At 71.3% G+C, this 55,661-nt stretch carries 53 protein-coding genes and 1 pseudogene; 21 read left to right on the top strand and 33 right to left on the bottom strand.

Translation table 11 applies throughout. The features are described from left to right. Positions 1-7: 7 nt before the first annotated feature. Entirely contained in the window at positions 8-1,084 is a 1,077-nt protein-coding gene (locus ACWD0J_RS12280) for a family 2 encapsulin nanocompartment cargo protein polyprenyl transferase (protein ID WP_451495706.1), read from the top strand. A gap of 336 nt (positions 1,085-1,420) precedes the next feature. After that, positions 1,421-2,014, top strand: a complete 594-nt coding sequence (locus ACWD0J_RS12275; protein ID WP_451495705.1) for a GNAT family N-acetyltransferase — start codon at positions 1,421-1,423, stop codon at positions 2,012-2,014. Here ACWD0J_RS12275 and ACWD0J_RS12270 read toward each other — a convergent pair. Together ACWD0J_RS12270 and ACWD0J_RS12265 are read right to left on the bottom strand one after the other, a co-directional pair. Next, complete coding sequence (locus ACWD0J_RS12270) at positions 2,011-2,358, bottom strand: hypothetical protein (RefSeq protein ID WP_451495704.1); 348 nt, start codon at positions 2,356-2,358, stop codon at positions 2,011-2,013. The two genes, ACWD0J_RS12275 and ACWD0J_RS12270, sit on opposite strands and share 4 nt — an antisense overlap. 299 nt (positions 2,359-2,657) lie before the next feature. Then, positions 2,658-3,404 carry a VOC family protein gene (locus tag ACWD0J_RS12265; protein ID WP_451495703.1) on the bottom strand — a complete coding sequence of 249 codons (747 nt, stop codon included), beginning with the start codon at positions 3,402-3,404 and terminating at the stop codon, positions 2,658-2,660. A gap of 210 nt (positions 3,405-3,614) precedes the next feature. On the opposite strand from ACWD0J_RS12265, the gene ACWD0J_RS12260 reads away from it, so the two are divergent. Together ACWD0J_RS12260 and ACWD0J_RS12255 are read left to right on the top strand one after the other, a co-directional pair. Beyond that, positions 3,615-4,769: an anion permease gene (locus ACWD0J_RS12260; protein ID WP_451495702.1), complete on the top strand. Its 1,155-nt coding sequence runs from the start codon at positions 3,615-3,617 to the stop codon at positions 4,767-4,769. Between the two features lie 18 nt (positions 4,770-4,787). After that, entirely contained in the window at positions 4,788-5,021 is a 234-nt protein-coding gene (locus ACWD0J_RS12255) for a hypothetical protein (RefSeq protein ID WP_451495701.1), read from the top strand. Between the two features lie 136 nt (positions 5,022-5,157). Here ACWD0J_RS12255 and sodN read toward each other — a convergent pair whose 3' ends face one another. Then, positions 5,158-5,553, bottom strand: coding sequence for a superoxide dismutase, Ni (gene sodN / locus ACWD0J_RS12250; protein WP_020123534.1), 396 nt, complete (start codon positions 5,551-5,553; stop codon positions 5,158-5,160). Positions 5,554-5,697: 144 nt separating this feature from the next. Here sodN and sodX point away from each other — a divergent pair, with 144 nt between their 5' ends. Beyond that, complete coding sequence (sodX, locus tag ACWD0J_RS12245; RefSeq protein ID WP_451495700.1) at positions 5,698-6,132, top strand: nickel-type superoxide dismutase maturation protease; 435 nt, start codon at positions 5,698-5,700, stop codon at positions 6,130-6,132. Here sodX and ACWD0J_RS12240 read toward each other — a convergent pair. Next, the gene (locus tag ACWD0J_RS12240; RefSeq protein ID WP_451495699.1) at positions 6,036-6,665 is read right to left on the bottom strand and encodes a CGNR zinc finger domain-containing protein; all 630 of its coding nucleotides are present in this window, start codon (positions 6,663-6,665) and stop codon (positions 6,036-6,038) included. The two genes, sodX and ACWD0J_RS12240, sit on opposite strands and share 97 nt — an antisense overlap. Before the next feature lie 115 nt (positions 6,666-6,780). On the opposite strand from ACWD0J_RS12240, the gene ACWD0J_RS12235 reads away from it, so the two are divergent. Then, positions 6,781-7,557 carry a class I SAM-dependent methyltransferase gene (locus ACWD0J_RS12235; protein WP_451495698.1) on the top strand — a complete coding sequence of 259 codons (777 nt, stop codon included), beginning with the start codon at positions 6,781-6,783 and terminating at the stop codon, positions 7,555-7,557. Between the two features lie 109 nt (positions 7,558-7,666). Here the strand turns inward: ACWD0J_RS12235 and ACWD0J_RS12230 are convergent, their stop codons facing one another. From ACWD0J_RS12230 to ACWD0J_RS12220, 3 genes are read right to left on the bottom strand one after another with little or no spacing between them, the layout of a single operon-like run. Continuing rightward, positions 7,667-8,428, bottom strand: coding sequence for an amino acid ABC transporter ATP-binding protein (locus ACWD0J_RS12230; protein ID WP_451495697.1), 762 nt, complete (start codon positions 8,426-8,428; stop codon positions 7,667-7,669). Then, positions 8,425-9,372 carry an amino acid ABC transporter permease gene (locus ACWD0J_RS12225; protein WP_451495696.1) on the bottom strand — a complete coding sequence of 316 codons (948 nt, stop codon included), beginning with the start codon at positions 9,370-9,372 and terminating at the stop codon, positions 8,425-8,427. The genes ACWD0J_RS12230 and ACWD0J_RS12225 overlap by 4 nt, the downstream gene beginning before the upstream one ends. 34 nt (positions 9,373-9,406) lie before the next feature. Continuing rightward, a complete protein-coding gene (locus tag ACWD0J_RS12220) occupies positions 9,407-10,369 on the bottom strand; it encodes an ABC transporter substrate-binding protein (protein ID WP_451495695.1) in 963 nt (320 codons plus the stop codon). Positions 10,370-11,064: 695 nt separating this feature from the next. Here ACWD0J_RS12220 and ACWD0J_RS12215 point away from each other — a divergent pair. The 4 genes from ACWD0J_RS12215 to ACWD0J_RS12200 all read left to right on the top strand — a co-directional run bounded on the left by ACWD0J_RS12215 (position 11,065) and on the right by ACWD0J_RS12200 (position 14,445). Next, complete coding sequence (locus tag ACWD0J_RS12215; RefSeq protein WP_451495694.1) at positions 11,065-12,291, top strand: NAD(P)-dependent malic enzyme; 1,227 nt, start codon at positions 11,065-11,067, stop codon at positions 12,289-12,291. Positions 12,292-12,588: 297 nt separating this feature from the next. Further along, positions 12,589-13,554, top strand: coding sequence for a zinc-binding dehydrogenase (locus ACWD0J_RS12210; protein WP_451495693.1), 966 nt, complete (start codon positions 12,589-12,591; stop codon positions 13,552-13,554). A 112-nt stretch (positions 13,555-13,666) separates the two neighbouring features. Continuing rightward, positions 13,667-13,876 carry a helix-turn-helix domain-containing protein gene (locus ACWD0J_RS12205; protein ID WP_451495692.1) on the top strand — a complete coding sequence of 70 codons (210 nt, stop codon included), beginning with the start codon at positions 13,667-13,669 and terminating at the stop codon, positions 13,874-13,876. Continuing rightward, the gene (locus tag ACWD0J_RS12200) at positions 13,876-14,445 is read left to right on the top strand and encodes a Clp protease N-terminal domain-containing protein (RefSeq protein WP_451495691.1); all 570 of its coding nucleotides are present in this window, start codon (positions 13,876-13,878) and stop codon (positions 14,443-14,445) included. The genes ACWD0J_RS12205 and ACWD0J_RS12200 overlap by 1 nt, the downstream gene beginning before the upstream one ends. Before the next feature lie 151 nt (positions 14,446-14,596). Here the strand turns inward: ACWD0J_RS12200 and ACWD0J_RS12195 are convergent, their stop codons facing one another. Further along, positions 14,597-15,682: a helix-turn-helix transcriptional regulator gene (locus ACWD0J_RS12195; protein ID WP_451495690.1), complete on the bottom strand. Its 1,086-nt coding sequence runs from the start codon at positions 15,680-15,682 to the stop codon at positions 14,597-14,599. Position 15,683: 1 nt separating this feature from the next. Then, entirely contained in the window at positions 15,684-16,670 is a 987-nt protein-coding gene (locus ACWD0J_RS12190) for a DUF4097 family beta strand repeat-containing protein (RefSeq protein WP_451495689.1), read from the bottom strand. Positions 16,671-16,817: 147 nt separating this feature from the next. On the opposite strand from ACWD0J_RS12190, the gene ACWD0J_RS12185 reads away from it, so the two are divergent. Next, positions 16,818-17,651, top strand: a complete 834-nt coding sequence (locus ACWD0J_RS12185) for a hypothetical protein (RefSeq protein WP_451495688.1) — start codon at positions 16,818-16,820, stop codon at positions 17,649-17,651. Between the two features lie 143 nt (positions 17,652-17,794). Here ACWD0J_RS12185 and ACWD0J_RS12180 read toward each other — a convergent pair whose 3' ends face one another. The 5 genes from ACWD0J_RS12180 to ACWD0J_RS12160 form a co-directional block, all read right to left on the bottom strand. Then, positions 17,795-17,974 carry a DUF6104 family protein gene (locus tag ACWD0J_RS12180; RefSeq protein WP_451495687.1) on the bottom strand — a complete coding sequence of 60 codons (180 nt, stop codon included), beginning with the start codon at positions 17,972-17,974 and terminating at the stop codon, positions 17,795-17,797. A gap of 145 nt (positions 17,975-18,119) precedes the next feature. Then, on the bottom strand, positions 18,120-21,944 hold the full coding sequence (locus ACWD0J_RS12175; protein WP_451495686.1) for a multifunctional oxoglutarate decarboxylase/oxoglutarate dehydrogenase thiamine pyrophosphate-binding subunit/dihydrolipoyllysine-residue succinyltransferase subunit: 3,825 nt from the start codon (positions 21,942-21,944) through the stop codon (positions 18,120-18,122). Positions 21,945-22,225: 281 nt separating this feature from the next. Then, positions 22,226-23,332 carry a HAMP domain-containing sensor histidine kinase gene (locus tag ACWD0J_RS12170; protein WP_451495685.1) on the bottom strand — a complete coding sequence of 369 codons (1,107 nt, stop codon included), beginning with the start codon at positions 23,330-23,332 and terminating at the stop codon, positions 22,226-22,228. Then, the gene (locus ACWD0J_RS12165; protein WP_286064717.1) at positions 23,329-24,066 is read right to left on the bottom strand and encodes a response regulator transcription factor; all 738 of its coding nucleotides are present in this window, start codon (positions 24,064-24,066) and stop codon (positions 23,329-23,331) included. Before ACWD0J_RS12165 ends, ACWD0J_RS12170 begins: the two co-directional genes overlap by 4 nt. Positions 24,067-24,190: 124 nt before the next feature. Beyond that, on the bottom strand, positions 24,191-24,880 hold the full coding sequence (locus ACWD0J_RS12160) for a spermine/spermidine synthase domain-containing protein (protein WP_451495684.1): 690 nt from the start codon (positions 24,878-24,880) through the stop codon (positions 24,191-24,193). A 287-nt stretch (positions 24,881-25,167) separates the two neighbouring features. Between ACWD0J_RS12160 and lon the strand changes: the two genes are divergently transcribed. Both lon and ACWD0J_RS12150 read left to right on the top strand, forming a co-directional pair. Continuing rightward, positions 25,168-27,582: an endopeptidase La gene (gene lon / locus ACWD0J_RS12155; RefSeq protein WP_451495683.1), complete on the top strand. Its 2,415-nt coding sequence runs from the start codon at positions 25,168-25,170 to the stop codon at positions 27,580-27,582. Between the two features lie 293 nt (positions 27,583-27,875). Next, positions 27,876-28,370: a MarR family winged helix-turn-helix transcriptional regulator gene (locus tag ACWD0J_RS12150; RefSeq protein ID WP_451495682.1), complete on the top strand. Its 495-nt coding sequence runs from the start codon at positions 27,876-27,878 to the stop codon at positions 28,368-28,370. 109 nt (positions 28,371-28,479) lie between these two features. Here ACWD0J_RS12150 and ACWD0J_RS12145 read toward each other — a convergent pair whose 3' ends face one another. Continuing rightward, complete coding sequence (locus ACWD0J_RS12145; RefSeq protein ID WP_451495681.1) at positions 28,480-29,268, bottom strand: protein phosphatase 2C domain-containing protein; 789 nt, start codon at positions 29,266-29,268, stop codon at positions 28,480-28,482. Between the two features lie 386 nt (positions 29,269-29,654). Between ACWD0J_RS12145 and ACWD0J_RS12140 the strand changes: the two genes are divergently transcribed. The 5 genes from ACWD0J_RS12140 to ACWD0J_RS12120 are packed head-to-tail and all read left to right on the top strand — an operon-like array spanning position 29,655 to position 35,502. Beyond that, positions 29,655-32,621, top strand: a complete 2,967-nt coding sequence (locus ACWD0J_RS12140; protein ID WP_451495680.1) for a sensor histidine kinase — start codon at positions 29,655-29,657, stop codon at positions 32,619-32,621. Further along, entirely contained in the window at positions 32,618-33,127 is a 510-nt protein-coding gene (locus ACWD0J_RS12135) for a roadblock/LC7 domain-containing protein (protein WP_451495679.1), read from the top strand. The genes ACWD0J_RS12140 and ACWD0J_RS12135 overlap by 4 nt, the downstream gene beginning before the upstream one ends. After that, positions 33,124-33,591, top strand: coding sequence for a DUF742 domain-containing protein (locus tag ACWD0J_RS12130; RefSeq protein ID WP_451495678.1), 468 nt, complete (start codon positions 33,124-33,126; stop codon positions 33,589-33,591). Before ACWD0J_RS12135 ends, ACWD0J_RS12130 begins: the two co-directional genes overlap by 4 nt. Further along, positions 33,572-34,219, top strand: a complete 648-nt coding sequence (locus ACWD0J_RS12125; protein WP_451495677.1) for a GTP-binding protein — start codon at positions 33,572-33,574, stop codon at positions 34,217-34,219. Before ACWD0J_RS12130 ends, ACWD0J_RS12125 begins: the two co-directional genes overlap by 20 nt. Before the next feature lie 29 nt (positions 34,220-34,248). Further along, complete coding sequence (locus tag ACWD0J_RS12120; RefSeq protein ID WP_451495676.1) at positions 34,249-35,502, top strand: styrene monooxygenase/indole monooxygenase family protein; 1,254 nt, start codon at positions 34,249-34,251, stop codon at positions 35,500-35,502. Between the two features lie 65 nt (positions 35,503-35,567). Here ACWD0J_RS12120 and ACWD0J_RS12115 read toward each other — a convergent pair whose 3' ends face one another. The 10 genes from ACWD0J_RS12115 to ACWD0J_RS12070 all read right to left on the bottom strand — a co-directional run bounded on the left by ACWD0J_RS12115 (position 35,568) and on the right by ACWD0J_RS12070 (position 45,151). After that, entirely contained in the window at positions 35,568-36,635 is a 1,068-nt protein-coding gene (locus ACWD0J_RS12115) for an NlpC/P60 family protein (protein WP_451495675.1), read from the bottom strand. 112 nt (positions 36,636-36,747) lie between these two features. Beyond that, entirely contained in the window at positions 36,748-37,074 is a 327-nt protein-coding gene (locus ACWD0J_RS12110) for a hypothetical protein (protein ID WP_451495674.1), read from the bottom strand. A gap of 171 nt (positions 37,075-37,245) precedes the next feature. After that, a complete protein-coding gene (locus ACWD0J_RS12105) occupies positions 37,246-37,899 on the bottom strand; it encodes a TetR/AcrR family transcriptional regulator (protein WP_451495673.1) in 654 nt (217 codons plus the stop codon). Positions 37,900-37,949: 50 nt separating this feature from the next. Then, positions 37,950-38,888, bottom strand: coding sequence for an AurF N-oxygenase family protein (locus tag ACWD0J_RS12100; RefSeq protein ID WP_451495672.1), 939 nt, complete (start codon positions 38,886-38,888; stop codon positions 37,950-37,952). Between the two features lie 141 nt (positions 38,889-39,029). Then, positions 39,030-40,487: a penicillin-binding transpeptidase domain-containing protein gene (locus ACWD0J_RS12095; protein ID WP_451495671.1), complete on the bottom strand. Its 1,458-nt coding sequence runs from the start codon at positions 40,485-40,487 to the stop codon at positions 39,030-39,032. Next, positions 40,484-41,860 carry an FtsW/RodA/SpoVE family cell cycle protein gene (locus ACWD0J_RS12090; RefSeq protein WP_451495670.1) on the bottom strand — a complete coding sequence of 459 codons (1,377 nt, stop codon included), beginning with the start codon at positions 41,858-41,860 and terminating at the stop codon, positions 40,484-40,486. The genes ACWD0J_RS12095 and ACWD0J_RS12090 overlap by 4 nt, the downstream gene beginning before the upstream one ends. Positions 41,861-41,903: 43 nt before the next feature. Beyond that, positions 41,904-42,269: an SH3 domain-containing protein gene (locus ACWD0J_RS12085; protein WP_451495669.1), complete on the bottom strand. Its 366-nt coding sequence runs from the start codon at positions 42,267-42,269 to the stop codon at positions 41,904-41,906. Between the two features lie 162 nt (positions 42,270-42,431). Next, the gene (locus ACWD0J_RS12080) at positions 42,432-43,670 is read right to left on the bottom strand and encodes an ATP-binding protein (RefSeq protein WP_451495668.1); all 1,239 of its coding nucleotides are present in this window, start codon (positions 43,668-43,670) and stop codon (positions 42,432-42,434) included. Continuing rightward, the gene (locus ACWD0J_RS12075) at positions 43,667-44,461 is read right to left on the bottom strand and encodes a hypothetical protein (protein WP_451495667.1); all 795 of its coding nucleotides are present in this window, start codon (positions 44,459-44,461) and stop codon (positions 43,667-43,669) included. Before ACWD0J_RS12075 ends, ACWD0J_RS12080 begins: the two co-directional genes overlap by 4 nt. 183 nt (positions 44,462-44,644) lie before the next feature. Continuing rightward, positions 44,645-45,151, bottom strand: a complete 507-nt coding sequence (locus ACWD0J_RS12070) for a protein-tyrosine phosphatase family protein (protein WP_451495666.1) — start codon at positions 45,149-45,151, stop codon at positions 44,645-44,647. A 133-nt stretch (positions 45,152-45,284) separates the two neighbouring features. On the opposite strand from ACWD0J_RS12070, the gene ACWD0J_RS12065 reads away from it, so the two are divergent. Further along, the gene (locus ACWD0J_RS12065; protein WP_451495665.1) at positions 45,285-46,088 is read left to right on the top strand and encodes a nuclease-related domain-containing protein; all 804 of its coding nucleotides are present in this window, start codon (positions 45,285-45,287) and stop codon (positions 46,086-46,088) included. Between the two features lie 15 nt (positions 46,089-46,103). Here the strand turns inward: ACWD0J_RS12065 and ACWD0J_RS12060 are convergent, their stop codons facing one another. Together ACWD0J_RS12060 and ligD are read right to left on the bottom strand one after the other, a co-directional pair. Further along, positions 46,104-47,402 (bottom strand): vanadium-dependent haloperoxidase, encoded by a 1,299-nt coding sequence (locus tag ACWD0J_RS12060; protein ID WP_451495664.1) that lies wholly within the window; start codon positions 47,400-47,402, stop codon positions 46,104-46,106. 47 nt (positions 47,403-47,449) lie between these two features. After that, positions 47,450-48,331 (bottom strand): non-homologous end-joining DNA ligase, encoded by an 882-nt coding sequence (ligD, locus tag ACWD0J_RS12055; protein ID WP_451495663.1) that lies wholly within the window; start codon positions 48,329-48,331, stop codon positions 47,450-47,452. 71 nt (positions 48,332-48,402) lie between these two features. Here ligD and ku point away from each other — a divergent pair, with 71 nt between their 5' ends. After that, positions 48,403-49,482, top strand: coding sequence for a non-homologous end joining protein Ku (gene ku / locus ACWD0J_RS12050; protein ID WP_451495662.1), 1,080 nt, complete (start codon positions 48,403-48,405; stop codon positions 49,480-49,482). A gap of 69 nt (positions 49,483-49,551) precedes the next feature. Here the strand turns inward: ku and ACWD0J_RS12045 are convergent, their stop codons facing one another. The 4 genes from ACWD0J_RS12045 to ACWD0J_RS12030 all read right to left on the bottom strand — a co-directional run bounded on the left by ACWD0J_RS12045 (position 49,552) and on the right by ACWD0J_RS12030 (position 52,814). Beyond that, a complete protein-coding gene (locus tag ACWD0J_RS12045; protein ID WP_451495661.1) occupies positions 49,552-50,052 on the bottom strand; it encodes a peptidylprolyl isomerase in 501 nt (166 codons plus the stop codon). Positions 50,053-50,368: 316 nt separating this feature from the next. Beyond that, on the bottom strand, positions 50,369-50,785 hold the full coding sequence (locus ACWD0J_RS12040; RefSeq protein WP_451495660.1) for a DNA-binding protein: 417 nt from the start codon (positions 50,783-50,785) through the stop codon (positions 50,369-50,371). Then, positions 50,782-51,045 carry a CopG family transcriptional regulator gene (locus tag ACWD0J_RS12035; protein ID WP_451495659.1) on the bottom strand — a complete coding sequence of 88 codons (264 nt, stop codon included), beginning with the start codon at positions 51,043-51,045 and terminating at the stop codon, positions 50,782-50,784. Before ACWD0J_RS12035 ends, ACWD0J_RS12040 begins: the two co-directional genes overlap by 4 nt. 128 nt (positions 51,046-51,173) lie before the next feature. After that, a complete protein-coding gene (locus tag ACWD0J_RS12030) occupies positions 51,174-52,814 on the bottom strand; it encodes a hypothetical protein (protein WP_451495658.1) in 1,641 nt (546 codons plus the stop codon). 545 nt (positions 52,815-53,359) lie between these two features. On the opposite strand from ACWD0J_RS12030, the gene ACWD0J_RS12025 reads away from it, so the two are divergent. Then, positions 53,360-53,980, top strand: coding sequence for a hypothetical protein (locus ACWD0J_RS12025; protein WP_451495657.1), 621 nt, complete (start codon positions 53,360-53,362; stop codon positions 53,978-53,980). Positions 53,981-54,039: 59 nt separating this feature from the next. Here the strand turns inward: ACWD0J_RS12025 and ACWD0J_RS12020 are convergent, their stop codons facing one another. Next, entirely contained in the window at positions 54,040-54,690 is a 651-nt protein-coding gene (locus ACWD0J_RS12020) for a hypothetical protein (RefSeq protein ID WP_451495656.1), read from the bottom strand. A 712-nt stretch (positions 54,691-55,402) separates the two neighbouring features. Continuing rightward, positions 55,403-55,661, bottom strand: a pseudogene (locus ACWD0J_RS12015) (IS1380 family transposase); the annotation flags it as partial.

The following is a 55,661-nucleotide window of genomic DNA, read 5'->3' as shown; positions in this document are numbered from 1 at the left end:
GGACCCCATGACCGAGTTCATGGCGGGGACGAAGCAGCACTCCACCGGCACGCATCCGCTCGACGGGCCCGAGGCGGGGGTGATCCTGGAGCGGGCCCGGGCGTCGGCCGACCCCGAGCTGCGCTCCGCGATCGAGTCGCTGCCCGACTCCATGCGCCGTATCGCGCTCTACCACTTCGGCTGGCAGCACGCGGACGGCACACCGGCGGCGGGCAACGCGGGCAAGGCGATACGCCCCGCGCTCGTTCTCACCGCGGCCGAAGCGCTCGGCGGACCTGAGGCGCGGGCGGCGGCGGTGCGGGCCGCCGCGGCGGTGGAACTGGTCCACAACTTCACGTTGCTGCACGACGACGTGATGGACCGGGACACCACCCGGCGCCACCGGCCCACCGTGTGGACGGTGTTCGGCGACGCCGACGCGATCCTCGCCGGGGACACGCTCCAGGCGCTGGCCCTCAGGCTGCTCGCCGAGGATCCGCACCCGGCGTCCGCGCGGGCCGCCGCCCGGCTCGCCGACTGTGTCGTCGAACTCTGTGCCGGCCAGCACGCGGACACGGCCATGGAGGCACTCGGCCCCCGTGACGTCACCCTCGACGAGGTGCTCGCCATGGCCGAGGCCAAGACGGGCGCGCTGCTCGGGTGCGCCTGTGCCCTGGGGGCGCTGTACGCGGGGGCGGGGGAGGAGGACGTCGAGGCGCTGGACGCGTTCGGCCGTGAGGCCGGGCTCGCGTTCCAGCTCATCGACGACGTGATCGGCATATGGGGTGACCCGCGCAGCACCGGCAAGCCGGCCGGCGCGGACCTCGCCGCCCGCAAGAAGTCGCTGCCGGTGGTCGCCGCGCTCGTCTCCGGCACCCCGGAGGCCGCCGAACTGGCCGCACTGTACGAGGCCCCCTACGCGGAGGAGGACCTGGAGCGGACGGCGCTGGCCGTGGAGCGGGCGGGCGGCCGTGACTGGGCGCAGGTCCAGGCCGCCGACCGGATGGGAAGGGCGATGCAGGAACTGGCCCGTGCGGTGTCCGAACCGGAAGCGGCGGGCGGGCTGCTCGCGCTGGCCGAGTTCGTGACCCGGCGCAGCAACTGACGGCAACTGATGGGCACCGACCAGGGCGTGCATCAAGGGCGTGCATCAAGGGCGTCTGCCAAGAGGCGTCCACCGGGCCGTTCACCGGGGGCGTTCACCAGTTCACCAGGGGGAGGACGCCTCGGACCCCGAAGCCACCGCGGCGGTACGGTTCCTGGCCCCGGACAGCCGCGGGGTCCCGGTCCGGCGGGTCCCGCACATCCCCACGGTGTGCGGGGCGCGCCCTTCGGCGGGGCGGCCTCGCTTCCGGTGTGCTCCTTCGGCCCCCTCGCCGCACCCACCCCCTATAGGGTCAACGTCCGTATACGCAAGGGACGTTGAGAAGAGGAGCGGGGCATGGGTGTGGCGATCCGGACGGCGGGCGAGGGGGACCGGGACCTGGTGGTCCGGCTGCTCGACGAGGCCTTCCAGGACGATCCGGTGAGCGGCTGGGTCTTCCCCGGGGACGCGTACCGCCGTTCGACACACCACAGGCTGATGGCCGCGTTCACCGACATCGTGCTCGCCGAGGGCCGGATCGACCTCGCCGAGGACGGCTCGGCCTGCGCGCTGTGGCTGTCGGTGTCCGCCGACGAGCACGCCGACGAGGAGGGCCCCGCCCTGGTGCGCGAGGCCGTGGACCCGGAGAACGAGCGTGTCGAGCTGATCGGCCGGCTCACCGCGGACGTCCACCCCTCGGAGCGGGCCCACGCCTACCTGTGGATGATCGGGGTGTCCCCCGGGCGCCAGGGCGAGGGACTCGGCACCGCGCTCATCACCTCGGTCCTCGACCGTTGCGACCGCGAAGGGCTGCCCGCCTATCTGGAGGCGAGCAGCGCCCGCAGCCGCGCGCTGTACGAGCGCCTCGGCTTCACACGCGTGGACCGTCCGCTCGACCTGCCCGACGGCCCGCGGATGTGGCCGATGTGGCGCGAGCCGCAGGCCCGTTAGGCACGGCGGCTCTCCGCTGCCAGCGCCGTCACGATCCGCTCCACCAGCCCGTCCGGGACGCTCACCCGGGGCGGGACGCCGTCCAGGACGCCCGGCGGGGTCAGGTGTACCAGGAGCAGTCCGAGCATCGCGAGACGGAGCACGGCGACGGTCCCGTCGCCGCCGGGCAGCCCGGCCTCGCGGTGGAACTCCATGCCGTACTCCAGGTCACCGCGCACCGACCCGGTGAAGGACGCGAGCGGTCCGGGGCGGCGGGCGCCCTCCAGGCACATCTCCAGGAGGGCACCATGGCCGGTGCGGTCACGGGGCGCGCGGGCTATGAGGTCGTGCGTGAAGGCGGCCACCGGTGACCGGTCCCATGGCCTGTTCAGGAGGTCATCGAGCGCCTCGGGGTCCGGTGCGAGTGGGGTGTGGTGGTGCGGGCGGCCGCCGTGACCGCCGTGACCGTCGGGGGCACACCGGCGCTGTGGCTGCGGGACCCGGCCCAGCCTCCGCGCCGTCCACCTGGGAGCGGGTGGCGTCCGCCCCGACGCTCTCCCTGCCCAAGGGGTGGCAGGACACGTGCCCGACCGCGACGGCCGACTCCGACGAGAGCGTCTCGGCGGGCGTCGCCTGCCGGGCCCGGGCTTCTCCGCCGAGGCGGTCAGGACCGGCCGGCCGGCCCGCCCGTCTCCGGGTCGCGGGCCGTCAGGCAGTACGTGCCGCCCGCCGGATCGCGCAGCACGCTCCAGTGGCGGCCACGCGAGACCAGCTCCGCCCCGGCGTGTTCGTGAGCGGCCCGGGTCGCCTCGATGTCCGCGCAGGCGAGGTCGAGGTGGGCGGAGGCGGGACGTTCCTCGCCGAGCCGTTGCAGCAGGATGCGGACGGGCAGCCCGGGCGGCGGCTGCACCACGTGGAACTCGGGGAGGGAACCCGGCCGGGACTCCCAGTCGGGCAGCAGGCCGCTCCAGAAGGCGACTTCGGCGTCGAAGGACGACGGCGCGAGATCGAGGCAGACCTGGTCGAGGCGGCTGCCGCGCACCACCGGCGGCCGGACCGACTCGCCGTGCCACGGCACCGCGCAGAACAGCTCACCCGCGGGCGAGCGCAGCACGACGAGCGTGCCGTGGTCGGCCACCGTCTCCGCTCCGAGCCGCCGCGCGGACGCGGCGAACGCGGGCACGTCGGCCACCGCGAAGTCGAGGTGCGCGCCGCCGTCGCCCTCCCCGACCCCCTGGACCTTCACGCAGGCGTCGGCGCCGTCCGCCAGGAGGGTCACGAACTCCCGCCCCTCTCCGCGGAGTTCGGACAGGCGTGTGTCCGTGACCGTGGTCCAGAAGTCACCGGCACGCGCGAACACCCCGGCGGGCCGGTCGACGAAGGCGTAGGTCCACAGGACGGATCGGCTCATGACGGTGATCGTAGAGGGAGGCGGCGGGCCGTCGCCCTGCCGCGGGCCGAGGAGACAGCCGTACGGCGTCTCGCGGAAGCTGTGCCGGACGCGGTCCTCGGGGCCCACCGTGCCGTCATGGCTCCCTCTCCCTCACTCGTGCGCGTGGTTCTGGGACAGGTTTCGCCTTCGGTTCACCGGAGAGCGGCCTCCGCTTGTTTGCATTGCGCAATGGACCACATCACGTTACTGGTGGCCGTCGTCATCGTCACGGCGCTCGCCTTCGACTTCACCAACGGGTTCCACGACACGGCGAACGCGATGGCGACGTCCATCGCCACGGGTGCGCTGCGGCCCAGAACGGCCGTGGTGATCAGCGGGGTCCTGAACGTGGCCGGTGCCTTCCTGTCCACCGAGGTCGCCAGAACGATCTCCGGTGGCATCGTGGACGACACCCTGGTCAGCCCGGGAATGATCTTCGCGGGGCTGGTCGGGGCGATCCTGTGGAACCTGCTGACCTGGCTGGTCGGGCTGCCGTCCAGCTCGTCGCACGCGCTGTTCGGCGGACTGATCGGAGCGGTCTGGGTCGGGGCCGGCGCGCACGGTGTGCACGTCGGCAAGGTGGTCGAGAAGGTGCTGATCCCGGCGGTGGTCTCGCCGCTGGTGGCGGGGGTCGCCGCGCTGGTCGCCACCTACCTCGCCTACAAGCTCACCAGCCGGGCCCGCGAGGCGTCGGTGACCAGGAGTTTCCGGTTCGGGCAGATCGCCTCCGCCTCGCTGGTCTCGCTCGCGCACGGCACGAACGACGCGCAGAAGACCATGGGCGTCATCACCCTGACGCTCATCTCGGCGGGCGCGCTCGGGCACGACGCCGGTCCGCCGGTGTGGGTGGTCGCGTCGGCGGGGCTCGCCATCGGCCTGGGCACGTACCTCGGCGGCTGGCGGATCATCCGCACGATGGGCAAGGGACTCACGGAGATCCGGTCGCCGCAGGGCTTCGCAGCCGAGACGGCGTCCACCGCCGTCATCCTGACCTCCGCCCACCTCGGCTTCGCCCTGTCCACCACCCAGGTCGCCTCCGGCAGCATCCTCGGCGCGGGCCTCGGGCGGCGGCTCGGGGAGGTGCGCTGGGGCATCGCGGGGCGGATGGTGATCGCCTGGCTGGTCACGCTGCCGGCCGCCGCGCTCGTCGGCGGGATCTCCGCCGGCGCGGTCAAGCACGGCGGGGACGCCGGCACGGTCGTCGTCGCCCTGGCCGGGGCGGCCGTCGCGGCGGGCATCGTGGCCCTCTCCCGGCGCAACCCGGTGCACGCGAACAACGTCAACGACGCCCACGAGGTCGCCGTCCGAGCCGCCGGGCCGGCGCACGTCGGCACGGTCGCCTGAGCCACGGGAGTGCACGGCATGAGTCTCGACTGGAGCGCACTGGGTGAGGTCACCGCGGTCAGCATCGGTGTCACGGTCGCCGTGGTCGTCGTCTTCGCCCTCGGCGTCCTCGGCCTCGCCCGGTTCGAGGGAGCGCGTGAGGAGGACGGCACGGTCCACGTCGTGGGCCTCGCCCAGGCCGGCCTGTGCTTCACCGCGTGCGCGGCGGTGGTGGTGTACGGGATCTGGCTGATCGTGCCGCAGTTCCACTGACACCGGCGGGGACGTCGGCCAGGACACGCGCGGCGCGCACCTGCGAAGGGGCCCGGTCGGAGTCGACCGGGCCCCTTCGGGACGCCCGTGGCCTGCGATGGTGCACCGATCGCCGGCCGGGGAGCCTGACGTGTGGTCAGGCCTTCTTGGTCTCCCAGAAGATCTTGTCGATCTGGGCGATGTAGTCCAGCGCCTTCTGGCCGGTGGCCGGGTCGGTGGACGCCTTGGCGGCCGACAGGGCCTTCAGGGCGTCGTTGACCAGCTGGTGCAGCTCCGGGTACTTCTCGAAGTGCGGGGGCTTGAAGTAGTCGCTCCACAGCACGGAGACGTGGTGCTTCGCCAGCTCGGCACGCTGCTCCTTGATGACGGTGGCGCGTGCCTGGAAGTGCGGGTCGTCGTTGGCGGCCATCTTCTCCTGGACGGCCTTGACCGACTCGGCCTCGATGCGGGCCTGGGCCGGGTCGTACACGCCGCAGGGCAGGTCGCAGTGGGCGCTGACCTTGACCTTGGGGGCGAACAGGCGGGAAAGCATGCGCAATCCTTCCTCGTGATCGTCTTCTCAGGTGCGACATTACTCCCCGGGAGAAGCGATATGGCGAGTGCCCCCATGGGCTTAGGACAAAAGTCCGGGGTGAGACTGAGACTGGTGGAGGACGAACCGGGGAGGTGCCGGGTGATGCCGGAGCTGTCGCAGGAGACCGAACACAAGGGGGCCGTACTGCCCTTCGGGCTGGCCGAGGTGACCGGTCCGTCCATGGTGCCCACGCTCCGTCACGGCGACCGGCTCGTGGTGCGGTGGGGCGCCCGGATCAGGCCCGGTGACGTGGTCGTCCTGCGCCATCCGTTCCAGCAGGACCTGCTCGTCGTCAAGCGGGCCGCGCAGCGGCGCGAGGGCGGCTGGTGGGTGCTGGGGGACAACGCGTACGCCGGTGGCGACAGCACCGACTACGGGACCGTGCCCGACGAGCTGGTGCTCGGCAAGGTCCGTTTCCGTTACCGGCCGCTCGGACCGGATCAGCGGTCGCCGTTCGCCGTCGTGCGCTGGGCGGTGTCGGCCGCCAGGCCCGTGCTGTCCGACCGGTCCGCCTCCAGGCGTTTTCGGGCGCGGTAGGCCGCCACGTTGGCGCGGGTCGCGCAGCGGTCGGAGCAGTAGCGCCGGGAGCGGTTGGTGGACGTGTCCAGGAAGGCGTTGCGGCACGGGGACGCCTCGCACAGGCCGAGACGGTCGACGCCGTGCTCCGTCAGGTGGAACGCCAGGCCCATCGCCGCGATCGCCGCGTAGCCCGCGGTCGCGTTGGACGGGTGGTCCGCCAGGTGCATGTGCCACAGGGGGCGGCCGTCGTCGTCCCGGAAGTCGTGCCCGGAGATCTGCGGGCTGACCGGGAACTCCAGCAGGAGCGAGTTCAGCAGGTCCACGGCGAGGGTCTCGTCGCCCCCGTCCGCCGCCTCGAAGACCGCGCGCAGCCGGCCCCGGACCGAACGGAACCGCGTCACGTCCGCGTCGGTGGCGCGACGGGCCGCCGACTGGTTGCCGACGAACAGGTCGCGGACGGCCTCCACCGAGGTCAGTGAGTCCTTGCCCCGGGCCGGTTCCTCGCTGTTGACGAGACGCACGGCGTAGTCCGAGTAATAGGCCAGTTCCACTTGTAGTCCTTACGGAGGCGTTCTATGGTCGTGGTGCGGTCGGGGTAACAGCCGGTCGTGCGTCCAGGGTATTACGGGACCTGTGGGGCGTGACCTCGTGCGACGGAGGGGCTCGATGACGGACACGAACGCGGACACCAGGACGGCCGGGGCCGACTGGCAGGCGTGGCAGGAGAGCTGGGACCGGCAGCAGGAGTGGTACCTGCCGGACCGGGAGGACCGGTTCCGGATCATGCTCGACATGGTCGAGGCACTCGTCGGCACCACCCCCCGCGTCCTGGACCTCGCATGCGGCACGGGAACCATCACGGCCCGGCTGCTCGCCCGGTTCCCGCAGGCCACCAGCACCGGCGTCGACCTCGACCCGGCGCTCCTCGCCATCGCCGAGGGCACCTTCGCGGACGACGAGCGGGTCACCCTCGTCACCGCCGACCTCAAGGACCCCGACTGGCCGGCGAAGCTGCCGTACGACTCGTACGACGCCGTCCTGACCGCCACGGCCCTGCACTGGCTGCACAGCGAACCCCTCACGGCCCTCTACGGTCAGGTCGCGGAGCTCCTCCGCGACGGCGGTGTCTTCATGAACGCGGACCACATGATCGACGAGTCCACGCCGCGGATCAACGCGGCCGAGCGGGCGCAGCGGCACGCGCGCATGGATCAGGCCAAGCGGGACGGGGTCCTCGACTGGGCGCAGTGGTGGCAGCTGGCCGGCCAGGACCCCGTCCTCGCCGAGCCCACGGCCAGGCGCTTCGAGATCTACGGTGAGCACGCGGACGGCACCATGCCGTCCCCGGCGTGGCACGCGCGCGTCCTGCGGGAGCAGGGCTTCGCGGAGGCACGGCCGGTGTGGTGCTCGCCGTCGGACACGGTGCTGCTGGCGCTGAAATAACCCGGAGCACGCGCGAAGGGGCGGTACGGGAGTTCCGTACCGCCCCTTCGTCGCCGGGCGCCCGTCGCCGGGCGCGTGTGGCCTGTGACCTGTGGCCTGTCGCCTGTGGCTACAGCACCTTGGACAGGAACGCCTGGGTGCGCTCGTGCCGGGGGTTCGTCAGGACGTCCCTCGGGTCGCCGGACTCGACCACCACACCGCCGTCCATGAAGACCAGGCTGTCGCCCACCTCGCGGGCGAAGCCCATCTCGTGGGTGACGACGATCATCGTCATGCCGGACTCGGCGAGGTCGCGCATGACGTCGAGGACGTCACCGACCAGCTCCGGGTCCAGGGCCGAGGTCGGCTCGTCGAAGAGCATCAGCTTCGGGTCCATCGCCAGCGCACGGGCGATCGCCACGCGCTGCTGCTGACCGCCGGACAGCTGCGAGGGATAGCTGCCCGCCTTGTCGGCCAGGCCCACCCGCTCCAGCAGCTGCTGCGCGCGCTCCCTGGCCTGCGCCCGGCTCACGCCCTTGACCTGGACCGGGGCCTCCATGACGTTCTCGACGGCCGTCATGTGCGGGAACAGGTTGAAGCGCTGGAAGACCATGCCGATGTCCCGGCGCTTGACCGCGACCTCGCTGTCCTTGAGCTCGTACAGCTTGTCGCCCTTCTGGCGGTAGCCGACCAGCTCACCGTCGACGTACAGGCGGCCGGCGTTGATCTTCTCCAGGTGGTTGATGCACCTGAGGAACGTCGACTTGCCGGAGCCGGAGGGGCCGATGAGGCAGAACACCTCGCCGGACTTCACTTCCAGGTCGATCCCCTTGAGGACCTCGACCAGGCCGAAGGACTTGTGGACGCCCTCGGCCTTCACCATGGCGGTCATGCGGTGCCTCCCGCCGACGAGGAACGGTTCGACAGGGACAGCAGGTTCGCCCTGATCTTCTGCAGCGGCGTCGCCGGCAGGCTGCGGCTGGAGCCGCGGGCGTAGTACCGCTCCAGGTAGTACTGGCCGACGCTGAAGACCGAGGTCAGCACCAGGTACCAGGCAGCGGCGAGGAACAGCATCTCGGCCGGGGCGCCGGAGGTCTGGCCGATGTCCTGGGCGACCCGGAGCAGCTCCGAGTACTGGACCACGGACACCAGCGAGGTCGTCTTCAGCATGTTGATGACCTCGTTGCCCGTGGGCGGCACGATCACGCGCATCGCCTGCGGGACGACGATCCGGCGCAGCGTCTTGCCGTGGCTCATGCCCAGCGCGTGCGCCGCCTCGGTCTGGCCCTCGTCGACCGAGAGCAGACCGGCCCGGCAGATCTCCGCCATGTACGCGGCCTCGTTGAGACCGAGGCCGAGCAGCGCCGTCAGGAACGGGGTCATGAACTGCGACCACTCGTCCTTGTAGACCGGCCCGAGGTTGATGTACTCGAAGACCAGGCCCAGGTTGAACCAGACGATGAGCTGGACCAGGACCGGGGTGCCGCGGAAGAACCAGATGTAGAACCACGCGATGGACGAGGTGACCGGGTTCTTCGACAGGCGCATCACCGCCAGCAGGATGCCGCCGACGACGCCGATCAGCATGCACAGCACCGTGAGCAGCAGCGTCTTGCCGACGCCGCTGAGGATGCGGTCGTTGAAGAAGTAGTCCGGGATCGCCCCCCAGTTGATCCTGCCCTGGGAGAACGCGTAGATGACCCCGCCCAGCAGGGCGAGGGCGATGACGGCGGAGACGTACCGCCCGTAGTGACGGACCGGGACGGCCTTGATGGCCTCCGGGCCGGCCGGCGGGGTGTCCGCCGGCCCGTCCGTCTTGTCGATGTCAACTGTCACGGGTATTGCCTTTCAGTGGCCGCAGGCCGCGCGGTCACTTGCCGCCGTTGATGGTGGCTTCCTTCACGGCGCCGTCCTCGACGCCCCACTTCTTGATGATCTTTTCGTACTCGCCGTTGGCGATGATCGCGTCCAGGGCGGCCTTCAGGGCGTCCCGCAGCTGGGTGTTGTCCTTGGCGACCGCGATGCCGTACGGCGCGGCCTCGACCTGCTCGCCGACCAGCTGGAAGTCCTTGCCGCCACCGGAGGTCTTCACGGCGTACGCGGCGACCGGGAAGTCGGAGGAACCGGCGTCGGCACCGCCCGCGCGCAGCCGGGTCTGGGCCTGCTGGTCGTTGTCGAAGGCCTCGATGGAGATCGTCTTGCCGCCGGTGCACTTCTTCGCCTCGGCCTTGGCGAGGTCCTCGGAGACCGTGCCGCGCTGCAGCACGATCTTCTTGCCGCACAGGTCGGACCAGGTCTTGATGCCCTGGTCGTCGCCCTTCTTGGTGTAGATCGAGACGCCGGCGGTGAAGTAGTCCACGAAGTCGACGCCCTCGCCGACCTTCTTGCCGGTGTCCGAGTCGACACCCTCCTGGCGGTCCTTGGAGTCCGTCATCGCGGACATGGCGATGTCGTAGCGGTCGGAGCGCAGACCCGTGATCAGGGTGTCGAAGGTGCCGTTCTGGAACTCGAACGTCACACCGAGCTGCTTGCCCATGGCGGCGGCGAGGTCCGGGTCGATGCCGACCGTCTTGCCGGAGCTGTCCTTGAACTCGACCGGCGCGTAGGCGATGTCGGAACCGACCTTGACGACCCCCGCGTCACGGATCTCCTTCGGCAGCTTGTCGGCCAGCGGGGCCGCGCTCGCCGAGGCGGTGTCGGTGCTGTCCGAGCCGCCGTCCTTCGTCTGGTCACCGCAGCCGGTGAGCAGCAGGGTGCCTGCGACCGCGATCGCACCGACCGCTGCTAGCCGGGAGTGCGCCGCGGTCGTACGACGGGTGGAGCTTGCGGTCATGGTGGGTTCCTCCGGCGGATGGGTGGAGTTGCCGATGGGGCGGGCAGCCCGCCGAGGGGTTCGGCAGGTGCCTTGGACCCTGGGGTGGTCCTGGGTCGACGAGAGCACACGCCTTCGAGTGTCGCGACCTTGTGTGATGACCGCATCTTGCCATTCGGACGGAGGCATTCAGGGGGCCCACCATGTCAAAATCGGATAACGGGCGACACCCGAACCCCACCAGGTCGGTACATCCCGACCGCACCATCTGCGGGAATGCCCCCTTCCGGCCGGAAGATCTCCGGCGCATCTCGGGATACGGACTTAGGGGCGGGAGCCGGCTGCGGCCGGTTGAGCGTCTCGCGAGCGGTCGTCAAGGGGATCTTGAGGGTGCGCGCCTATATTTCGTCATGATCCATGTCACGGGCACGAGGCCGCTTCAGGTCCCGGTGTGTGACCTTGCGCTATTGGACTCGTCGTCGGTGCCGTCCGTCGGGTAAGAAGGTTCTTCACACCCCTCATCCGGGGCTCAGGGCGCGTGTGCGGCGCGCCCGTCGCGTAGGTGCCCGTACGTACCCCCGTACGCGGCACGAAGCAGCACCTCGGCGCACGACAGCAGCACCCTCGGCAGTACTCAGGGCCGTGCGCGGTGCCCCGCCCACTTCTCAACCAGGAGTGGCCACCCTCAACCATGCAGACCTAAGGGGTAGAACAAAGTGGCAGCGGAGATCGTCAATCCTCGCAGCGACAGCAGCAGTACGGAGCAGGAAGGCGGGGCCGAGCCCCTCGATTCCTTCGATCCGGCGTTCGCGCTGCACCGTGGCGGCAAGATGGCCGTGCACGCCACCGTGCCCATCCGCGACAAGGACGACCTGTCCCTGGCGTACACGCCCGGCGTCGCGAAGGTGTGCAGCGCCATCGCCGAGCAGCCGGAACTGGTCCACGACTACACGTGGAAGTCGTCCGTGGTCGCCGTCGTCACCGACGGTACGGCGGTGCTCGGGCTCGGGGACATCGGGCCCGAAGCCTCCCTTCCGGTGATGGAGGGGAAGGCGATCCTGTTCAAGCAGTTCGGTGGCGTGGACGCCGTTCCGATCGCCCTGGCCTGCACGGACGTCGACGAGATCGTCGAGACCGTGGTGCGGCTCGCGCCCTCGTTCGGTGGCGTGAACCTGGAGGACATCTCGGCGCCGCGGTGCTTCGAGATCGAGCGCAAGCTCCAGGAGCGGCTGGACATTCCGATCTTCCACGACGACCAGCACGGTACGGCGGTCGTGACGCTGACCGCGCTGCGGAACGCCGCGCGGCTGACCGGGCGGGGGATCGGGGACCTGCGGGTGGTGATCTCGGGCGCGGGCGCGGCCGGGGTCGCCATCGCGAAGATGCTGGTCGAGGCGGGCATCGGGGACGTGGCCGTGGCGGACCGGAAGGGGATCGTGTCGGGGGACCGGGACGATCTGACCTCGGTCAAGCGGGAACTGGCGTCCTTCACGAACAAGGCCGGGATCAGCGGGTCGCTGGAGGCGGCACTGGACGGTGCCGACGTCTTCGTCGGGGTGTCCGGCGGGACGGTGCCGGAGCCGGCGGTGGCGTCCATGGCGAAGGGGGCCTTCGTGTTCGCGATGGCCAACCCGAATCCTGAGGTGCACCCCGAGGTCGCGCACAAGTACGCGGCGGTCGTGGCCACCGGGCGGTCGGACTTCCCGAACCAGATCAACAACGTGCTGGCGTTCCCCGGGATCTTCGCGGGGGCGTTGCAGGTGCGGGCCTCTCGGATCACGGAGGGGATGAAGATCGCGGCGGCGGAGGCGCTGGCGGCGGTGGTCGGGGACGATCTCGCCGCGGACTATGTGATTCCCTCGCCGTTCGACGAGCGGGTGGCGCCGGCGGTGACGGCGGCGGTGGCCGCGGCGGCTCGGGCCGAGGGTGTGGCTCGGCGGTGAGGTTGCTGGTGTGAAGGTGGCCCCGTCCGGGTGGACGGGGCCATTTCTTTGCTGGGGGGTGGGGCTGTTCGGGTGGCGCACTCCGGCCCGCACTCTCTGGCGCCGGTCCAGGCACTCCCAGCCTGTCCGGCGTTTGAGGACGAGGCCCCTTCAGGGCCGATGCGGGGGTCTGGGGGCGGCAGCCCTCAGGGGCGCACGCGCCGGGGGTGAGGGGCAGGCTTCCGGGCCTGACAAGAGGGCGTGTGTCACAGCGCCGCGTGGTTCCGATGGCCGTCGGCGGAGCCTATCGTCATGGTCATGTTCGCTGCTTACGCCGCCCGAATCGACCGTGACCAGCCCCTCACCGGCCTCGAACTGGGGGAGCGTCCCGCTCCTGAGGCCCGCCCCGGCTGGAGCACCGTGAACGTCAGGGCCGCCTCCCTGAACCACCACGACCTCTGGTCACTGCGAGGCGTGGGTCTGGCCGAGGACAAGCTGCCGATGATCCTCGGCTGTGACGCCGCCGGCGTCGACGAGGACGGCAACGAGGTCGTCCTGCACTCCGTCATCGGACAGACCGGGCACGGGGTCGGCCCGAAGGAGCCACGCTCCATCCTCACCGAGCGCTACCAGGGGACGTTCGCCGAGCAGGTCGCCGTGCCGACCTGGAACGTCCTGCCCAAGCCCAAGGAGCTCTCGTTCGAGGAGGCCGCCTGTCTGCCGACGGCCTGGCTGACGGCGTACCGGATGCTCTTCACCAACGCGGGCGTGCGCCCCGGTGACTCGGTGCTCGTGCAGGGTGCGGGCGGCGGTGTCGCCACGGCCGCCATCGTGCTCGGCAAGGCCGCGGGCCTGCGGGTCTTCGCCACCAGCCGGGACGAGGCCAAGCGGAAGCGGGCCGTGGAGCTGGGAGCCGTGGACGCACTGGAGTCGGGGGCGCGGCTGCCGCAGCGGGTGGACGCCGTCATCGAGACCGTCGGCGCCGCCACCTGGTCGCACTCGGTCAAGTCCCTGAAGCCGGGCGGCACGCTCGTCATCTCCGGGGCCACGAGTGGTGACCGGCCCTCGCATGCCGAGCTGACCCGGATCTTCTTCCTGGAGCTCAAGGTCGTGGGGTCGACGATGGGCACCAAGGACGAACTGGAGGACCTGCTCTCCTTCTGTGCCGCCACCGGCGTACGTCCCGTCATCGACGAGGTGTTGCCGCTGGACCGGGCCCGGGAGGGCTTCGAACGGCTGGCGTCAGGGGAGCAGTTCGGCAAGATCGTCCTCACCCACGCCTAGGGGTTGTGCTCTCTCGCTCTTCGTTCTCTTCCGCGGCCGGTCCGGGTTCGGGCCGGCCGTCGGCATGTCAACTGTGGTTGACAAGAATGGCATGTCAACGTAGGTTGACGCCATGACCGAAGCAACGGATCTCGCCGAGCGTGCGGGTGATCGCGATCCCCGGGTCGGGCTGCGGGCCGTCGCCGCGCTGCGTCGGCTGCTGGAGCAGCTGGAGGCGGTGCAGGTGCGCAACGCGCGCAATCAGGGCTGGTCGTGGCAGGAGATCGCCGCGCTGCTCGGTGTGAGCAGGCAGGCCGTGCACAAGAAGTACGGGAGGCATTGATGTTCGAGCGGTTCACCAAGAGTGCCCGGGACGTGGTGCGTGAGGCGTGGGAGCACGCCGAGCGGGCGGGAGCGCCGTCGGTGGAGACGGAGCACATCCTGCTCGCTCTGCTCGACCGGGAGGCCAGCCGTGGTTCCTTCGCGCTGGCCGCGCTGGGACTCACCGAGCGCGGGGACGCGGTCCGGGAGGCGCTGGTCGAGGCGCGGCGACGGGCCGGACTGTCCCAGGCGGAAGCCGATGCCCTGGCGGGGCTGGGCATCGACGTCTCGGAGATCGTCGCCCGGGTCGAGGAAGTGCACGGCGTGGGGGCGATGTCCGGTGAGACGAAGGGCAAGGGGTGGTGGTCCGGACGCCGTTCCTTCGGGCGTGGCGGCAAGGAGGTGCTGGAGAAGGCCCTGCGGATCGCGCTGGCCCACCATGACCGTCACATCGGCGACGAGCACATCCTGCTGGCCCTCGCCGCCCGCCCCGGCGTGCCCGCGGAGGTCCTCGCCGAACACGGGGTGACGTACGAGTCGCTGACACGGGTGCTGTACGGCGGAGGCCAGGGCAAGGCCAAGGCGGGCTGAGGGGGCGGGGGCGGAACTGCGGGGGCGCCTCCTTGAGTGGTACGGCTGAGCTGCCGGCTCGTGCCGGTCGTGCCGGTCGTGCCGGTCGTGCCGGTCGTGCCGGCTCGTGCCGGTGGGCGGCTGGGCGGCCGTACCACCCGAGGTGCGTCGGTCAGGGCTTCGGGGTGCGCAGTATCGCCCCGATGTGGGCCGCCGCCGTCGAGAGGTGGCGGCGGGTGTCGCGGAGCTGGTCGGCCGTGACGCCGTGGTCCCGGGCGGCGTCACGGATGTCGTCCCGGAAGCGGTCGAGCAGGCGGTCCAGGTCACGGGCCGGATCGCCGGTGAAGTCCTCGTGGGCCCACGACGGCTCGTACGCGCCGGGGAAGTCCTCCGGGGTCTGCGCGTACTCGGGTGTCGGTGCGGCCTTCTCGGCGGTGCCGTGGCCCCGACCGAAACCGAAGTCCTTCCCGAACTCCCTGCCGTAGTCCTTTCCGAACTCGCCGAACTCCTTGGCCAGTTCGGTCAGGCCCTCGCGAAGGCCCGTCGGCCAGTCGCCCCGCGCGAAGTGGTCCTGCACCTGTTCCTGGACCCGCCGGGCGATGCGCTGGACCTCCTCCTGGGCCTGCGTGTGAGCCCGTTCCTGCGCCTCCTTGGCCTGGCGACGGGCACGCTGGGCCTCCTCGCGGGCCCGCCGGCTCTCGTCCTTGGCGCGCCGGGCCTGTTCCTTCCACTCCTGCTTGACGCGGCGCATCTCCTCCTTGGCGATGCGCCACGCCTCGTTGTCGGTGTACTCGGTGAAGTTCCCGAAGGGACCGCCCTGTTCACCGTCGGTCTTGGCGCCGGCAGTCCCGGAACCGGAACCGGAACCGCTGCGGGCCTCGGAGGCCGCCGCCCGCATCTCGCGCCGCAGGTCGCCCGCCGCTCCGCGCACGTCGGCCCGGATCTCGGCGGCGAGTTCCGCGACCGACTCACGGATCTCCAGTTCCAGGTCGGCCAGTTCCCCGCTGCGGTCGGCCAGTTCGGCGCGGCCGGCGTCCGTGATGGCGTACACCTTGCGGCCGCCCTCGGTGGTGTGGGTGACCAGGCCCTCGGTCTCCAGCTTGGCCAGGCGGGGGTAGACGGTGCCCGCGGACGGCGCGTACAGCCCCTGGAAGCGCTCTTCCAGGAGGCGGATCACCTCGTAGCCGTGGCGCGGGGCCTCGTCCAGCAGCTTCAGCAGGTAGAGGCGGAGGCGGCCGTGGGCGAAGACGGGGGGCATGTCAGAGCACCTTCTTGTCGGTCGTGCCGTCGGCCGGGGCGCTGGTCGAGCCGGTGCCCGGGCCGGAAACGGAATTGTCCCCCGAGGTGTCGCGCGGCCCGTCCGCCGGGGTTCCGGCCGCGGGCTCGGCGTGCTCTCGTGCTCCCGCTCCGCCTCCGTCCTCCCACGGTTCGCTCTCGTCCTCCCGGGGAGGCCGGCGCAGCAGGGCGATCGAGCCGGAGACGGTGGTCGCCCGCAGCTTGCCGGTGCCCGCGCCGAGACGGCCGGTGATCTTGTGGGCGCCCCACTGGCCATGTATCCGCAGGCCCTCGAAGGCGTTGGAGATCGTGCCGCTCGCGGTGTTGGCCTCGACCTCCGCGTCGGCCGGCTGGGGCAGCCGGATGGCGATCTCGCCCGAGACGCTGGTCAGCCTGACGTCCGTGGGGCCGTCCGGATCGAGGTCGACGATCATGGAGCCGCTGACCGAGTCGCCCCGCACGGAGGAGCCGGAGCCCTCCACGACCGTGAGGTCCCCGGAGACCGAGTTGAACCGGAGGTCGCCGGTGACGGCCTGGGCCTCCAGGTTCCCGGAGACCGTGTCGGCGCGGACCGGGCCGGAGAGCCGGACGAGTGTCGTGTCGCCGGTGACGCCCTTGACCACCGACGGCCCGCGCACGCCGGAGACGACGGCGCCCGCGTCGACCACACCCACCTCCACCCGGGTGTCCGCCGGCACCGCCAGCGAGACGACGGCGCTGCGCCGCCAGCCCTTGCGGTCGAGCCACTTGAGGAAGCCCTTCCAGGGCAGGTCGTCGTATGCCACGGTGAGCGTGCCGCCGTCCTGGGTCACCACCAGGGGCGGGCCCTGGATGTCGGAGACCTCCAGGCGGGCGGAACCTTCGTCGGTGCCCACCACGTTCACCGTTCCACTGACGATGCGCACGTGGAGGGTCGTGACGGGATCGTCGAAGGTGAGCTTGGCGGGCTCCGTGACGGACCACTCGGGCATGGTGCAGACCTTCCCGTCGCAACGCGCCATATCGCGTCTCCTGCTCTTCACGATATATCGCGGACACGGAAAGTCAAGACACTCGTCCGGGATCTTCACGGTGCTAAAAGGTGACTGAAGCGGATCTGTCCCCCTAGCGTGTGATTCATGTCGACGGAAGCCACCCGTACCGGTCCCGCCCCTGGCGCCCTGTTGCTCTGCCGGGCGGAGCCGGATTCCGTCGCTCCGGCCGCCCGTCTGCTGCGCGAACCGATGGTGCTCACCCGCGCGGGCGAGGACTGGAGCGTCCTCGTCCCCGAGGGCACGCCCTGGCAGCACGGCGGCGAGCCCGTCGACCGCGTGCTCACCGGCTGGGCCACCGCCCTCGCCGTCGCCGCACCCTGGCCCGTGCTGGCCCTGTGGTGGGACGCCGACCGTGCCGGCTGCACGCTCGCCTCCGGCTTCCGCCGCCCCGTCGGCTACGTGTGGCTCGCCGACGGCACGCCCGCGGGCGTGGAGGAGGCCATGCGCACCTTCGCCGCCCGCCTGGGCCTCGACCCGGTCCTGGACCTCCAGGCCCTCGACCACCTCACCCGGCCGAACCGCGGGGCGGACGCGCGCGCCCGGATGCGCGGCCTGCTCGCCGTTCTCACGCGCGCGGGGGTGGCCCTTCCTCCCGGCCTCGTCCCCGGCGCGTCCGCCGACCGCCTCCGCGAGGCAGCCGGTGTCCGGCCGGACGCCCGCCCGATCGGGCCGCAGGGACGGCGGGACGCGGTCCGCCAGGAACGCGACATCGCCGAGGACCGCCCTCCGGGTCCCTGGCTCCCCTGGGCCGGCGGCCCGCAGGCCCGCGCCCTGGCCCTCACCCAGGTGGCCGCGGGCGTCCCGCTCGCGCTCTGGGGGCTGCGACACCGCAGCGGCGGCTGGATCGCGGCGGGGGCGCTGCTGCTCGCGCACGGCGCGCTGGGGCTGGCCCACGGCCTCGCGCACCCGCGCGACTGACGCGAGTCACATGTCTCGCGCGCCCGGGTCCGCCACCCCGGCATCCCCGCGCGGCGGAAACCTCGCACACCCGCGACCCGGCCACGGGCACCACGCCTCTGACGACCAGGGGAAAAGGGGCGCCGCGCCGATGCCCGAGAGCCCTACTCGTCGTCCTCGTCGTCCAACCGGGCCAGCCACGTCGCGAGCCGCTCCACCGGTACCTCGAAGTCCGGGTTCAGATCGACGAAGGTCCGCAGCTGCGCGGCGAGCCACTCGAAGGTGACCTCCTCCTCGCCGCGCCGCTTCTCCAGTTCCTCGATGCCTCGGTCGGTGAAGTACATGGGGTCGCTCTCCTGCGTCCGGACGGGGTGCTGGGAACCAGCCTACGCAGCAGCGCGGCCCGCGCTCGCGAAAGGGCCCGGCTCCCAGTCACCACGACTCGGAACCGGGCCCCGCGCTCAGGCCACCTCAGGTCTGTTCAGAGGCTCACGCCTCGAAGACCTCGCGCACCAGCTGCTCCTGCTCGGCCTGGTGCCGCTTCGCCGAACCCACCGCCGGGGACGACGAGTGCGGGCGGGAGATCCGCCGCAGCCGCTCCCCGTGGGGCACGTCCGCGCCGACCGCCAGGTCCAGGTGGTCGATCAGGTTCAGGGCGATGAACGGCCAGGCGCCCTGGTTGGCCGGCTCCTCCTGGGCCCACAGGTACTTCTCGGCGTTCGGGTACTTGGCGATCTCGGCCTGGAGCTCGGCACCCGGGAGCGGGTACAGGCGCTCGATGCGGATGATCGCGGTGTCCGTGACGCCGCGCTTGCGCCGCTCGCCCTCAAGGTCGTAGTAGACCTTGCCGGCGCAGAAGACGACCTTCTTGACGGCTGCCGGCTCGACCGACGCGTCGCCGATGACCGGGCGGAACTGACCGGTCGTGAACTCCTCCGCCTTCGAGGCCGCGGCCTTCAGACGCAGCATCGACTTCGGGGTGAAGACGATCAGCGGCTTGTGGTGCGGGTTGTGCACCTGCCACCGCAGGAGGTGGAAGTAGTTCGACGGGAGCGTGGGCATCGCGACCGTCATGTTGTTCTGGGCGCACATCTGGAGGAAGCGCTCCGGGCGGGCGGACGAGTGGTCCGGGCCCTGGCCCTCGTAGCCGTGCGGGAGGAGCAGGGTGACACCCGACGTCTGGGCCCACTTCTGCTCCGCCGACGAGATGAACTCGTCCACGACCGTCTGGGCGCCGTTGACGAAGTCGCCGAACTGCGCCTCCCACATCACGAGCGCCTCTGGGCGGGCCAGCGAGTAGCCGTACTCGAAGCCCATCGCCGCGTACTCGGACAGGAGCGAGTTGTAGACGTTGTAGCGCGCCTGGTCCTCGGAGAGGTACATCAGCGGCGTGAACTCCTCGCCCGTGGCGCGGTCGATCAGCACCGCGTGGCGCTGGCCGAACGTGCCGCGCTGCGAGTCCTGGCCCGCCAGGCGCACCGGGACGCCCTCCAGCAGGAGCGAGCCGACGGCGAGGGTCTCGCCCATGCCCCAGTCGATCGTGCCGTCCTCGACCATGGCCGCCCGGCGCTGCAGCTGCGGCAGCAGACGCGGGTGGGCGGTGATGTGGTCGGGGATGTTGACCTGGGACTCCGCGATCCGCTTGACGACCTCCGTGGTCACCGCGGTGTTCACGGCGACCGGGAACTCCGCCTGCGGGTCGGAGGTCTCCACGACCGAGGGCTGCGAGGTGGCCTCGCGGACCTCGGTGAAGACCTTCTCCAGCTGGCCCTGGTAGTCCTGGAGCGCCTGCTCGGCCTCTTCCAGGGTGATGTCGCCGCGACCGATCAGCGACTCGGTGTACAGCTTGCGCACCGAGCGCTTCTTGTCGATCAGGTCGTACATCAGCGGCTGCGTGAAGGCCGGGTTGTCCGACTCGTTGTGACCGCGGCGGCGGTAGCAGATGAGGTCGATCACCACGTCCTTGTTGAACGCCTGGCGGAACTCGAAGGCCAGCCGCGCGACACGGACCACGGCCTCCGGGTCGTCGCCGTTCACGTGGAAGATCGGGGCCTCGATCATGCGGGCCACGTCCGTCGCGTACATGGAGGAACGCGAGGACTCGGGGGCCGCGGTGAAGCCGACCTGGTTGTTGATGACGATGTGGACCGTGCCGCCGGTGCGGTAACCCCGCAGCTGCGACATGTTCAGGGTCTCGGCCACCACGCCCTGGCCCGCGAAGGCCGCGTCGCCGTGCAGGGCCACGGGCAGGACCGTGAAGTCCGTGCCGCCCTTGTTGATGATGTCCTGCTTGGCGCGCGAGACGCCCTCCAGGATCGGGTCCACCGCCTCCAGGTGCGAGGGGTTGGCCACCAGCGTGACCTTGATCTGCTCGCCGTCCAGGCCCGTGAAGGTGCCCTCCGCGCCCAGGTGGTACTTCACGTCGCCGGAGCCGTGCATCGACTTCGGGTCGAGGTTGCCCTCGAACTCGCGGAAGATCTGGGCGTACGACTTGCCGACGATGTTCGCCAGGACGTTCAGCCGGCCGCGGTGGGCCATGCCGATGACGACCTCGTCCAGGCGGGACTCGGCGGCCGAGTCCAGTACCGCGTCGAGCAGCGGGATGACGGACTCGCCGCCCTCCAGGGAGAAGCGCTTCTGGCCGACGTACTTCGTCTGCAGGAAGGTCTCGAAGGCCTCCGCCGCGTTCAGGCGGCGCAGGATGCGCAGCTGCTCCTCGCGCTCCGGCTTGGTGTGCGAGCGCTCGATGCGGTCCTGGATCCACTTGCGCTGCTTGGGGTCCTGGATGTGCATGAACTCGACACCGGTGGTGCGGCAGTACGAGTCGCGCAGCACACCGAGGATGTCGCGCAGCTTCATCAGGGACTTGCCCGCGAAGCCGCCGACGGCGAACTCGCGCTCCAGGTCCCACAGCGTCAGGCCGTGCTCGGTGATGTCCAGGTCGGGGTGCTTGCGCTGGCGGTACTCCAGCGGGTCGGTGTCGGCCATGACGTGGCCGCGGACCCGGTAGGAGTGGATCAGCTCGAAGACGCGGGCGGCCTTGGTGACGTCGTCGTCGTGGCTGGCATCGATGTCCTTGAGCCAGCGGACCGGCTCGTAGGGGATGCGCAGCGCCTCGAAGATCTCGTCGTAGAAGTTGTTCTCGCCGAGCAGGAGGTTCGCGACGATCCGCAGGAACTCGCCGGACGCGGCGCCCTGGATCACCCGGTGGTCGTAGGTCGACGTGAGCGTCATGACCTTCGAGATGCCGAGCTTGTTCAGGGTGTCCTGGGACGTGCCCTGGAACTCCGCCGGGTAGTCCATCGAGCCGACGCCCATGATGACCGACTGGCCGGGCATCAGCCGCGGCACCGAGTGGACGGTGCCGAGACCGCCGGGGTTGGTCAGGGAGACCGTCACACCGGTGAAGTCGTCCATCGTCAGCTTGCCGTCGCGGGCGCGGCGGACGATGTCCTCGTAGGCCTGCCAGAACTCGAAGAAGTTCAGCGTCTCGGCCTTCTTGATGCCGGCGACGACGAGCTGGCGGTCGCCGTTCGGCTTCACCAGGTCGATCGCCAGGCCGAAGTTGACGTGCGCGGGCTTGACGAGGGTCGGCTTGCCGTCCTTCTCCGCGTAGTGCCAGTTCATCGACGGCATGGCCTTGATGGCCTGCACCATCGCGTACCCGATCAGGTGCGTGAAGGAGATCTTCCCGCCCCGGGCGCGCTTGAGGTGGTTGTTGATGACGATGCGGTTGTCGAAGAGCAGCTTCACCGGGACCGCGCGCACGGACGTGGCCGTGGGCAGCTCCAGCGAGGCGTTCATGTTCTTCGCGACCGCGGCGGCGGGGCCGCGCAGCGTCACCATCTCGGGACCGTCCGAGGACGCCGCGGGCTCGGCCTTGGCCGCCGGCTTCGCGGCGGCGGGCTTCGCGGCCGGAGCGGCCGGAGCGGGCGCGGCGGCCTTGGCGGGCGCCGGAGCCGCGGCAGCGGGCTTCGCCGCGGGTGCCGGGGCGGCCGGAGCCGCGGCCTGGGCCGGAGCCGGGGCGGCGGGTGCCTGGGCCGCTGGGGCGGCGGGCGTGGGCTGGGCCGGGGTGGTGGTGGTTCCTGCGGCCCCCGTGGCCGCAGTACCCGCCGGAGCCGAGGCGACGGCCGCGCCCGGCTTGTAATCGGCGAAGAAGTCCCACCAGGCTCGGTCTACGGAGTTCGGGTCCTGGAGGTACTGCTGATAGATCTCGTCGACGAGCCACTCATTGGGACCGAACGCCGCAGCGGGGTTCTTCCCGGCTTGGTCGTCGGTCGAGATGCTCGAGTTACTGGGGGACTGTGGCGACACGGCGGCAACCGCCCTCTTCCGCTTCACAAGGTGATGGACAGCGGGAATAAAGGCTACGCCTCCCCGACCGGGAAGGTCAGGCCGGGCCCGTTCATCGTCGTGTAAGTCACATCTAAGCGCGGGTTTCGGGGGTGAAAATGGCGGGAAACAAGCGTGGTTCCGCTTCAACGGGGATGGCTCGGCCCGGCCACGGCGCGACGTACGCGCGGGCCTGTGCCTGATCACACGTGTCCGCCACGGCGGACGCCCGTGGATCTTGTGGCTCCGCTTCGAACTTTACGTCAACTTGGCCGAGAGGGAAGTCCCGGAAGGGTGACAAGAATCCGGCAACCCCGCTCGGATTCGGCCACTCCGATCCGGCCGCCGTGCAGATCCACCGCCCAGCGGGCGATGGCCAGACCGAGCCCCGTGCCGCCGTCGCTGCCGGGACCGTGCGGCCGGTTCACGCTGCCGCGGTTGAACCGCTCGAAGACGCGGTGCCACTCCGACCGGGGAATGCCGGGACCCTCGTCGAGAACCTCCAGTTCGAGGGACTCGGGCAGGGCCCCGCGCCGCGCCTTGACCGTGACCCGGCCGTGCGGCGGGCTGTGCTTGACCGCGTTGTCGATGAGGTTGGCCACCACCTGGTGGATCCGCTCCGGGTCCGCGTGCGCGGTCAGCTCCGGCGGGGACACGTCGAGGTGCAGATGGACGTCGTTGCGGGTGTGGCTGCCGGATCCGGAAGCGATGCCCGCGCGCGCCGAAGCGACCATGTTGGCCTCCTTCAGGACGCCCGACAGGTACGGCCACACCTCGAACCGTCTCCGGCGCAGGGGTACGACCCCGTTGTCCAGCCGGGACAGGTCCAGCAGCGTCTCGACCAGCCGGCCGAGCCGCTCGGTCTGCTTCAGTGCCGTACGCATGGTCTCCGGGTCGGCCTGGGTGACACCGTCGACGATGTTCTCCAGCACCGCGCGCAGTCCCGCGATCGGTGTGCGCAGCTCGTGCGAGACGTTCGCCACGAGTTCCTTGCGCTGGCTCTCCTGGGCCTCCAGGTCGTCCGCCATGCGGTTGATCGTCTGGGCCAGGTCGCCGAGCTCGTCCCGGCGGTTCTCGCGCACCCGGCGGGTGTAGTCGCCGTGCGAGATGGACCGGGCCACCGCGTTCATGTCGTCCAGCGGCGCGGTGAGCGAATGTGCCACGAACTGCGTGATGAGCAGTGTGGCGATCATCGAGAAGACCGTGATGAAGCGCAGCTCCGTCTGGGTGCGCACCGCGATCATCGACAGACCGGTGGTGATCAGCACCGAGGTGACCACCAGCGCGCCCAGCTTGGTCTTGATCGAGTACGGGCTCACGCCTCCCCAGGGCTCCCTGGGGCTTCTCCGACCGGCCGGCCCGTCGCTCATGGCGTCGGCGTCTCCAGGGCGTACCCCACGCCGTGCACCGTGCGGATCCGCTCGGCGCCGATCTTCCGGCGCAGCGCCTTGATGTGGCTGTCGACCGTGCGGGTGCCGGAGGCGTCGGCCCAGTCCCACACCTCCGCCAGCAGCTGCTCCCGGGAGAGCACCGCGCGCGGGGTGTTCGCCAGGCAGACCAGGAGGTCGAACTCCGTGGGCGTCAGGTGGACGTCCTCGGAGCGCACCCGTACCCGGCGCTGCGCGTGGTCGATCTCCAGCTCGCCGAGGCGCAGGATGCCGCTGCGCGGTGTGGTGGCGGCCAGCGCGGCCCGCTCGACGCGGCGCAGCAGCACGTGGACACGTGCCGCCAGCTCCCGCATGGAGAAAGGCTTCGTCATGTAGTCGTCGGCGCCGACGCCCAGCCCGACCAGCATGTCGGTCTCGTCGTCGCGCGCGGTCAGCATCAGCACCGGCACGGGCCGGGCGGCCTGGACGCGTCGGCAGACCTCCAGACCGTCGAAGCCGGGCAGCATGATGTCGAGGATCAGCAGATCGGGCTGCCAGGCCTCGGCCGTGTCCACCGCGGACGGACCGTCGACCGCCGTTTGCACGAGGAATCCCTCGGCGCGCAGACGGGTCGCGATGGCGTCCACGATCGTCGGGTCGTCCTCGACGACCAGGACCCGGCGCTGTGCGCCCGGGGTCGCCGCCGTGCCGTTGTGGGAGGTGTGTGTCTGCTCCATCGCCCGCCCCTGAGGTGTGCAATTCCGGAACCAGTGGGGTGATCCCTTGTCTGCGCATGACTGCGCTTGACGCTTGAATGATCGGCGTCAGGGAAGCAGAGTACGGGGAGTTACCGCGCCTTTGCTATCCAGGTCGGACGGCGAGATGCACGACGTCGGGAACGCCCCGGGCAACCGTGATCTCTTCGGTACGCACCTGTCGGAACCCGGCATTCCGCAAGGTTCCCTCGAATTCAGGCGAGGGCTTGGCCGACCACACCGCCAGTACCCCGCCCGGCTTCAACACCCTTGCGCAGCTTGTGAGTCCGGCGGGTGAGTACAGGCCGTCGTTGCCCTCGGTGACCGTCCAGTCGGGGCCGTTGTCGATGTCCAGGCACAGCGCGTCGAACGTGTCGCATGTCTCATTGACGAATGCGACCAGATCGGTTTTCACAATCTCGGTGCGCGGATCGGCGAAAGCCTCGGCGGAGAGGGCGGACAAGGGCCCCTCGCGGTGCCAGTCGATGATCGCGGCCTCGCGCTCCACCACCGTGATGCGGCTCCAGCGAGCCTGCGCGGCGGCATGGGCGAGCGAGAAGCCGACGCCGAGTCCGCCGATCAGCACGCTCGGCTCGGCTCGTTCGCCGAGGGCGTCCAGTGCCGCGTCGACCAGCCGCCGTTCCGAGCGGCCGTCCGAGGTGTCCATCAGGAAGCAGCCGTTGGCGATGATCTGCAGCAACTCGCCGTGCCGGCGCAGCACGACCTCGCCGTGGGGGCCCTCGCGGCGGTCCAGCACTTCGGGGACGTCGTGGGGAATGTCGTACGGAGTGGGCATCGGGCCATTTTGGCATTGGGGGCAGGCGCGGGCTTGGGGGCGATGACCTGGGGGCGGATGACCGGAGTTGGCGGTGTGCTGGTGCGGCTGTTCGGGTGGGGGATGCCTGCGGCGGCCTGTGGTGGGGGTGTGTCGGGATGCGTTCGCTCGCGTCGTGGGCCGGGACCGCCGGGGGTCCAAGTCCCGTAGGGCATCTGATCGCTCACAGCGAACGGCGGGCGGGGAACAATCAGGGGCCCACATGCATTGAGTCGGTACAGCTCAACTTGACTGCCGAAGGGGAGATCATGGCTTCGACGTCCACACCGCTCACCCTGCCCGTGCTGCCGCTCGACGGCGAGGTCGTGCTGCCCGGGATGGTGGTACCGCTGGACCTGAACGACGCCGACGTCCGCGCCGCGGTGGAGGCCGCCGAGGCCGCCGCCCGGTCGGAACCCGGGAAGCCGAAGGTGCTGCTGGTGCCACGCATCGACGGGACGTACGCCGGCACCGGTGTGCTCGGCACCGTGGAGCAGGTCGGCCGGCTGGCCGACGGTGACCCGGGTGCGCTGATCCGCGGCCGGGGGCGGGTGAGGATCGGTGCGGGGACCACGGGTCCGGGCGCCGCCCTCTGGGTCGAGGGCACCAGCGTCGACGAGAGCGTGCCCGATCCCCTGCCGGGGCAGGTCACCGAGCTCGTCAAGGAGTACAAGGCCCTGGCCACCGCCTGGCTGCGCAAGCGCGGTGCCTGGCAGGTCGTCGACCGGGTGCAGGCCATCGACGACGTGTCCGCCCTCGCCGACAACTCCGGTTACTCGCCCTTCCTGACCACCGAACAGAAGGTGGAGCTGCTGGAGACCGCCGATCCGGTGGCCCGGCTGAAGCTGGCCACCCAGCACCTGCGCGACCACCTCGCCGAGCAGGACGTCGCCGAGACCATCGCCAAGGACGTCCAGGAAGGCGTCGACAAGCAGCAGCGGGAGTTCCTGCTGCGGCGTCAGCTGGAGGCCGTACGGAAGGAACTGCGCGAGCTCAACGGGGAGTCGGAGGGTGAGGAGTCCGACGACTACCGGGCGCGCGTCGAGGCCGCCGATCTGCCCGAGAAGGTCCGCGAGGCCGCTCTCAAGGAGGTCGAGAAGCTGGAGCGGGCGAGCGACCAGTCGCCCGAGGGGTCCTGGATCCGGACCTGGCTCGACACGGTGCTGGAGCTGCCGTGGAACGAGCGGACCGAGGACCAGTACGACATCCAGGGCGCCAAGGCGGTGCTGGACGCCGAGCACGCCGGGCTCCAGGACGTGAAGGAGCGGATCACCGAGTACCTGGCGGTGCGCAAGCGGCGTACCGACCGGGGACTGGGGGTCATCGGCGGGCGGCGTGGCGGTGCCGTGCTCGCGCTCGTCGGTCCGCCCGGTGTGGGCAAGACGTCGTTGGGCGAGTCCGTGGCGCACGCCATGGGGCGGAAGTTCGTGCGCGTCGCGCTGGGCGGTGTGCGGGACGAGGCCGAGATCCGCGGGCACCGGCGTACGTACGTGGGCGCCCTGCCCGGGCGGATCGTGCGGGCCGTCAAGGAGGCCGGGTCCATGAACCCGGTGGTGCTCCTCGACGAGATCGACAAGGTGGGGTCCGACTTCCGGGGCGACCCGGCCGCCGCCCTGCTGGAGGTGCTCGACCCGGCGCAGAACCACACCTTCCGGGACCACTACCTGGAGGTCGAGCTGGACCTGTCGGACGTCGTCTTCCTCGCCACGGCCAATGTGCTGGAGGCCATTCCGGAGGCGCTGCTCGACCGGATGGAACTGGTCCGGCTCGACGGGTACACCGAGGACGAGAAGATCGTCATCGCGCGGGACCACCTGGTGCCGCGTCAGCTGGAGCGGGCCGGTCTCGCCGAGGACGAGGTGAGGCTCGACGAGAGCGCGCTGCGCAAGCTGGCCGGTGAGTACACGCGTGAGGCCGGTGTCCGCACCCTGGAGCGGTCCATCGCGCGGCTGCTGCGCAAGGTCGCGGCGCAGGAGGAACTGGGCGAGCGGAAGCTGCCGTTCACTGTCCGGGACGAGGACCTGCGCGAGCTGATCGGCCGGCCGCACCACGTGCCGGAGTCCGCCCAGGACCCGGCGGAGCGGCGGACCGCCGTGCCGGGCGTGGCGACGGGCCTCGCGGTCACGGGCGCGGGCGGTGACGTGCTGTTCGTCGAGGCGTCGCTGGCCGACCCGGAGACGGGTGCGGCGGGGCTGACGCTGACCGGCCAGCTGGGCGACGTGATGAAGGAGTCCGCGCAGATCGCGCTCAGCTTCCTGCGCTCGCACGGAGCCGAACTGGAGCTGCCGGTCGGTGACCTGAAGGACCGGGGGGTGCACATCCACTTCCCGGCGGGCGCGGTGCCGAAGGACGGGCCGAGCGCGGGCGTCACGATGACGACGGCACTGGCTTCGCTGCTGTCGGGACGCCTGGTCCGTACGGACGTGGCGATGACCGGTGAGGTGTCGCTGACCGGGCGGGTGCTGCCGGTCGGCGGGGTGAAGCAGAAGCTGCTCGCCGCCCAGCGCGCGGGGGTCACGACCGTGATCATCCCCAAGCGCAACGAGCCCGACCTGGACGACGTCCCGGCGGAGGTGCTGGACAAGCTCGACGTCCACGCCGTCACGGACGTCCGCCAGGTCCTGGAGCTGGCGCTGTCCCCGGCGACCAGCGGAGCCGCGTCGGAGGTTCCGGTGGCAGCGTGACGCCGGTGTCCGGCAGCGGGCCTCGCCCGCGGGCATCGGACGAGGGGAGGCCCGGGTCCCGTGAGGGAGGCCCGGGCCTCCGCCTCGCCCGGGCGCGTCAGCCGTGGGCGAGGCGACGACACGGTCCAGCGGTGCGGGCGGTCCACAGTCGGCTGGCGGAGCGGAGAACGCCGGGTGGTGAAGAGGCCGGAGGCCGCCGTTGGTCCAGCCCTGCGAAATACTGGCGGAGCTGCGGTGATGGCGGTGCGGTGGCGGAGACTTTCAGGACCCGGGAAACCGAGGCAGGGGCTGACGTGCACGAAGACGCGAACGGCGAGGGACGCGGAGCCGGATCCGGCGTGTCCGCGAGCGGTGTGGACCAGCCCGCGTTCCTGGCGCTGGAACGCGAACTGACCGTCCTGCTGCGGCGGGCCCGCGCCAACCAGGGCGAGATGGCCCGCGAGGTCCACCCGGACCTGGAGTCGGCGGCGTACGGCCTGCTGGTGCGCCTGGACGAGTTCGGCCCCCAGCGCGCCACCGAACTCGCCGCCTACATCGGCGTCGGCAAGGCGACGATGTCCCGTCAGCTGCGCGCCCTGGAGGAACTCGGCCTGGTGGCCCGGGAACCGGACCCGGCCGACGGCCGCGCCTGGCTGATCGCCCTCACCCAGGAGGGCCACGAGCGGGTGACCCGGGTGCGTGAGGCCCGCCGGGCGCGCTACGCCCGCCGGCTGGAGAACTGGGACTCGCGTGAGGTCTCCGAACTGGCCCGGTTGCTGCACCAGTTGAACCGGGGGATGGAGAAGTAGGCCGCGGGACCGGGCAGAAGGAGACGGGGGGCGGCGGGACCGGGCAGAAGGAGACGGAGGTCCGCGGGACCGGGCGAGGGAGACGGAGGTCCGCGGGTTTTCGCGTCCCTCAGAGCTCCGCGTACACCACCGTCGCGTCGTCGTGCGTCTTGCTGCGGCCGAGATGCGCCCGCTCCCGCTCGTCCGCCCGCTCCAACTCCCGTACGCGGTCCACCAGTGCCTGCGCGCCCTGCTTGCGGACGTAGGTGAAGCAGTCGGTCCAGTCGCCCTCGCGGAACCTCTCCACCCAGCGGGTCGCGCCGTCCGTCAGGGCGGCGAGCGCGCGGACGTCCGCGCGCGGTACGGCCCCGGTGACCGCCCGCGCCGCCACCGTCGGGTCCGCCGCCGCGGTGAAGAAGCCGCCCTCCTTGTTGCGGACCGTGGAGTCGGCCAGGGCGTCCGTGGCCAGGGCGGAGCGGGGCAGGAGGGCGAGGCGGTCGTCCAGGTGGGCAGTCACCGTGCCGTTCGGCGACTCCACCAGGAGCGCGGAGTCCGAGAGGACCAGGTGGTCGACCGTCTCCGGTGACCAGCGGGCCAGAACCACCGTGGCCTGGGGGGTGCGTGGGTGAGAAAGGTCACAAGAGGATTGATGGGCCTCGGCAGTTCGAAGAATTGCCCTGGAGAGGATCTCCGACAGGGGTAGATCCCGGCAGGAAACAGTCATTTCGGTCAGGGCTCCGCCGAGGCGCGCGGTGAACCACGGGACCGAATGCAGACAGCCCGTCGCGCCCTTCGGCGGTGTCACTCCGTCCAGGACCACGAGCGCGCCGCCCAGTCCGGAAGCCGGTAGCGCGACGCTCGCGAAGTCCTCGTTGGGGCGGACCCGGTCGCCCGGCTCCGAAGCAAGTTCCGTACGCATCCAGCCAGTCTGCACGAGCTCTTCACATGGTGCGCCAAAGGCTGGCAATGATCGCGGAATTGGCGCAGCCATGCAGGTCAGGCGCCTGATTTGGGAGGGAATAGCTCGCTCCGGTCAGGCGTGGCGGCGAATATTGCCACTGCCCGCCGTGGACGTCCAACCGGCCCACCGCGCGCGGCCGCTGCATGGGCCGGAGGAACTTGCCCGCCAACTCCCCTCCGATGTTCACTCCTTCGGGTGGCGGGTCAGGTGATGCGCGACCACCGCCCACCGGCACTGGGAGGGTCGGGAACCGCACCGGGTGTATGCACCAGTTGGCCCGAAAGATGGGTCGATGGGTGTCACCCGGGGCCATGAGTATTCACGAGTCAGGAATGCGAGCACCGGTGCAGAAGACGCGGCCTCGTCGTACGGGCAAGCAGGCGGCCTCCGACAAAGGCGTGGAGCGGACACCGGGCACGCCCCGCTCCGGCCCGCCCGGCGCCTCCGGCGCCCCGGTCGTCCCCGTGGGCAAGGGCCGTCCCACCCACGTCCGCACGCGGCTCATCCTCGCCGTCGCCGTCGTGGCCGCCGCCGTCGCCGGGGCCGGCGCCCCCTCCCTGATCACCGCGTCCGGTCAGCTCAGCGACTCCCAGGACCTGGTGGTCCTGGCCGAGCAGACCCAGGACGCCCTCGCCCTCGCCCACTCGCTCGCCGACGAACGCGACGAGGTCACCTCGTACATCGCCGCCGGGCGCCCCAAGTCGAAGGCGCCCTCCGAGCAGCGCGGCGCCCGGGTCGACCGGGACGTCGAGGAGCTGCGCGCCGACCCGGACGCGCCCGCCGCGCTCCGTGGCGACCTGGAGGACATCGCCGCCCTGCGGCGAGCGGCGCTCACCGGGAAGAGCACCGCTCTCGAAGCGCACAACGCCTACTCCGCGGCCATCACCGACCTCCACAGGCTCGCCGAGCGGCTGGCCGAACAGATGCCGCCCCGCGCGGGCTCCGGCGCATACGCCCTCGCCGAGCTGGACTCCGCCGTCCAGCAGGCCGCCGCCGCCCGAGGGCTCCTGCTCGCCGCGCTGAACGTGCCGACGACGACCCAGACCGTCATCGACCCCACGACCGGTCTGCCGGCCACCCAGACCGGCTCCTCGGACGCCGACACCAAGCAGCGTGACGCCCTCAGCGCGGCCGCCCAGCAGGCCCGTCTGCGCTCCGACGCCGCCCTCGCCGACTTCCGGGACGTCGCGCCCGCGGCGGTCAGGGCGCGTTACGACTCCACGGTCACCGGCCCCGAGGTCAACTCCGCCGAGAAGTACCTGGCCTCCCTCACCGACCAGCCGACCCTGAGCAGCGACGAGCTCGGCACCGGCACCGGCAAGGCCGACGCCGCCCTCTCCGCCCGGATCGACGCGATGCGCGGCGCGGAGGCCGCCCTCTACGACCGCCGGGTCAAGGAACTGGCCCAGCTGCGCGACGACGACGTCACCGCACTGGAGATCCGCGTCGCCGTCCTCGGCGCCCTGGTGCTGCTGGCCATCGGCATCGCCACCGCCATGGCCCGCACCCTCACCCGGCCGCTGTCCGTGCTGCGCCGCGGCTCCGCCCGGCTCGCCGGGGCCGAGGACCCCACCGCCGAGGAACCGGTCACCTTCACCGGCCGCAACGACGAGTTCGCCCAGGTCGTCCGCTCCGTCAACGCCCTGCACGCCCACGCCGCCGCCCTCGCCGAGCGCGTCACCACCCTGGAGGCCGACCGCAAGCACCTGGTCGGCCAGCGGCAGAAGATGGCCGACGCCCGCGAGCAGCTGAAGGCGGAACTCGCCGAGTCCGCCGCCCAGCTGGAGCGCGTGCGCACCAGCATCTCCACCACCTTCGTCAACCTCGCGCTGCGCACCCTGGGCCTGGTCGAGCGGCAACTCGCCGTCATCGAGGGCCTGGAGGAGCGCGAGCAGGACCCGGAGCGGCTCGCCACGCTCTTCAAGCTGGACCACTTCGCCACCGTCATGCGCCGGCACAGCGAGAACCTCCTCGTCCTCGCCGGCACCGAGCACGTCCAGCAGAGCGCCGGTCCGGTGCCGCTCGTCGACGTGGTGCGCGCCGCGGTCAGCGAGATCGAGCGGTACGAGCGGGTGCGCATCGCCGCGCTGCCGCCGCACGCGCACGTGGTCGGCTTCGCCGCCGACGACCTCTCCCACCTGCTGGCCGAACTCATGGAGAACGCCACCTCGTTCTCCCCGCCCGACCTGCCCGTCGAGGTCTCCGGCTGGCTCCTGGAGAGCGGCGAGGTCATGCTCTCCGTCCAGGACGAGGGCATCGGCATGACCGCCGACCGGATGAGCGCCCTCAACTCCCGCCTCGCCGACTTCGACCCCGAGACGTCGTACGACTCCTACGGCTCGGCGGACGAGGACAGCGCGGAGGGGCTCGGCCTCGGCCTGTACGTGGTGGCCCGGCTCGCCCACCGGCACGGCGTGCGGGTGCGGTTGCGCGAGCAGAAGCAGGGGGGTGTCGCCGCGGTCGTCGTCCTGCCGAAGGGCCTGCTGGCCGCCGCGCCGTCCGCCGCCGTGCCGGCGTCGTCGGCGCCGGTCACCGATGGCACGCACTCCTTCTCCCTGCCCGGCGCGGACGCCGAGGTCAACTCCAACGTCCTCAGCGGCCGCGAGAAGGGCGAGGACCCGCTGGTCGCGCTCGCCGAGAAGGCCGTACGACGCTCGGAGACGGCCGGGGACGAACGGGACGAGACCCGACGGGACGAGACCCGACGGGACCAGACCCGACGGGACCAGACCCGACGGGACGGGGACGGACGAGGCGGGGACGGACGGCCGGCGACGGAGTCACCGGCCGAGACCACGATGGAACTCCTCGTCCCCGACCCCCAGGAGCCCCAGGAGCCCCAGAAGTCCGCTGAGCCCCAGGAGACGGCCGAGGCCGACGAGCCGGCGGCCACCGCAGACCCGGACCCGGACCCGGACCCGAATCCTGATCCGTACACCATCGGCCCCGACCGTCACGAACGCGTCCCCGACCAGCGGGACGCGTTCCTCCCCGACCAGCCGGACGAGCCGGACGAGCCGGAGAAGCCGGACGAGCCGGAAGAGCTCGTCACCGAGAAGGGCCTCCCCAAGCGCACCCCGAAGATCACCGCCCCGGCCGCCGCCCCGCGTCAGCGGAGCGGATCTGTCGACGCCGAGGCACTCCGCCGCCGCCTGGGCGGCTTCCGCCGGGGGGCGGAGGCCGGCTACCGCGACGTCGAGGCGGAGATCGCCGAGCAGACCGGGCAGCACCAGGCACCCGTCAGGGATGCCGCAGGAACCGCACAAGCCGAAGAAGCCACGGGGGGCACCGTCGAGGAGGCAAGCAGTTGATCGCGCCCACAACCTTCGGACTGAGCCGTGAGGCCCGCAATCTTCACTTCCTGCTGACCAATCTCGTCGAGGAGGTGCCGGGCATCCAGTCGGTCGCCGTCGTCTCCTCCGACGGACTGCTCCTGCTCTCCTCCGACCCCGGTCGCAACGCCGAGGCCCGGGAGGCCCGCGAGGAGAAGCCGTCCGGCCCGCGCGGCTCCTCCGCCGACCTCGCGACCATCGTCTCCGGCATCGGCAGCCTCACCGTCGGCGCCGCCAAGCTGATGGACTCCGGCCCGGTGCGGCACACCATGGTCGCGATGGACGAGGGCAGCCTGTTCGTGATGTCGATCAGCGACGGCTCGCTGCTCGGGGTGCACGGCTCCGCCGACTGCGACATGAGCGTGGTGGCGTACCACATGGCGCTCTTCGTGGGCCGCGCCGGCCACGTCCTGACGCCGGAACTCCGCAGCGAACTGCGGGAGTCCCTGGAGAGCACGTCGACACCGACGGGGAGCGTCCGATGAGCGGTACGCCGAGCGGTGCGTCGAGCGGTGTGTCGAGCGCTGTGTCGAGCGCTGTGTCGAACAAGCTCCCGGTGCGCGGCGCGGACCGCAAACCCGCCCGGGTGCGCCCCTACTCGCTCACCGGCGGCCGTACCCGCTTCGGACACGTCCTCCTCGTGGAGACGTTCGTGGCGAGCACCGCCGCCCTCGAAGCGGCTGAGGAGCGCAAGGAGCTGACGAACGGCTCCCTCCGCACCCGGGTCATGCCGGAGATGCGGGCCATCGTCGAACTGTGCCGCCGGATGCGGACGGTGGCCGAGATCGCCGCGCTGCTGAAGATGCCGCTCGGTGTGGTCCGGGTGCTCCTGAGCGACCTCGCGGACCAGGGAAAGATCCGTGTGTACGGAACAGGAACCGGTCACGGCACGGGCCGGCCGGACCGCGCTCTGCTGGAAAGGGTGCTCAGTGGACTCCGTCGTCTCTGACGCCGCTCGTAGCGTCGTCTCCCCGTTCGTCGAGGCCGAGGAGGACCTGAGGTCCTGGCAGACGGACCACACCCGCGCCCCCGTCGCGACGAAGATCGTGGTGGCGGGCGGCTTCGGCGTCGGCAAGACCACGCTGGTCACCGCCGCCTCGGAGATCACGCCTTTGCAGACCGAGGCGCTGATGACCGAGGCGAGCGAGGAACACGACGACCTCACCGCCACGCCGGGCAAGCTGACCACCACCGTGGCCATGGACTTCGGCCGCCTCACGCTCGACGACGACCTGGTGCTCTACCTGTTCGGCACGCCGGGCCAGCAGCGGTTCTGGTTCATGTGGGACGACCTGGTGCGCGGCGCGATCGGCGCGGTCGTGCTGGCCGACACCCGCCGGCTGAAGGACTGCTGGCCGGCCCTGGACTACTTCGAGAGCTGCGGACTGCCGTACGTCGTCGCCGTCAACCACTTCGACGGCAGCGAGCTGTTCGAGCCGGAGGACGTGCGGGAGGCGCTCACGATCCCCGCGCACATACCTGTCATGATCATGGATGCTCGGCGCAGGATCTCGGTGATCGAGACCCTGCTGGCGCTCGTCGGCCACGCGCTGGACGAGACTCCCGAGCAGTCCTGAGCAGTCCCCCGTAAGGAGCCAGCACCCGCATGCGGAAGATACTCGTCGTCGGAGCCGGCCAGTCCGGTCTCCAGCTCGCCCTCGGACTCCAGTCGCACGGGTACGAGGTCACCCTGATGTCCAACCGGACCGCGGACGAGATCCGCTCCGGCCGGGTGATGTCGACGCAGTGCATGTTCCACACGGCACTCCAGCACGAGCGCGATCTCCAGCTGAACTTCTGGGAGTCCCAGGCCCCGAAGATCCAAGGACTCGGCGTCTCGGTGGCGGCCCCCGGCTCGCACGACCCGGGCCCCACCCAGCGCGCGATCGACTGGGTGGGCCGGCTCGACGGCTACGCGCAGTCGGTCGACCAGCGGGTGAAGATGGCCGGCTGGATGGAGACGTTCGCCCAGCGCGGTGGCCAGCTGGTCATCCACGGCGCGGCGGTCGGAGACCTCGACTACTTCTCCCGTACCTACGACCTGGTGCTGGTGTCCGCCGGCAAGGGCGAGCTGGTGCAGATGTTCGCCCGGGACCCCGAGCGCTCCCCGTACAGCGAGCCGCAGCGCGCGCTGGCGGTGGCCTACGTGCACGGGCTGGGCCCGCGCCCCGAGCACCCGGACTACGACGCGGTCCGCTGCAACCTGGTCCCGGGCGTGGGCGAGCTGTTCGTGATGCCGACGCTCACCACCTCCGGCCGCGCGGACATCCTCTTCTGGGAGGGCATACCCGGCGGCCCGCTGGACGTCTTCAACGGCGTCAAGGACCCGGCGGAGCACCTCTCCCTGACCCTGGAACTCATGGAGACGTTCGTCCCCTGGGAGTACGCGCGGGCCACGAAGGTCGAACTGACCGACGTCGGCGGCACGTTGGCCGGCCGGTACGCCCCCACCGTCCGCAACCCCGTCGGCCGGCTCCCCGGCGGCGGCCTGGTGCTCGGCGTCGCCGACGTGGTCGTCGCGAACGACCCGATCACCGGTCAGGGCTCCAACTCGGCCTCCAAGTGCGCCGCTTCCTACCTCGCCTCGATCCTGGAGCACGGGGAGAAGGAGTTCGACGAGACCTGGATGCGGGCCACGTTCGAGCGGTACTGGGAGACGGCCCGGCACGTGACCAAGTGGACGAACGCGATGCTGGCGCCGCCGCCGGAGCACGTGCTCGGCCTGATCGGCGCGGCGGGCCAGCTTCCGCCGGTCGCCGACCGGTTCGCCAACGGGTTCAACGACCCGGCCGACTTCGAGAACTTCTTCTACGAGCCGGAGAGGACCGAGGCGTACCTGGGTTCGGTGACCGGGGCCTGACCGCCGCGGGGGCCGCGGGGGCCGCGGGGGAGGGACATCGGCGGCCGGGGGCCGGTGGCGGCGCCTCAGCTCCCCGCCCCCGGCGCGGCCGGGTCCCCGTCCGGACGCACGGCACCCAGGATCGGATGGGACGCGATCGGGGAGGTCGTGATCTCCTCGCCGGGGCGGGGAGCCTCGACCACCTCGCCGTCGCCCACGTACATCGCCACGTGCGTGGCCTCGGGGAAGTAGATCACCAGGTCGCCGGGGCGCAGCTCGTCGAGGGGAACCTTGGGGAGCCGCGCCCACTGTTCCTGGCTGGTGCGCGGGATGGGGGTCCCGGCGTCCCGCCAGGCCTCGGACGTCAGACCCGAGCAGTCGTACGACGCCGGGCCCTCCGCGCCCCACTCGTACGGCTTCCCGAGCTGCCGCACGGCGTACCGCACGGCCTTGGCGCCCCCGCCCGACGGCTCGCTCCCGTGGCTGAGGGCGCCGGAGGTCACCAGCTTCCGCTGGGCCCTGTCGACTCCGTTCTTCTCGAACTCGGCCAGGGCGGTGAGCTGTTCCGGGGTGAGGGAGGAGAGCAGCTCCTCGACGTCCTTGAGGCGCCGGTGGACGGTGTCGCGTTCCGTCTTCCGGCGGGCGGCCAGGGTGAGCTGGCCGTCCAGGGCCTTGCGGGCCTCGCGGGCCAGGTCGTCGGCCTTCTTCTCGGTGCCGACCAGGCGGCCCACCGTCTCGGCCCGCTCCCGCGCCACCCGGCCGATCACATGGCCCTGGTCGAGGGCGTGCTGGGGGTCGCGGGCGAGGAGGAGGCGGACGTACGGGGAGAGGCCGGTGGTGCTCTGGTACTGCTGCCGGGCCAGCCGGCCCGCCGCGCCCCGGCTGTCGTGCAGCGACACCCTGACCCGGGCCAGCTCCTTCTCCAGCCGTTCGGTCTCGGCGCGCTGCTTCTTGAGCTGTTCCTCGGTGGCGTTGTACGTCTCGGTCGCCCGCTCGGCCTCCCGGTACAGCCGCTGAAGGTCCGTCAGCAGGGCGGCCAGGGACCGTTGACCGGGTTCCGGGGGCTCGGGGACGGCCGTCGCGGGCAGGGGCGCGAGGACGGTCCCGGCCGCCACCGCCGCCGCACAGACGAGACGCAGAAGCCTTCCTGACACGTCATCACCTCCGGTGCGGGGCACGCGGCCGTTCCGCGGCCCTCCGCACCGTGAGCATCGGACGGGTGCCGGAGGTTCGCGCGCCGGGTGTGCGCGGTTCGGCGCAACCGGGTCACCCGTGGGTGTCGTCCGGCTTGCCGCCCGGCGTGGTGTCCGGCGCGGCGCCCGGCCCGGCCCCCGGCTTGGACCAGGGCCAGGCGAGTCTCCGGCCGGCCTTCCCCTCGGGGTCGTACGCGTACTTCCAGCCCTGCTGGAGGCCGAGCCGCCTGCTGTGCGCGCGCGGGACCCGGCGGTAGACCAGCACGGTGGGCGGGCCGCCGGCGGAGTCCGGGACGGGGATGCGGTACGTCTTGGGCGGGTGGCCGGTGGGGCCCAGCAGGACGGGCAGCACCCGGCCGTCCATGGGGCCGCCCTCGAAGGGGGTGTCTTCGCTCTTCACGGCACCAGTGTCGGCCCATGGCGCGGTGGCGGGCCAATGGCGGCGGCCCCGGCCGACAACACCCCGGCCGGCACCGCAGCCGTTTCACGCCGGCCGTGGTCACCTATCTGTCAGTCAGCCGTCAGCCGTCAGCCGTCAGCCGTCATCCGCCAGTCGGCGGTCAGCCGTCCGTCAGCCGTCCGCCAGCAGCGCCTCGACCAGCGCCGAGGTCTGCGGGTCGCGCCGCGCGGTCACCGAGAGCACCGCCAGGAACTGTTCCACGAGCCAGTCCCGCAGTTCGTCGACGGGGGGCTGCTTGTCCTCGTCCAGCCAGATGAGCGAGGCTGCCTCGACCGCCGTGATCCACATGCGGACGGTCATCCGCAGCCGGGGGCCGGGCTCCGTGACCCGGAGATGGCTGAGGATGTGCTCGGCGGCGGCCCGCCGTACGCCGTCCACGATGGCGGTCGTACGGGAGGTCTCGACGACGCTGCCGCCCTGGAGCAGGGCGCTGAAGCCGGCGTCGTGCTGGTCGACGAAGGCGAGGTAGCGGTCCAGGGCGCGGGAGAGGCGGTCGAGGAGGGGGCCCTCGCGGGGCTCGTCGAAGCACTGCTGGAGTTCCTCGGCGGCGGACCTGAGGGCCGCTTCGTACAGTTGCTGCTTGCCGCCCGGGAAGTACCGGTACACCAGGGGCCGCGAGACCCCGGCCGCCTCCGCCACGTCGTCCAGCGACACCTCCTCGGGCGCCCGGTGCGCGAAGAGGGTCAGCGCGGCGTCGAGCAGCTGGCTGCGGCGTTCCTCGACGCTCAGGCGGCGGTAGGCGGGAGTGGGCGCGGAGGGGGTCATGACCAGCAGCGTAACCGGTGGGCCCGCGCCGGGCCCCGGGCGAACAGGCCCTATGCCAGCAAGCCGGACGACCGCCACAGCCGCCGTCCGGCCCCGCGCAGCACGCCGATGTCGTCCAGGAAGTCGGTGAGCCGCCTCGCTCCCGTCTGCATGATCTCCCGGCGGTGGCCGCTCGCCTTCACCTGGGCCAGGGCCTCCCGCTTGTCCAGGCCCACGTTCGGGTACACCTCGGGGTTCACGAAGGCGACCGAGAACACCCGGGCGAACTCACCGGAGGTGACCCGGGTGAACTCCCGCGACCACCTCGGTGCGGTCGTCATCTGGCGCCGCAGCTCCTCGCGGGCGTACCGCACATGGCGGGCCTCCTCCACGACGTGGATCCGGGTCACGCCCCGGATCAGCGTCTGCACCCGCTCGTCCGGGAAGGTCAGCCGCTGCATCCAGTCGAGGATCTCCTCGCCGAGCAGGGTGGCGGTGAAGGAGCCGGGGGTCGTGGAGATCGTCTTGAACAGCCGCCCGAGGTGCTGGTGGGCGCGGCTCACCGGGTACCAGGGGGTGTCGCCGCGCGAGATCAGCCGGGCGAACATCTTCGAGTGCCGGCACTCGTCCTCGATCTCGGTGAGCGCGTACCGCACGTGCGCGCTCGTGGCCGCCTTGTCGTAGATGTGCCGCACCAGCAGCTGCATCAGGATGATCTCGAACCAGATGCCGAGCGAGGCGAGCGCCGCGGCCTCGTGCCGGGAGAGCAGGATCCGCTGCTCCTCGCTCATCCGTTTCCACATCGGGGTGTCGTACAGCGACACCAGCTCCGGCGGCCAGAACCACTTGCCGTCCTCGAAGGGCGCCTCCCAGTCCAGCTCCCGGTCCGGGTCGAAGGAGTGCCTGGCAGAGGAGTCGAGCAGCCGCTGGGCCACCTCTTCCCGGTCCTTGAGCAGGCCGAGCGCGTCACGCAGGCCGTCGAGCGCGTCGGCTTCCGGCAGGGTCGTCATGGCTGATCCACCTCGTTGCCCGGGGTCACGTCGTCCAGCTTTATGAGACTGCCTGTCAGCAAGCTCGTCAATCCCCTGCGCACGACGTGTCGACGCCCCGTCCACCCGCACGACCGGAGAGCTCCGGCCCTCCCGCGCCGCCTACGAGCGCAGCACCGCCTCCATCACCGCCCGCGCGATGGGCGCCGCCACCCCGCCGCCCGTGATGTCCCCCCGGACCAGGGAGGCGTCCTCCACCACGACCGCCACCGCCACCTTCGGCTCCAGGTCGTCGTCGCCCTGCGCCCAGGACACGAACCAGGCGTACGGCGTCCCGGCGTTGAGGACGCCGTGCTGGGCGGTGCCGGTCTTGCCGCCCACGGTGGCGCCGCGGATCGCCGCGTTGCCGCCGGTGCCCTCCGTGACCACCTGGGTCATCAGCTCCTTCAGCCGTACGGCGGTCGCCGGGTGCATCGCCTGCCGTACGGGACGGGGGCCGCCCGTCGCGACCGTGGCGCCGCCCGCCCGGGTCGTGCGCTCCACCAGATACGGCTCCCGCACCTGCCCGCCGTTGGCGACGGCCGCCGAGACCATCGCCATCTGCAACGGCGTGGCCCGGGTGTTGTACTGGCCGATCGACGACAGCGCCAGCTGCGCCCGGTCGACGGAGGTGTCGAACGTGCTCCGGGCCACCGAGAAGGGGATCCGCAGCGCCGTGTCGTTGAAGCCGAAGGCCTGGGCGGTGGCCGCCATGCCGGTCACGCCCACGTCCACGCCGAGCTTCGCGAACACCGTGTTGCACGACCACTTGAAGGCCTCCCGCAGCGACAGGTCCCTGCAGCGGTCCGACTCGTTGGTCAGGCTGGTCGTCGTCCCGGGCAGCCGGTAGGGGGCCGGTGAGTCGGTCGGCGCGTCCAGGTCCGTGATCACGCCCGCGTCCAGCGCGGCCGCCGCGGTGACCACCTTGAAGGTGGAGCCCGGCGGATACGTCTGCCGTACCGCCCGGTTGAGCATCGGCTTGTCCGCGTCACCGTTGAGCCGGGCCCAGGACCGGGCCACCCCGGCGTCGTTCCCGGAGAGCACCGCCGGGTCGTAGGACGGGCTCGACACCAGCGCCAGGATCCGCCCGCTGGACGGTTCGACGGCCGCGACCGCGCCCTTGCGTCCGCCCAGTCCGTCGTACGCCGCTTTCTGCGCGGCCCGGTTGAGGGTCGTCACGACGTCGCCGCCGGGGCTCCGGGCGCGCGTGAAGTCGTTCCACAGCGGGAGCGGCGCCAGCATCGGGTCCGCGCCGGAGAGGATGCCGTCCTCCGCGTGCTCCAGGAGCGTCGTCCCGTACTCCTGCGAGGCGAAGCCGGTGACCGGCGCGTACAACGGCCCGTCGGTGTACGTCCGTTCGTGGCGCAGCTGCTCACCGGTGTCCCGGGAGCCGGTGACCGGCCGGCCGCCGACCAGGATGTCGCCGCGGGGCCGGGCGTACCGGGCGATGTCGGTGCGGCGGTTGGCCGCGTTGTCGTCGTAGGCCCCGGCCTCGAAGACCTGGACGCGGGCGGCGTTGACCAGGAGCGCCACCAGCAGCAGGGCGCAGAAGGCGGCGGCGTGCCGGATGTACCGGGTCACGGGATCACCGGCCCGTCGGAGGCGTGCGGTCCCCGCGCCGAGTCGCTCACCCGGATCAGCAGGGCCACGATCGCCCAGTTGGTGACGACCGAGGAGCCGCCCTGGGCCAGGAACGGCATCGCCATGCCGGTCAGCGGGATCAGGCCCGTCACCCCGCCCGCGATCACGAACACCTGGAGCGCCACGATCGAGGCCAGCCCGACGGCGAGCAGCCGGCCGAAGGGGTCGCGTGTGCACAGGCCCGCCCGGTAGCCGCGCTCCACCAGCAGGCCGTACAGCAGGAAGATCGCGGACAGGCCCGCCAGGCCCAGCTCCTCGCCCGCGGTGGCCAGGATGAAGTCCGACTTGGCGGCGAAGCCGATGAGGACGGAGTGGCCGAGGCCGAGCCCGGTGCCGAGGACACCGCCCGCCGCGAAGGAGAACAGGGACTGGGCGAGCTGGTTGGGTCCCTCGCCGGCCTCGATCGACGCGAACGGGTGCTGCCAGTCCTCGACCCGGCTGTGCACGTGCGGTTCCAGCCAGCCGACGGCGACCGCGCCGAGCGAGGCCAGCAGCAGACCGACCGCGATCCAGCCGATCCGGCCGGTGGCGGCGTACAGCAGGACGACGAACAGGCCGAAGAACAACAGCGAGGTCCCCAGGTCGCGTTCCAGGATCAGCACGCCGACGCTGACCAGCCAGACGGCGACGATCGGGCCGAGGACGCGGCCGGTGGGCAGCTGGATCCGCCGGAACCGCCAGACCTGGCGGCCGGAGTACGCCAGCGCGTGGTGGTTGGCCGCGAGGTACGCGGCGAAGAACACCGCGAGCAGCACCTTCGCGAACTCGCCCGGCTGGATGGAGAATCCGGCGATCCGGATCCAGATGCGGGCGCCGTTCACCGCCGGGAAGAAGATCGGCAGAGTGAGCAGGACGAGGGCGGCGGTGACGCAGGCGGAGGAGTGCCGCGTCAGGACGCGGTGGTCGCGCAGCGCCAGGACGACCACGGTGAACAGGGTCACGCCGAGGCTGGACCACACGAGTTGGGCGGTCGCCGCCCGGTCGCCGGGTGTCTCCAGGTCGAGCCGGTAGATCAGGACCAGGCCGAGACCGTTGAGCAGCACGCCGATCGGCAGCAGCAGCGGGTCGGCACAGGGGGCGCGCAGGCGTACCGCGCCGTGCGCGAGCAGCGCGAGCACGCCGAGCCCGGCGCCGTAACCCGCGGCGCCGGGCGGGACGGTGCCGTTCTTGGCGAGGCCGACCGCGCAGTAGCCGTACACCGACAGCAGGACGGCGAGGACGATGAGGGCCAGTTCGATGCCACGGCGCCGGGGGAGGCGTACGACGGGCAGGGGCGGGTCCGCTGTCCGCACGGTGGTTCCGGCCTTGGTCATGCCCGGAACTTACCCAAATGACGCGGGTTGTCTGCCTTCGTCATCAGCACCAGCGTGGCGAGGGCCCGATGTTGTCGATGTACCGGGCCGCACCCCAGGCCCAGGTGCCGTCCGTGAGGAGGTACCACAGGGGGTTGCCGTCGACGGTCTGGCCGCCGGTCTTGCAGAAGATCTTGACGATCTCCCCGCGGTGCGCGTACCGGATGATCTGGGACCCGCGGTTCGGCGCGCTGCGCAGCGCGAGGGTGCCCGCGGTGACCACGCCCTTGTACAGGCCCTGGTCGTCATGGTGGTGACCGTCGCCGCCGAGGGTGTCCCACTCGTCGCTCGCGACGGCGGGAGTGGCGAGGGAGGCGGCGGCGAGGGCGCCGGCGGCGACGGCTATGGCGCAGCGGGAACGCAGGGACATGGGGTACCTCCGGGAACGGGGGCGGAACCTGACTTACCGCCACATTAGGAGCGGAAGCGGGCCCCCGCCCGTCACGCTGGTCCATAGGAGCAAGCACCCCCGAGGAGCGCCGGGAACCGTCCGGCACGCCCCGCCGGCCGCGGGCGGCGGACCCCCGGGCCCCTACCGCAGGGTCACCACGGCCACGGCCCCGCCGTCCGCCGCGTTGGCGAAGGTCACCCGCGCGCCGAGCACCTCCGCCTGTCCGACCGCGATCGTCAGCCCCAGCCCGTGCCCCTTGGCACCGCCCTCCGTACGGAAGCGCTGCGGCCCGTGCTCCACGAGGTAGTCCGGATACCCGTCCCCGTGATCCCGCACGGTGACCACCGGCCCGTCCACCGTCAGCACCACCGGCCCCCGCCCGTGCCGGTGCGCGTTCGCCACCAGGTTCCCGAGCACCCGCTCCAGCCGCCGCCGGTCCGTCTCCACGGCGACGTCCCGTACGACGACGACCTCCGTGCCGGTCCCCGACGCCCGCACCACCCGCCCGGCCAGCGCGCCCAGCGGCTCCGTGTCCAGCTCCAGCCGCTCCCGCCCGGTCTCCAGCCGGGAGATCTCCAGCAGGTCCTCGGTGAGCGTGCGCAGCGCCGCCACCCGGTCCCGGACCAGCTCGGTGGGGCGGCCCGGCGGCAGCAGCTCGGCCGCCGCGTGCAGCCCGGTCAGCGGGGTGCGCAGCTCGTGCGCCACGTCCGCGGTGAACCGCTGCTCGCTCAGCAGCTTGCCCTGGAGCGAGGCCGCCATGGAGTCCAGCGCGGCGGCGACGGCGGCCACCTCGTCCTGCGGCCGGGTCGGATCCTTCGTACGGGGGTCGCCGACCCGTGCGTCCAGGTCGCCGGCGCTGATCCGCCGGGCCACCTGCGCGGTGGTCTGCAACCGCCGGGTCACCCGGGTCACCGCGAACGCGCCGACCAGCAGCGTCGCCCCGATCGCCAGCCCCGACGACCAGACGATCGCCCGGTCGAGGCCGTCGATGGTGCGCTCGCCCTGCGCGTGGTCGACCTCCACGGCCAGCGCCCGGCCGCCGTCGACCGGGCCCGCGGCCCACATCGTGGGGCGCCCGTGGTGCTCGCCGACCATCGTGCCGCGTTCCCCGGCCGCCGCCAGCTCCCGCAGCGCCTCGGGCAGGCCCGGGGGATCGACGCCGGCGCCCCGCGCCAGCGCGTCCCCGGCCTCGAACGCCGCCGTCTCCTCCGTCAGCCTGGCCAGGGCGAGGTCCCGGGCCTGACCGACCGTCTGGTTCGTCACCGACACGTGCACCAGGACGCCGAGCAGGGCGGCCAGCGCGCAGCACATCACGGTGATGAACACCGCGGCCTTCGCACCGAGCGTGCCGGCCCACCGGGGGAGCGCGGGCCGTCTCATCGACCGCTCGCCGAGGAGGAGCCGGAGGGAGAAGGGGAAGCGGACGGGGACAGGGACGGGGACGGGGACGGGGAGGCCGTCGGGTGCTTCGAGTCCGTCGCGTCCGTCGAGTCCTTCGCGCCCTTCTTCCCGCCCGTGCGCAGCAACTCGTCGTGCGTCAGCAGCATGACGCGCTGGTCCGGGTCCCAGGTCCACTGGAAGCGGTACTCGTAGCCCGCGATGTCGGACGGCGAGCGGATGATCACGGACCGCCCCGCCAGCTCGACCCCGGTGACCGCGTCGTCGTTGGACATGACCTGCGTCAGCCGGCCCGACCGGAACGTGTAGACGCGCACCGCCGTCTGGTTGCCGGGCAGCAGCCGGAACCCGAGGGTCAGGTCGTCCCGTCCGTCACCGGTGAGGTCGCGGTAGTACGGCGTGAGGACGGGGCACCGGCCCGTGGCCGCGCCCCCGGCGCAGTCGGCCATCCGGCGGGCGGTCTCCCGGTACGTGGCCTTGCCGCCCGTGTACGCGTCCGGATGCCGGGCGATCTCCGCCCGGATCACAGCCACCGGGTCCACCCGGTGGATGTCGTCACCCGGGGCCGTGATGCCCCGCACGAGTTCGGACCCGCCGTCGTCGTAGTCCCAGGCCGGACTCGACGCGGGGGCCAGATCCGGCCACAGCCGGTCCGGGCTCATCGCGGTCGGCGTCGGCCCCGCCCCGCGCAGCGCGCCGGTGTCCCCGCAGGCCGACACGGTCGCCAGCAGCAGGGCGACGGTGGCGGCGGTACGGATGCGCGGGGCGGACACGGTGCTCCAGCGGTTCGGGACGAGGGGCGGCGAGGGCGGCGCGTACGGGGCGGTGCGCGCGTACCGGACGGGTGTGAGCGGCGGCTCCGGCAGCGCGCCCCGTACACCTTATTCCGCGCGTTCCGCGGGAAGTCCTTTTCGCGTACCCGGGTGACGCGCAGGGAGAAACGATGGGAGAAACGATTACTCGGTGAGCTCCTCCAGCAGCCGGGCGGTCGGCAGCCCGGCCTTCAGGTACTCCACGAACAGCTCGTTGTGCAGCGCCCAGGGGGAGCGCCGGGACCGTATCAGCCGGATCGCCTCGTCCGCGGAGCGCCCGCGGCCGATCAGGGCGTGCGCGACGACCAGGCCCGAGCGGTTGTAGCCGTGACAGGAGCGGACGAGGACCTTGCGGCCCCCGTCCAGCGCCTCGCACGCGGCCCGCGCGAGCCGGATCACCCCGGCGAGCTGGGTGCCGTCCAGCGGTCCGTCGGGAATCGGCCACACATGGTGCTCGACACCGGGGTCCGGCCCGTGCCCCGGCAGCCGCAGCAGGGTCTGCACGAGGCCGAACTCGTCCCGCACGACGGCGGAGCCGACCTGCCCGGGCCGACTGCTGAACTCGTGCCCGCCCATCCACAGACCGGGCACGATCTCGCTCCACGCACTGTCCGGAGCGGGTACGTCGGGTTGCTTCCCGCTCGTTCGCAACGGCGCCTCCCCAAGCCCCTGCCCACTCAACCCCTGGGCCGACAGAACCTACCCGGGTCGACACCTCCTCAAAGGTATCCGGCTTCTTGCGACCGGAGCACCCGCCTGTTCCCATGGTCAGGGGGTGATGTGCATGAGCGGACTGCGCGTCGTACCGACCTGGCGGCACGGTCGGGAACGGCTCTACGTCTGCCTCACGGACGGCAGGAACATCGCCTGGTACGACCGTGAGGCAGCCCGGGTCAACCTGCTCCGCGAGGACCGCAGACAGGACGTGCTCGACGTCCTCGGACCCTTCCTGACCGGGCCGGTGGCCGTGGGCCCGCCCCCGGTCCCGACCCCCGCGGAGCTGGCCCGGCTGTCCCTCCACCCGGACGACGACCTGGCGCCCAACCGCCCCGGCGAGGCGCTCCAGATCGCCCTGGACCGGGACCCGGGCCCCGCGCACCGGCTGCGCCCCGACCCGCGCCGCCGGGCCCTCGCCGCCGAACAGGCGGTGGGGGAGGCCCTGGACCGCCTGGACGGCGCGGGCTGGCACACCCTGCACTCCGTCCCGCTGCCCGGCGGCGACCGGGTGCACCACCTGGTGATCGGCCCGGGCGGCCTGTTCGCCGTGCACACGCTGTACGCCCGCAGGCAGCGGGTCACGGTCGCCGACCCGATGGTCACGCTGGGCCGCCGTGAACCACACCCGCTGCTGCGCCGCGTCCGGGCCGACGCCGACCGGGCCTCCTACGCCCTGACGGCCGAGGTCCACCCGGTCCTGGCCCTCGTCGGACCCACGGACGTGACGGTCGCCGCGCCCCTGCGCGCGGTCCGGGTCCTGACGGACACGGAGGTGGCGGACCTGGCCCGCACCGGCGGCGTGCTCAAGCCGGCGGACGTGGAGGCGTTGCACGCGATGGCGCGCGACCGGCAGACGTGGACGCGGGTGTGAGTCACCGCAGGTGCGTCACCGGACCGGCTGGAAGAAGCGGTCCAGCGCGAAGTGGCCGATGTCGCGCCCGATGCGGTTGCCGACGATGTCGCTGGTGCGGAAGTGGATGCCGGCCCACACCCGGGTGTCGATGACGTCCTGGTTGAAGTCGGCCGCCTTCGTGTAGGTGCGGGTGGTGCCCGTCCGCGCCGAGGAGATCCGCAGGTCGATGTCGCCGCCGGTGAGGCCGTCCAGCACGGTCACGACGGCGGCGCTGTTGACATTGTGGCCGCTGATCCAGTCCGGGTAGGCGGGCGTGTGCAGCAGCGGTTCCCAGTCCCGGTCGGGCTCGGTGGCGGGGTTGTCGTCGGTGTCGGCGAGCCGGATCGCGGTGATCGGGCGCCACTGCCCGTAGGTGTACTTGCAGTCCCAGGTGGCGATCGTCGCGTCGGCGGCGGCCGTGTTGGCTGCGGCGAACAGCCGGGCCGCGTCCACGATGTCGAGGTCGTGCCGGGCGACGTACCCCCGGAAGGAGTTCTGGAACTGCACCGGCAGCGCGTCGCCGAAGAACAGTGCGGTCTCGGTCTGCTCGGGCGTCCGCTCCTTGCTGTTCTTCGCCCCCATCGCCTTGACCTCCGCGAGATCCCTGGCGTACCGCTTCGAGGTCAGCCGGGGCGGCGGCCCGGGCCGGAACTGGTGCGGCGAGTCGAGCAGCATCGGCCGCAGCCGGGCGATCCACGGGTTGACGAAGGGCTGGTGCGCGGGAAGCGCGGGCCGCCAGACGCCGGCGGCGGGCTTCTGGTCGTACGTCATCGGGTCGCCGCGTCCGTCGTCCTCGCGCAGTTCGATGATCCGGTCGGCGGCCCGCTCACCGAAGCGGACGCCCTGCTTCTCGGCCTTCCCGTCGGGGATCTTCGCGAGGGAGGCGGTGTAGGTCTTGTTGATCCGGGATTTCGAGCCCGGGAAGTACGTCAGCAGCACCCGGCGCGCGGCGGCCGCGGCGGCGGCCTCGGGGGAGGCGGTCCGGGGACCTCGTACGTCCCACCGGTAGGGCGTGTAGCGGCCCTCGATGCCGACGACCGCGTTGTAGACGGCGGCCGAGACGAAGCCGTACCAGACGAACGGCTCGGCCGTCGGACGCTCGGCGTCGCCGCTGACCACCGCCACGGCGGTCTTGTTCCAGTCGGTGATCACCTGCGGGCCGGCCGCCCTGGCCGGGGGCTGCTCCTGGGCGGCGGTCGTCGGGACGGCCCAGGGCAGGGCGCCGAGGGTGAGCGCGGCGAGTCCGACGGCGAGGGGGCGGCGGAGAGAGCGGGAGGGTGGTCGGGTTTCCATGCGGCTCCTTGTGTCGTGGGGGACGTGTGTCGTGGGGGACGGGTTGTTCAGGGCAGCGGTCCTGCCCGGTCCGGGTCGAGCAACGGGGACAGCAGATCGCCGTGGTCCGCTACGCGGGGCGCGAGGTCCGGTGCCTGGAAGGCCAGCTGCGCGGGTGTCGCGCAGTCCTCGACCTCCGTCCACGTCACCGGCGCCGACACCAGGGGCTCGGCACGTGCCCGAAGGGTGTAGGGCGTGGCCGTGGTCTTGCGGGCGGCGTTCTGGCTCCAGTCGACGAACACCTTTCCGGGCCGCAGACTCCGCGTCATCCGGTGGACGACCAACCGGGGTATCGCCCGTTCCGCCTCCACGGCCAGCCGCCTGGCGTACTCCGACACCTGATCGGACGACGCTCCCCGGACCGCCGCCAGCAGATGCAGCCCCTTGGACCCGGCGGTCTTCGGGTAGGCCTCGATCCCGTCCGCCGCGAGCCGCTCCCGCAGCCACAGGGCGACCTCGCAGCACTCGACGATCGTCGCGGGCGCCCCGGGGTCGAGGTCGAAGACCAGCCGGTCGGCCTCGCCGGGCGAGCCGATCAGCCACTGGTGGGTGTGGAACTCGGTGACCAGGTTCGCCGCCCACATCAGGCTCGCCAGGTCCTGCACCAGCACCATCCGGGCCGGCCCCTCCGACCGGGGCACCTCGGCGGTGGTGACCCAGTCGGGCGTACCCGGCGGCACGTTCTTGGCGAAGAACACCTGGCCCTGGGGCCCGTCGGGATAGCGCAGGAAGGACACCGGCCGGTCCCGCAGATGGGGCAGCAGGACCTCGGCGGTGGTGGCGTAGTAGTGCAGCAGTTCGGCCTTGGTGAAGCCGGTCGCGGGATACAGCACCTTCTCCAGGTTGCTGAGCGCGAGCCGTCGCCCCTCCACCTCTGTGATCGGCGTCATACGATGAGAATCCCAGTATGTGGCCGTAAATAGTTCTCAATCACCAAAAACCGATCGAAAGGGTGCTGCACGTGCGATCCATATGGAACGGCGCCATCTCGTTCGGCCTGGTCAGCATCCCGATCAAGCTGGTCAACGCGACCGAGAGCCACTCGATCTCCTTCCGCCAGATCCACACGGAGGACGGCGGCCGGATCCGCTACCGCAAGGTGTGCGAGCTGGAGGACCGCGAGGTCACCCAGTCCGAGATCGGCAAGGGCTACGAGGACGCGGACGGCACGATCATCCCGATCACCGAGGACGACCTGGCCCACCTGCCGCTGCCGACGGCCAGGACGATCGAGATCGTGGCCTTCGTGCCGGCAGACCGGATCGACCCGCTCCAGATGGACGCCGCGTACTACCTCGGGGCGGGCGGCGCCCCGGCCGCCAAGCCCTACACCCTGCTGCGCGAGGCCCTCAAGCGCAGCCAGAAGGTCGCCATCGCCAAGTACGCGCTGCGGGGCCGGGAACGCCTCGGCATGCTGCGCGTGGTGGGCGACGCCATCGCCCTGCACGGACTGTTGTGGCCGGACGAGGTCCGCGCCCCCGAAGGCCTCGCCCCGGACACGAACGTCACCGTCAACGACAAGGAACTCGACCTCGCGGACGCCCTCATGGACACCCTCGGCGAGATCGAGTTGGACGACCTGCACGACGAGTACCGGGAGGCGCTGGAGGAGGTCGTCGCCGCCAAGGCGGCCGGCGAGACACCGCCCGAGGCGCCCGAACCGGCCAAGGGCGGCAAGGTCCTCGACCTGATGGCGGCCCTGGAGAAGAGCGTGCGGGCGGCGAAGGAGTCGCGGGGCGAGGGGACGGCCGGCGAGCCCGCAGAGGAGCCCGCGAAGGTCAGACGCCTGCCGGCTGGGAAGTCGGCGCGGACGGCGCCCAAGCAGGCGGGCGGCAAGAAGTCGACGGCGTCCGCGGCGAAGAAGACCGCCGCCAAGAAGACCACCGCGTCCGCGTCCACGAAGAAGTCGACGGCCAAGCCGACCGCGCGATCGACCGCCAAGTCGGCGGCCACGTCGGCGAAATCGGCCCAGGGCACGAAGAAGACGGCGGCGAAGAAGACCCCCGCGAAGAAGACCGCGGCCCGCAAACGGACCGCGTGACCTGCGCACCGCGTCAGCGGCGGGACCGCGGACGCAGGTCTCGGCAGCCTGTCGTCGTCTGCCGTCCCGTCAGCCGAGCGTCTTGGCGGACTCGATGACGACGGGCTGGGTGGGCACGTCCTGCATGCCGCGGACGGTTCCGGTACGGACCTGCTTGATCTGGTCCACGACGTCCTGGCCCTCGGTGACACGGCCGAAGACGGTGTAACCCCAGCCGCTCGGGTTCTTCGCCGTGAAGTTGAGGAACTCGTTGTCGGACACGTTGACGAAGAACTGGGCGGTCGCCGAGTGCGGGTCGCTGGTGCGCGCCATCGCCACGGTGTACGCGGTGTTCTTCAGCCCGTTGTCGGCCTCGTTCGGAACCGGTGCGAGGGTGGGCTTCTGCGCCATCTCCGCGGTGAAGCCACCGCCCTGCACCATGAAGCCGTCGATCACCCGGTGGAAGATGGTGCCGTCGTAGTGCCCGTTGCGGACGTACGTCAGGAAGTTCTCGACGGTCTTGGGGGCTTCGGCGTCGTTGAGTTCGAGAACGATGCGGCCGAAGTTCGTGGTCAGCTCGACCCTGGACATGGAATACGTCCCTTTCTGTGGGGCTTGGCCGCAGCATCTTGTCACACGGCCCTTTTCCGGGTGTGCCGCCGTGACAACGCGGACCGGACGAACGGCGGGGACGGCGGCGACGGCGGCGAGCGGCGGCGAGCGGCGGGCGAGCCTGCGCACACGGCTCCGGCGGACGCGGCAGTCCCAGGTGTCTATGCAGGTCACGCGCCTGACTGACAGTCAGCCAGCCTGGCGGTCCGGTGTACGGATCGGAGTGACTCCGCGGTCGGCGGCCCTGCGGTGGAAGACGCCGAGGGGGATACGCACCGCGGGCGAGAGCCGATGCTCAGACCTTGATGACGGTGATGCGAGAGCCGCACAGGGCGGTCAGATCCTCGGGGTCTGAGGTGAGAACCGTCGCCGGACCGGGGGCGGCGAGGGCGGTGGCGCCGAGCAGGGCGTCGACGGCGTACTTGCGGCCGCGCAGGCCGGCGTCGGCGAGGAGGGCGGCGGCATGACGGGCAATGGGCTCGGTGACCGGTTCGATGACGAGGCGGGAGAGGGCCCACTCCAGGGCCGGGCGGTTGATCCGTGGGTGGACCACCTCCACGAGGGTTGCCACGGAAATGATCACCCGCAGGTCGTCGGCGCGAGCGAGGGCGAGCCAGCCGGTGACGGTGCGGTCGCGAAGGACGGCCTTGGCCAGCCCTTGGCTGCCGAGGACCAGGGTGCCGCCGGGGGTGGCGGCGGAGGAGCGGGTCACGCGGCGCTCGCCCCGTCCTGCACCTGCTGCTGACGTGCCTGGTGGAGCTGGTCGCGCAGGGCCTGGATCTCCTCGCCGGTGATGGGCCCGTGCTCGGCCTCGGCGACCTGGATGAGCTCGTTGAGGTTGTCCCGCTCGATCTGGCGAGCGACGGCAGCGGCGACATAGGCAGACAGCCCCGAAGGGCCGCTGCGGGCCTTGGCGGCTTCGGCGATTCCACGGGGCATGGTGATCGAGTACTTGCCGGTAGGGTCACTCATGCCACCTAATCTGCCTCTGATCCTCCCAGTAGCGGACGGGGCCGCAGCGCCGTCGTTGCTGCCGGGGCCTGATGTGGGCAGCCAGGACGTTCACGTGAACTCCCCTGCGTGTGCGGACCAGTGGTGAGTCAGATGGGTCCCGGATCGGTTGCGCGGGTGCCCTGCCGTACCTCGTCGTGAATGCAGACGGCTGTCGTGTGAAGTTGTGGGCTTGGTTCTGAATGCGGCCTTTCAACGTGCGGGCAGGTGGTGGCGGTGGACCATCCATGGTGCGCAGGATCGCCGGTTCGGCCAACCGGCGATCCCACGCTATGTTGCGCTGCCAGAAACGGAGAACCTGAACCAGGAAGACCTCCGAACCCCTGGTTCAGAGCGGGCGCCGTTTGCGGATGGGCAGGATGCTCAGGGCCATGACGGCTCCGTCGTCGCGGAACGAGATCGGGCCGTTCCATCTCTGCCCGGCTTCGCGGGTTTCGTGCCGTGTCGAGCGGAGTTCGTAGGCTGCTTTCCGGTACTCTTCCACGCGGCCTTTCCTGATGAGTTCGTATAGTCTCGAATCCATGCCGGAGAACGCCTCGATGCGTACGGTCTCCACGCGGAAGACGTGGTCTGTGCCGACGAATTTCGTATCGCCGATCTCTATGTCCGCGTCTTGGTAGCTGGATGTGGCGGCGAAGGTGGGCGCGGCGTAGTGCTTTTGTCCTTGGTGTGCGGTGAGGTAGCGGGCTGTTGTCGGTCCTCCGCCCGAGAATGCGGTCAGGCCGGCTGCCGCGGTGCGGGCCAGGAGCTGGCCGAACCAGCCGAGGTCTTTCTGGCACCTGGAAGCCGTCGACGGTCCGTGTCCGTTTCCCGTCGCGGGCGGGTATGCGGATGGCGTTGGGGTAGGGGATACCGGGCTTGTCCCTGATTTCCTCGTCGGCGTTGCCCGGGCCGTCCGGTGTGCGGAGAGGGAGGAGTGCTTCGCCGGGGGATTGCAGGGCGTTGACCACGACTCCGCCCTGCCCCATGAGTTCGGTGGACAGCATCAGGCACGGCGTCGTGTTCCACGGGCCGATCTGCATGCCTTCGGTCAGTTCGGAGCCCTTGACCAGTTGCTGGAGCGTGGTGCTGCGGGTTCGGCCGGTCCGCTTACTCGGCTTCTGGTGGTTTCCCCGGCAGACCACGAACGTGACTTTCGATGGCTCTCCGGGCTTCCATGCCTCGATGAGGTAGTCGGGGCGGGGCCGTGAGCCTTTGCCGCGCTGCGAGCCGCCCAGGGCCCAGCCGGCCCGCAGTACCGTGCTCGTGTCGACGACCGAGACGATGTGGTCGGGGTAGTGCTGCTGCACGATGTGTTCTGCTGCGGCGAGGCCGAAGCCCACTGCCAACTCCCGGGCCTGCATGGACTTGTACCAGCGCTCGGAAGAGCGTCCCTTCTCGGTCAGGTCCATGGAGCCGGCGCGGTTGCCGTGCAGTGCCTCGCAGTACTTCAGGCTCAGCCAGTGTTCCGCGAGTCCGCGTCCCATTCCCTGGCTGGGCAGTACGAAGCCGCGCGCCAGGGCGTGCAGCACCTGCCACGGCGTCAGCTCGATCGACCGTTCGCAGTCGACCCGCGCGACGGGGTGCAGTTCGGGTTTCCGGCGTACTGCTTCCTGGCCCTTTTCCCGGCGCTGCTTGTCGATGGCCGCCGCCGCGGAGTCGACATGAGCCGCGAGTTCTGCCGTCGACCGGATGTGAATGGTCCTTTGGTGGCTGAGTCCGTTCAGGATCTGTCGCGCGGTTCTTGCCATGCATCCCCCACGGTGTCCGCGTGCTCGCCGGCCGGGAACGGTAGTTCGGAGCATTGGGGCGCATGCAAGTGCGCATGGTGAGCCATGGTGCACAACCGGCCACATCGGGACCGAGGGTGAGCAGGAGCCACGGACGTCGTGCAGACCGTCCGACGATCCGCACTCGTCAGCCGGACGCTGCCCGAGTGCCCTCTTATCGGGATGTTCGAGTGGATGTGCCGGGCAGTCATGTCCCCGCCGAACAGAAGGAGGCGGGACTCGCGCAGGTGGTCCAGCCGGTCGGCGAGCGGAACAGCGGTCCGCTCCCGGGCTGGGCGGCCGAGCCATCTCAACCACGCACAAGTGGGACGGCTCCACCGACGGCGTCGGCCCCTCCGACGTTGGCTTGACCAGGGCTCTGCCGGTCTGGTTCATCTTCAACCCGGAGAGCGAATACGTGCCGGTCGAAGGCAAGGACGACGAAACCGACGGCGGCAGTGCCCGCTCGCCTGGCATCGATGTGCGCTGCGACTGCCCGCTACCCGGCCGCTGCGGCTCACCTGTGGATGGTGCAGAGCAAGTCCGGGATTAAGAACCTGGGGACCATCGCCAAGCCGCTGCACTACCGTCCCGACGCGGACAACGGGCGGGTGGACTCCACCTGGACGAAGAAGAAGATACGTGCCCGGGTCTGCGGCTACAGCGGCGACCGAACCGACGGGTACGTTCCGACCAAGGGATTCGTGTCTCATTCGAAGACGTTTCTGCAACCGGAGTTCCGCTCGCAGACCCCACTGCCGAATCCGGACAAGGTGAACTGTGATGAGGTGCCGTTCGCCTCGACGTATGAGTCCGTCGGCCTGCCGGCTTCCGCCGGCGGGAAGAACCCGGCCGGCAAGGCCGGAGGTGGCGAGTGCATCCAGACCGTAGCGGCGAAGGTCGACGACGGCAGTGAACACCTCCTGGACGACACCCGCTACGACGCACCGGCATTCAGCGAGAAGTGCGGCCGTTCCTCGATGTCGGGGTACGTCAACCAGGGCGCGATGAACAAGTACGGCAACGAGTTACTGGCGCAGATGCGGGTCATCGACAATGACAAGTTCGCCGTCAATCCCGGTCAGCTGTGGTTCAAGGACTGCACCATCGGTGCGGCGAACCTCATCTGCGAAATGAAGAAGCCGTAGCCACTGCACGCTCCGACCGGGGGCCCGTCAGCCAGACGGGCCCCCTGGGCGGAGCGTGGTCAGTGGACGGGCCGCCAGTGCTCCAGCGCATCGTCCAGGAGCGGACTGTCGGGGTCATCCCAGACCAGGCAGCCCCAGACCAGGCCGGGCACATCTGGGCCCATGGCATCGGCCGGCCCTTCGGTGAGCGTGCGGTGTACAGCTTCGAGATAGGCGGCGATCGACGGATAGCCGGGCTTGTCGCAGGCCAGGTTGTCCGGCAGCGACCAGTAGCCGACGCCGTCCGCGCCCACGTAGTGCCCGGACTCGGGGCCTGTTTCGTCGCCGGTCAGCCACGGAACCACCGCGGCGCCCCACCCGTCGCTGCGCCCGATCTCGGGCAGCCGCGGCCTGAGCGCATCCGCCGGGCCGAGCAGGATCCCGCCAGGTAAAAACGCCCCCGAGCCAACCTCGCCCTCTTCCTCATTGGCCTCGATGTACTGGTGCTCCACACCACCGCAAAGCCGCCACAGCGCGGCCAGCTCCGACGGCAGGGCGAACCCGAGGTGCTGCCTCAGCGCCGCGTCCGCGTTCGCTATCTCCGTCTCCGGCGCGGGGGGCAGCAGCGAGGCGTACGAGGTGAGGGCGTGCTGCTCCAGCCACGCCATGATGCGGCCCCATGCCGCCTCGACCTGGGCCTCCTGGCCTTCTGCCTTCAATTGATCGCTCATCCCGCCAAGCTAACCGGCGGGCAGGATGGGGATTTCTCTGAGGAGCATCACGCTGCCACCATCAGCTTGTAGACGGGGACGTCCTTGGGGTCCACGGCCTTGCCGCAGACGGTGCGTTTCGCGGCGTCGACGAGGGCCTATATGTGCGGCGGCAACAGCTCGTTGGCGTCCATGAGCGCGCGGACTTCCGGGACAGTGGTGCCGAAGTCCTCGGCTGGGGGCCAGGTGGGCGGGCAGGTCTACGGCCATGCCCTGGGCGCGCATGACGCCGATGATGTCCGGTATGAGGAAATAACCGATGCGGTGGTAGTCCGGTTCGCCGTCGCGCGGCTGGGCGATGTATAGGTCGAATGTCATGAGGAGGGTGGCTGCAAGAGGTCGGGGGCCCGGCGCACTGCGGCACGCCGCGCCGGCCGACCGGGTGGGATCAGGGCTGCGTGGCGTCGTGCGCCTCCTGCATGGCAGAGCCGGGCTCGGCGTGCTCGCTGGTGGCGGCGTCAATCTCGATGTGGCTGGCGCCGCAGTAGACGTCGAACACGGTCGAGTTGGCCTCGATTCGTCAGCGGCTGACTTGCTCGGCAGTTCGCCCGTAATGTCCTCGGGCCGTTGGAGGTGGGCCGTCGCGTGACGCCGCGGGTGCGCCGGGTTCCACGAGCCCGGAGTCCTGCCGGTTTTTCTCCTTCCTGGTCCTTGTCGGGGCGGTGCCCGGCCGTCAGGTGACAGCCGGGAGGGCGGTGAGCCGCTGCCAGCAGGTGGTGAACGCTTTTGCCCAGGGCCAGGGCGCGTCGATGCGCAGCCATCGGCGTCGGGCGTGATCGGCGAGGCGGGCGGGCAGGTGGTAGAGACGGAAGCGCATGGTGTCCGGTTCGGCGCCGACCAGGCCGTCGATGTCGTGCAGGGCCAGCAGCCGCACCCAGGCGTCGAGATCACTCGCGAGGTTCGCAGCGAGTATCCAGCCGCGGTTCACTTCC

It is taken from the genome of Streptomyces sp. NPDC003011, from assembly GCF_053591515.1.
This window is presented reverse-complemented; position numbering and strand designations above follow the sequence as displayed.

Bases quoted from the DNA above. Each gene is read 5' to 3' on its own strand.
- ACWD0J_RS12260 (WP_451495702.1), top strand. From the start codon at position 3,615: ATGGACCACATCACGTTACTGGTGGCCGTCGTCATCGTCACGGCGCTC.
- ACWD0J_RS12255 (WP_451495701.1), top strand. From the start codon at position 4,788: ATGAGTCTCGACTGGAGCGCACTGGGTGAGGTCACCGCGGTCAGCATC.
- ACWD0J_RS12030 (WP_451495658.1), bottom strand. From the start codon at position 52,814: ATGGCAAGAACCGCGCGACAGATCCTGAACGGACTCAGCCACCAAAGG.
- ACWD0J_RS12160 (WP_451495684.1), bottom strand. From the start codon at position 24,880: ATGCCCACTCCGTACGACATTCCCCACGACGTCCCCGAAGTGCTGGAC.
- ACWD0J_RS12220 (WP_451495695.1), bottom strand. From the start codon at position 10,369: ATGACCGCAAGCTCCACCCGTCGTACGACCGCGGCGCACTCCCGGCTA.
- ligD (WP_451495663.1), bottom strand. From the start codon at position 48,331: ATGACGCCGATCACAGAGGTGGAGGGGCGACGGCTCGCGCTCAGCAAC.
- ACWD0J_RS12180 (WP_451495687.1), bottom strand. From the start codon at position 17,974: ATGTACTTCACCGACCGAGGCATCGAGGAACTGGAGAAGCGGCGCGGC.
- ACWD0J_RS12165 (WP_286064717.1), bottom strand. From the start codon at position 24,066: ATGGAGCAGACACACACCTCCCACAACGGCACGGCGGCGACCCCGGGC.
- ACWD0J_RS12145 (WP_451495681.1), bottom strand. From the start codon at position 29,268: ATGCGTACGGAACTTGCTTCGGAGCCGGGCGACCGGGTCCGCCCCAAC.
- ACWD0J_RS12065 (WP_451495665.1), top strand. From the start codon at position 45,285: ATGAGCGGACTGCGCGTCGTACCGACCTGGCGGCACGGTCGGGAACGG.
- ACWD0J_RS12195 (WP_451495690.1), bottom strand. From the start codon at position 15,682: ATGCCCCCCGTCTTCGCCCACGGCCGCCTCCGCCTCTACCTGCTGAAG.
- ACWD0J_RS12200 (WP_451495691.1), top strand. From the start codon at position 13,876: ATGTTCGAGCGGTTCACCAAGAGTGCCCGGGACGTGGTGCGTGAGGCG.
- ACWD0J_RS12275 (WP_451495705.1), top strand. From the start codon at position 1,421: ATGGGTGTGGCGATCCGGACGGCGGGCGAGGGGGACCGGGACCTGGTG.
- ACWD0J_RS12090 (WP_451495670.1), bottom strand. From the start codon at position 41,860: ATGACCAAGGCCGGAACCACCGTGCGGACAGCGGACCCGCCCCTGCCC.
- ACWD0J_RS12120 (WP_451495676.1), top strand. From the start codon at position 34,249: ATGCGGAAGATACTCGTCGTCGGAGCCGGCCAGTCCGGTCTCCAGCTC.
- ACWD0J_RS12265 (WP_451495703.1), bottom strand. From the start codon at position 3,404: ATGAGCCGATCCGTCCTGTGGACCTACGCCTTCGTCGACCGGCCCGCC.
- sodN (WP_020123534.1), bottom strand. From the start codon at position 5,553: ATGCTTTCCCGCCTGTTCGCCCCCAAGGTCAAGGTCAGCGCCCACTGC.
- ACWD0J_RS12190 (WP_451495689.1), bottom strand. From the start codon at position 16,670: ATGCCCGAGTGGTCCGTCACGGAGCCCGCCAAGCTCACCTTCGACGAT.
- ACWD0J_RS12045 (WP_451495661.1), bottom strand. From the start codon at position 50,052: ATGTCCAGGGTCGAGCTGACCACGAACTTCGGCCGCATCGTTCTCGAA.
- ACWD0J_RS12100 (WP_451495672.1), bottom strand. From the start codon at position 38,888: ATGACGACCCTGCCGGAAGCCGACGCGCTCGACGGCCTGCGTGACGCG.
- lon (WP_451495683.1), top strand. From the start codon at position 25,168: ATGGCTTCGACGTCCACACCGCTCACCCTGCCCGTGCTGCCGCTCGAC.
- ACWD0J_RS12020 (WP_451495656.1), bottom strand. From the start codon at position 54,690: ATGAGCGATCAATTGAAGGCAGAAGGCCAGGAGGCCCAGGTCGAGGCG.
- ACWD0J_RS12060 (WP_451495664.1), bottom strand. From the start codon at position 47,402: ATGGAAACCCGACCACCCTCCCGCTCTCTCCGCCGCCCCCTCGCCGTC.
- ACWD0J_RS12235 (WP_451495698.1), top strand. From the start codon at position 6,781: ATGACGGACACGAACGCGGACACCAGGACGGCCGGGGCCGACTGGCAG.
- ACWD0J_RS12025 (WP_451495657.1), top strand. From the start codon at position 53,360: ATGGTGCAGAGCAAGTCCGGGATTAAGAACCTGGGGACCATCGCCAAG.
- ACWD0J_RS12080 (WP_451495668.1), bottom strand. From the start codon at position 43,670: ATGAGACGGCCCGCGCTCCCCCGGTGGGCCGGCACGCTCGGTGCGAAG.
- sodX (WP_451495700.1), top strand. From the start codon at position 5,698: ATGCCGGAGCTGTCGCAGGAGACCGAACACAAGGGGGCCGTACTGCCC.
- ACWD0J_RS12205 (WP_451495692.1), top strand. From the start codon at position 13,667: ATGACCGAAGCAACGGATCTCGCCGAGCGTGCGGGTGATCGCGATCCC.
- ACWD0J_RS12130 (WP_451495678.1), top strand. From the start codon at position 33,124: ATGAGCGGTACGCCGAGCGGTGCGTCGAGCGGTGTGTCGAGCGCTGTG.
- ACWD0J_RS12035 (WP_451495659.1), bottom strand. From the start codon at position 51,045: ATGAGTGACCCTACCGGCAAGTACTCGATCACCATGCCCCGTGGAATC.
- ACWD0J_RS12230 (WP_451495697.1), bottom strand. From the start codon at position 8,428: ATGACCGCCATGGTGAAGGCCGAGGGCGTCCACAAGTCCTTCGGCCTG.
- ACWD0J_RS12170 (WP_451495685.1), bottom strand. From the start codon at position 23,332: ATGAGCGACGGGCCGGCCGGTCGGAGAAGCCCCAGGGAGCCCTGGGGA.
- ACWD0J_RS12210 (WP_451495693.1), top strand. From the start codon at position 12,589: ATGTTCGCTGCTTACGCCGCCCGAATCGACCGTGACCAGCCCCTCACC.
- ACWD0J_RS12185 (WP_451495688.1), top strand. From the start codon at position 16,818: ATGTCGACGGAAGCCACCCGTACCGGTCCCGCCCCTGGCGCCCTGTTG.
- ACWD0J_RS12085 (WP_451495669.1), bottom strand. From the start codon at position 42,269: ATGTCCCTGCGTTCCCGCTGCGCCATAGCCGTCGCCGCCGGCGCCCTC.
- ACWD0J_RS12280 (WP_451495706.1), top strand. From the start codon at position 8: ATGACCGAGTTCATGGCGGGGACGAAGCAGCACTCCACCGGCACGCAT.
- ACWD0J_RS12105 (WP_451495673.1), bottom strand. From the start codon at position 37,899: ATGACCCCCTCCGCGCCCACTCCCGCCTACCGCCGCCTGAGCGTCGAG.